General features: G+C 73.9%; 45 protein-coding genes, 1 pseudogene and 1 riboswitch. Of the genes and pseudogenes, 24 read left to right on the forward strand and 22 right to left on the reverse strand.

What is annotated here, in order from left to right:
- The 3 genes and pseudogenes from ACFVSN_RS18955 to ACFVSN_RS18965 all read left to right on the forward strand — a co-directional run.
- Positions 1 to 249 (forward strand): annotated as a pseudogene (locus tag ACFVSN_RS18955) (hypothetical protein); the annotation flags it as partial.
- Between the two features lie 128 nt (positions 250 to 377).
- Positions 378 to 4,061 carry a SpoIIE family protein phosphatase gene (locus ACFVSN_RS18960; protein WP_387956233.1) on the forward strand — a complete coding sequence of 1,228 codons (3,684 nt, stop codon included), beginning with the start codon at positions 378 to 380 and terminating at the stop codon, positions 4,059 to 4,061.
- Positions 4,062 to 4,193: 132 nt separating this feature from the next.
- Complete coding sequence (locus ACFVSN_RS18965) at positions 4,194 to 4,601, forward strand: nuclear transport factor 2 family protein (RefSeq protein WP_380438898.1); 408 nt, start codon at positions 4,194 to 4,196, stop codon at positions 4,599 to 4,601.
- Between the two features lie 7 nt (positions 4,602 to 4,608).
- Here ACFVSN_RS18965 and ACFVSN_RS18970 read toward each other — a convergent pair whose 3' ends face one another.
- The 3 genes from ACFVSN_RS18970 to ACFVSN_RS18980 all read right to left on the reverse strand — a co-directional run bounded on the left by ACFVSN_RS18970 (position 4,609) and on the right by ACFVSN_RS18980 (position 7,573).
- Positions 4,609 to 5,676 (reverse strand): S-adenosylmethionine:tRNA ribosyltransferase-isomerase, encoded by a 1,068-nt coding sequence (locus ACFVSN_RS18970; protein WP_387593601.1) that lies wholly within the window; start codon positions 5,674 to 5,676, stop codon positions 4,609 to 4,611.
- A complete protein-coding gene (locus tag ACFVSN_RS18975; protein WP_387956234.1) occupies positions 5,673 to 6,503 on the reverse strand; it encodes an SDR family NAD(P)-dependent oxidoreductase in 831 nt (276 codons plus the stop codon). The genes ACFVSN_RS18970 and ACFVSN_RS18975 overlap by 4 nt, the downstream gene beginning before the upstream one ends.
- Before the next feature lie 113 nt (positions 6,504 to 6,616).
- On the reverse strand, positions 6,617 to 7,573 hold the full coding sequence (locus ACFVSN_RS18980; protein ID WP_387956363.1) for an RluA family pseudouridine synthase: 957 nt from the start codon (positions 7,571 to 7,573) through the stop codon (positions 6,617 to 6,619).
- A 144-nt stretch (positions 7,574 to 7,717) separates the two neighbouring features.
- On the opposite strand from ACFVSN_RS18980, the gene ACFVSN_RS18985 reads away from it, so the two are divergent.
- From ACFVSN_RS18985 to ACFVSN_RS18995, 3 genes are all read left to right on the forward strand, one after another.
- Positions 7,718 to 8,824: a PP2C family protein-serine/threonine phosphatase gene (locus ACFVSN_RS18985; protein ID WP_387956235.1), complete on the forward strand. Its 1,107-nt coding sequence runs from the start codon at positions 7,718 to 7,720 to the stop codon at positions 8,822 to 8,824.
- Positions 8,825 to 8,931: 107 nt separating this feature from the next.
- The gene (locus tag ACFVSN_RS18990) at positions 8,932 to 9,321 is read left to right on the forward strand and encodes a DUF3224 domain-containing protein (protein WP_387956236.1); all 390 of its coding nucleotides are present in this window, start codon (positions 8,932 to 8,934) and stop codon (positions 9,319 to 9,321) included.
- Positions 9,322 to 9,479: 158 nt separating this feature from the next.
- Complete coding sequence (locus ACFVSN_RS18995; RefSeq protein WP_387956237.1) at positions 9,480 to 10,337, forward strand: DUF5995 family protein; 858 nt, start codon at positions 9,480 to 9,482, stop codon at positions 10,335 to 10,337.
- On the opposite strand, the gene ACFVSN_RS19000 is transcribed toward ACFVSN_RS18995, so the two are convergent.
- Entirely contained in the window at positions 10,298 to 11,737 is a 1,440-nt protein-coding gene (locus ACFVSN_RS19000; protein ID WP_380438886.1) for a GuaB1 family IMP dehydrogenase-related protein, read from the reverse strand. The genes ACFVSN_RS18995 and ACFVSN_RS19000 overlap by 40 nt on opposite strands.
- 338 nt (positions 11,738 to 12,075) lie before the next feature.
- On the opposite strand from ACFVSN_RS19000, the gene ACFVSN_RS19005 reads away from it, so the two are divergent.
- The gene (locus ACFVSN_RS19005; protein WP_387956364.1) at positions 12,076 to 13,539 is read left to right on the forward strand and encodes an SDR family NAD(P)-dependent oxidoreductase; all 1,464 of its coding nucleotides are present in this window, start codon (positions 12,076 to 12,078) and stop codon (positions 13,537 to 13,539) included.
- Between the two features lie 21 nt (positions 13,540 to 13,560).
- Positions 13,561 to 14,064, forward strand: coding sequence for an NUDIX hydrolase (locus tag ACFVSN_RS19010; RefSeq protein WP_387956238.1), 504 nt, complete (start codon positions 13,561 to 13,563; stop codon positions 14,062 to 14,064).
- A 72-nt stretch (positions 14,065 to 14,136) separates the two neighbouring features.
- On the opposite strand, the gene ACFVSN_RS19015 is transcribed toward ACFVSN_RS19010, so the two are convergent.
- From ACFVSN_RS19015 to ACFVSN_RS19025, 3 genes are read right to left on the reverse strand one after another with little or no spacing between them, the layout of a single operon-like run.
- Positions 14,137 to 16,377, reverse strand: a complete 2,241-nt coding sequence (locus ACFVSN_RS19015; protein WP_387956239.1) for an FtsX-like permease family protein — start codon at positions 16,375 to 16,377, stop codon at positions 14,137 to 14,139.
- Entirely contained in the window at positions 16,374 to 17,096 is a 723-nt protein-coding gene (locus ACFVSN_RS19020) for an ABC transporter ATP-binding protein (RefSeq protein ID WP_387593609.1), read from the reverse strand. Before ACFVSN_RS19020 ends, ACFVSN_RS19015 begins: the two co-directional genes overlap by 4 nt.
- Entirely contained in the window at positions 17,093 to 17,617 is a 525-nt protein-coding gene (locus tag ACFVSN_RS19025) for a PadR family transcriptional regulator (RefSeq protein WP_359963749.1), read from the reverse strand. Before ACFVSN_RS19025 ends, ACFVSN_RS19020 begins: the two co-directional genes overlap by 4 nt.
- Positions 17,618 to 18,037: 420 nt before the next feature.
- Between ACFVSN_RS19025 and ACFVSN_RS19030 the strand changes: the two genes are divergently transcribed.
- Complete coding sequence (locus ACFVSN_RS19030; protein ID WP_387956240.1) at positions 18,038 to 18,691, forward strand: hypothetical protein; 654 nt, start codon at positions 18,038 to 18,040, stop codon at positions 18,689 to 18,691.
- Positions 18,692 to 18,752: 61 nt separating this feature from the next.
- On the forward strand, positions 18,753 to 19,298 hold the full coding sequence (locus ACFVSN_RS19035; RefSeq protein WP_387593611.1) for a hypothetical protein: 546 nt from the start codon (positions 18,753 to 18,755) through the stop codon (positions 19,296 to 19,298).
- Between the two features lie 12 nt (positions 19,299 to 19,310).
- On the opposite strand, the gene ACFVSN_RS19040 is transcribed toward ACFVSN_RS19035, so the two are convergent.
- The 3 genes from ACFVSN_RS19040 to ACFVSN_RS19050 all read right to left on the reverse strand — a co-directional run bounded on the left by ACFVSN_RS19040 (position 19,311) and on the right by ACFVSN_RS19050 (position 22,519).
- A complete protein-coding gene (locus ACFVSN_RS19040) occupies positions 19,311 to 19,982 on the reverse strand; it encodes a YoaK family protein (protein ID WP_387956241.1) in 672 nt (223 codons plus the stop codon).
- Between the two features lie 48 nt (positions 19,983 to 20,030).
- Complete coding sequence (locus ACFVSN_RS19045) at positions 20,031 to 20,765, reverse strand: MgtC/SapB family protein (RefSeq protein WP_380438873.1); 735 nt, start codon at positions 20,763 to 20,765, stop codon at positions 20,031 to 20,033.
- A 107-nt stretch (positions 20,766 to 20,872) separates the two neighbouring features.
- Positions 20,873 to 22,519 carry an NRAMP family divalent metal transporter gene (locus ACFVSN_RS19050; protein WP_387956242.1) on the reverse strand — a complete coding sequence of 549 codons (1,647 nt, stop codon included), beginning with the start codon at positions 22,517 to 22,519 and terminating at the stop codon, positions 20,873 to 20,875.
- Between the two features lie 378 nt (positions 22,520 to 22,897).
- Positions 22,898 to 23,072: riboswitch (M-box (ykoK) riboswitch) on the reverse strand.
- Positions 23,073 to 23,300: 228 nt separating this feature from the next.
- Between ACFVSN_RS19050 and ACFVSN_RS19055 the strand changes: the two genes are divergently transcribed.
- From ACFVSN_RS19055 to ACFVSN_RS19065, 3 genes are all read left to right on the forward strand, one after another.
- Positions 23,301 to 23,672 carry a BlaI/MecI/CopY family transcriptional regulator gene (locus ACFVSN_RS19055; RefSeq protein WP_380447999.1) on the forward strand — a complete coding sequence of 124 codons (372 nt, stop codon included), beginning with the start codon at positions 23,301 to 23,303 and terminating at the stop codon, positions 23,670 to 23,672.
- Positions 23,669 to 24,556, forward strand: coding sequence for a M56 family metallopeptidase (locus ACFVSN_RS19060; protein ID WP_387956243.1), 888 nt, complete (start codon positions 23,669 to 23,671; stop codon positions 24,554 to 24,556). The genes ACFVSN_RS19055 and ACFVSN_RS19060 overlap by 4 nt, the downstream gene beginning before the upstream one ends.
- 111 nt (positions 24,557 to 24,667) lie before the next feature.
- The gene (locus ACFVSN_RS19065) at positions 24,668 to 25,792 is read left to right on the forward strand and encodes a hypothetical protein (RefSeq protein WP_387956244.1); all 1,125 of its coding nucleotides are present in this window, start codon (positions 24,668 to 24,670) and stop codon (positions 25,790 to 25,792) included.
- Between the two features lie 99 nt (positions 25,793 to 25,891).
- Here the strand turns inward: ACFVSN_RS19065 and ACFVSN_RS19070 are convergent, their stop codons facing one another.
- Positions 25,892 to 26,983, reverse strand: a complete 1,092-nt coding sequence (locus ACFVSN_RS19070; protein WP_380447982.1) for an NlpC/P60 family protein — start codon at positions 26,981 to 26,983, stop codon at positions 25,892 to 25,894.
- Between the two features lie 344 nt (positions 26,984 to 27,327).
- On the opposite strand from ACFVSN_RS19070, the gene ACFVSN_RS19075 reads away from it, so the two are divergent.
- Genes ACFVSN_RS19075 through meaB form a run of 3 tightly spaced genes read left to right on the forward strand, consistent with a single transcriptional unit; the run spans position 27,328 to position 32,404 of the window.
- Positions 27,328 to 29,196 (forward strand): methylmalonyl-CoA mutase family protein, encoded by a 1,869-nt coding sequence (locus tag ACFVSN_RS19075; RefSeq protein WP_387956245.1) that lies wholly within the window; start codon positions 27,328 to 27,330, stop codon positions 29,194 to 29,196.
- The gene (gene scpA / locus ACFVSN_RS19080; protein WP_380447986.1) at positions 29,193 to 31,397 is read left to right on the forward strand and encodes a methylmalonyl-CoA mutase; all 2,205 of its coding nucleotides are present in this window, start codon (positions 29,193 to 29,195) and stop codon (positions 31,395 to 31,397) included. Before ACFVSN_RS19075 ends, scpA begins: the two co-directional genes overlap by 4 nt.
- 14 nt (positions 31,398 to 31,411) lie before the next feature.
- On the forward strand, positions 31,412 to 32,404 hold the full coding sequence (gene meaB, locus ACFVSN_RS19085; protein WP_380500011.1) for a methylmalonyl Co-A mutase-associated GTPase MeaB: 993 nt from the start codon (positions 31,412 to 31,414) through the stop codon (positions 32,402 to 32,404).
- A gap of 58 nt (positions 32,405 to 32,462) precedes the next feature.
- Here meaB and ACFVSN_RS19090 read toward each other — a convergent pair whose 3' ends face one another.
- A complete protein-coding gene (locus ACFVSN_RS19090) occupies positions 32,463 to 32,939 on the reverse strand; it encodes an ATP-binding protein (protein ID WP_387956246.1) in 477 nt (158 codons plus the stop codon).
- A gap of 190 nt (positions 32,940 to 33,129) precedes the next feature.
- Here ACFVSN_RS19090 and ACFVSN_RS19095 point away from each other — a divergent pair, with 190 nt between their 5' ends.
- Positions 33,130 to 33,456, forward strand: a complete 327-nt coding sequence (locus ACFVSN_RS19095) for a putative quinol monooxygenase (RefSeq protein ID WP_380498143.1) — start codon at positions 33,130 to 33,132, stop codon at positions 33,454 to 33,456.
- Entirely contained in the window at positions 33,453 to 34,691 is a 1,239-nt protein-coding gene (locus ACFVSN_RS19100; protein WP_380447992.1) for a helix-turn-helix domain-containing protein, read from the forward strand. Before ACFVSN_RS19095 ends, ACFVSN_RS19100 begins: the two co-directional genes overlap by 4 nt.
- A 270-nt stretch (positions 34,692 to 34,961) precedes the next feature.
- On the opposite strand, the gene ACFVSN_RS19105 is transcribed toward ACFVSN_RS19100, so the two are convergent.
- Positions 34,962 to 35,564 carry a superoxide dismutase gene (locus ACFVSN_RS19105; RefSeq protein ID WP_380447994.1) on the reverse strand — a complete coding sequence of 201 codons (603 nt, stop codon included), beginning with the start codon at positions 35,562 to 35,564 and terminating at the stop codon, positions 34,962 to 34,964.
- 151 nt (positions 35,565 to 35,715) lie between these two features.
- Here ACFVSN_RS19105 and tsaD point away from each other — a divergent pair, with 151 nt between their 5' ends.
- Complete coding sequence (tsaD, locus tag ACFVSN_RS19110) at positions 35,716 to 36,753, forward strand: tRNA (adenosine(37)-N6)-threonylcarbamoyltransferase complex transferase subunit TsaD (protein WP_387956247.1); 1,038 nt, start codon at positions 35,716 to 35,718, stop codon at positions 36,751 to 36,753.
- On the opposite strand, the gene ACFVSN_RS19115 is transcribed toward tsaD, so the two are convergent.
- A complete protein-coding gene (locus ACFVSN_RS19115; protein ID WP_387956248.1) occupies positions 36,731 to 37,177 on the reverse strand; it encodes a DUF5990 family protein in 447 nt (148 codons plus the stop codon). The genes tsaD and ACFVSN_RS19115 overlap by 23 nt on opposite strands.
- Before the next feature lie 259 nt (positions 37,178 to 37,436).
- Positions 37,437 to 38,147 carry a helix-turn-helix domain-containing protein gene (locus tag ACFVSN_RS19120; RefSeq protein WP_380436465.1) on the reverse strand — a complete coding sequence of 237 codons (711 nt, stop codon included), beginning with the start codon at positions 38,145 to 38,147 and terminating at the stop codon, positions 37,437 to 37,439.
- A gap of 221 nt (positions 38,148 to 38,368) precedes the next feature.
- Here ACFVSN_RS19120 and ACFVSN_RS19125 point away from each other — a divergent pair, with 221 nt between their 5' ends.
- The gene (locus ACFVSN_RS19125; RefSeq protein WP_387956249.1) at positions 38,369 to 39,589 is read left to right on the forward strand and encodes a serine hydrolase domain-containing protein; all 1,221 of its coding nucleotides are present in this window, start codon (positions 38,369 to 38,371) and stop codon (positions 39,587 to 39,589) included.
- A gap of 39 nt (positions 39,590 to 39,628) precedes the next feature.
- On the opposite strand, the gene ACFVSN_RS19130 is transcribed toward ACFVSN_RS19125, so the two are convergent.
- Together ACFVSN_RS19130 and ACFVSN_RS19135 are read right to left on the reverse strand one after the other, a co-directional pair.
- Positions 39,629 to 42,853, reverse strand: coding sequence for a type 2 lanthipeptide synthetase LanM family protein (locus ACFVSN_RS19130; protein ID WP_387956250.1), 3,225 nt, complete (start codon positions 42,851 to 42,853; stop codon positions 39,629 to 39,631).
- Positions 42,854 to 43,239: 386 nt separating this feature from the next.
- The gene (locus tag ACFVSN_RS19135) at positions 43,240 to 43,419 is read right to left on the reverse strand and encodes a hypothetical protein (RefSeq protein WP_387956251.1); all 180 of its coding nucleotides are present in this window, start codon (positions 43,417 to 43,419) and stop codon (positions 43,240 to 43,242) included.
- Between the two features lie 381 nt (positions 43,420 to 43,800).
- On the opposite strand from ACFVSN_RS19135, the gene ACFVSN_RS19140 reads away from it, so the two are divergent.
- Positions 43,801 to 44,301, forward strand: a complete 501-nt coding sequence (locus ACFVSN_RS19140) for a histidine kinase (RefSeq protein WP_380498151.1) — start codon at positions 43,801 to 43,803, stop codon at positions 44,299 to 44,301.
- A gap of 77 nt (positions 44,302 to 44,378) precedes the next feature.
- On the opposite strand, the gene ACFVSN_RS19145 is transcribed toward ACFVSN_RS19140, so the two are convergent.
- Both ACFVSN_RS19145 and ACFVSN_RS19150 read right to left on the reverse strand, forming a co-directional pair.
- Positions 44,379 to 46,760, reverse strand: coding sequence for an FtsX-like permease family protein (locus ACFVSN_RS19145; RefSeq protein WP_387956252.1), 2,382 nt, complete (start codon positions 46,758 to 46,760; stop codon positions 44,379 to 44,381).
- A gap of 231 nt (positions 46,761 to 46,991) precedes the next feature.
- Positions 46,992 to 47,681 carry an ABC transporter ATP-binding protein gene (locus ACFVSN_RS19150; protein ID WP_380436477.1) on the reverse strand — a complete coding sequence of 230 codons (690 nt, stop codon included), beginning with the start codon at positions 47,679 to 47,681 and terminating at the stop codon, positions 46,992 to 46,994.
- 229 nt (positions 47,682 to 47,910) lie between these two features.
- On the opposite strand from ACFVSN_RS19150, the gene ACFVSN_RS19155 reads away from it, so the two are divergent.
- Together ACFVSN_RS19155 and ACFVSN_RS19160 are read left to right on the forward strand one after the other, a co-directional pair.
- Positions 47,911 to 49,131 carry a sensor histidine kinase gene (locus tag ACFVSN_RS19155; RefSeq protein ID WP_387956253.1) on the forward strand — a complete coding sequence of 407 codons (1,221 nt, stop codon included), beginning with the start codon at positions 47,911 to 47,913 and terminating at the stop codon, positions 49,129 to 49,131.
- Positions 49,128 to 49,811 (forward strand): response regulator, encoded by a 684-nt coding sequence (locus ACFVSN_RS19160; protein ID WP_380436481.1) that lies wholly within the window; start codon positions 49,128 to 49,130, stop codon positions 49,809 to 49,811. Before ACFVSN_RS19155 ends, ACFVSN_RS19160 begins: the two co-directional genes overlap by 4 nt.
- A gap of 45 nt (positions 49,812 to 49,856) precedes the next feature.
- On the opposite strand, the gene katG is transcribed toward ACFVSN_RS19160, so the two are convergent.
- On the reverse strand, positions 49,857 to 52,088 hold the full coding sequence (gene katG, locus ACFVSN_RS19165; RefSeq protein WP_387956254.1) for a catalase/peroxidase HPI: 2,232 nt from the start codon (positions 52,086 to 52,088) through the stop codon (positions 49,857 to 49,859).
- Positions 52,089 to 52,292: 204 nt separating this feature from the next.
- Between katG and ACFVSN_RS19170 the strand changes: the two genes are divergently transcribed.
- Positions 52,293 to 52,706: a Fur family transcriptional regulator gene (locus tag ACFVSN_RS19170; RefSeq protein ID WP_380436485.1), complete on the forward strand. Its 414-nt coding sequence runs from the start codon at positions 52,293 to 52,295 to the stop codon at positions 52,704 to 52,706.
- Here the strand turns inward: ACFVSN_RS19170 and ACFVSN_RS19175 are convergent.
- Together ACFVSN_RS19175 and ACFVSN_RS19180 are read right to left on the reverse strand one after the other, a co-directional pair.
- Positions 52,669 to 54,039, reverse strand: a complete 1,371-nt coding sequence (locus ACFVSN_RS19175; protein ID WP_380436487.1) for a cytochrome P450 — start codon at positions 54,037 to 54,039, stop codon at positions 52,669 to 52,671. The genes ACFVSN_RS19170 and ACFVSN_RS19175 overlap by 38 nt on opposite strands.
- Before the next feature lie 85 nt (positions 54,040 to 54,124).
- A partial coding sequence (locus ACFVSN_RS19180; protein WP_387956255.1) for a fibronectin type III domain-containing protein occupies positions 54,125 to 54,983 on the reverse strand: 859 nt, incomplete at its 5' end.

Here is a 54,983-nt window from a genome sequence, read left to right on the forward strand (position 1 = left end):
ACTGAACGCCTTCGAGATCACCTTCGACGGCCGGCTCTCCATCGGCCGCCGGTAATACAAATCAACCTGAGTTACACCGTTGGCTGGACACACCCGATCGGGGTCATGATCGGCGCGCTGCTGGTGTCGCCGGTCTTGCTGGTGGCAGGCAGTCCGCTGCGCCGCCGGTGCGTGCGGCGCCTCTACCGGGATGGTGCGCGTTCGCCGGTCGATCGGGCGCGGGTTCGAGGGATCCGGGCCGTCGGGTGAGCCGCGGTCCGGCGGTCGGGGTTCTGGTGGGTACGCCCCGGGCGGTGATGTCACGGTGAGCGGGCCCCGGGGGCCGCGTGCGAAGATGGCAGAGCTGGTGGAAGCGATCTCCGGACGGTTCTCTGGCCATGGTGAACGAGAACGAGCCGCACACGGGGGAGCCGCGGCAGGACGCCCTGCTGATGGTCCCGATCGCGACGGCGCTGATCGAGGCCGACGGGCGGATCCTGCACTGGAGCAGCGACGCCGAGGCACTGCTCGGTTACACCGCCGCCGAGGCGGTCGGTGCGAAGGCCGCGCAGTTGCTGACCTCGGACGAGGAGCGGCCCGACGTGCTGGAGCTGTTCCAGCAGATCCTGGACGGGCGGCCGTGGTCCGGGGTGTTCCCCGTGCGGCACCGGGACGGGCATCCCGTGAACCTGGAGTTCCGCACCCATCCCATCGCCGGTCCCGGCGGGCGCCCGCTGGTGCTGGCCGTCGCCTCGGACGTCACGACGCTGCGCCGGATCCAGGCGGACCTCGCGGTCCTGGACGGGTTCTTCACGCAGTCCCCGGTCGGCATGGGCGTCTTCGACGCCGATCTGCGGTTCGTCCGCCTCAACGAGGCGCTGGCCAGGGTCAACGGCCTGTCCGTCGGGGCGCACGTCGGCCACCGGCTGACCGAGCTGCTGCCCGGGATCAACGGCGCCGAGGCGGAGGCCGTGATGCGGCGGGTGCTGGAGACGGGCACGCCGGTCGTGGACACGCGCTCGCACGGCCGCACTCCGGGCGATCCGCAGCACGACCACGCCTGGTCCGCCTCGTACTTCCGACTGGAGGAGCCGGGCGGGCGGGTGCTCGGGGTCAGTTCGACGGTCATCGACATCAGCAAGCAGTTCCACGCCGACGCCCGCGCCGCCCGCGCGCAGGAGCGGCTGGCCCTGCTCGTCGACGCGACGGCCTCCATCGGCACCACGCTGGACCTGCGGCAGACCGCCCGCGAGCTGGCCGACGCGATGGTCCCGAGGGTGGCCGACATCAGCGGCGTGTTCGCCCTGGAGGCGCTGGTCGCCGGGCGCAACGTCGAGCCGACCGACCGGCTCGTCCCGCTGCTGGTGCGCCGGCTGGCCCTCGCGTCCACCGATCCGCTGTACCCGGCGGAGGCCCTGCCCGTCGACGCGGTGTACGAGCTCCCCCACGACTCCCCGTACGCGCGGGCGCTCGCCACCGGGCGGACGGTCGTCGTGCCGTCCTGGGAGCTGCCGCTGCTCAGCGAGGGCATCACCGAGAGCCGCCGCCAGGCCGCGCTCGGCGACCGGCCGCGCTCGGTGCGGATCACCCCGCTGGTGGCGCGCGGCACGACGCTCGGCATGATCGTGTACTCGCGGCGCGGCGCCCGGGAGTCCTTCGCCGAGGCGGACATCACGCTCGGTGACGAGCTGGCCTCGCGCGCCGCCGTCGCGATCGACAACGCCCGGCTGTACCTGCGCCAGCACCAGACCGTCCTCGCCCGCCAGCAGGCGCTGCGGGAGGCGAAGGCCGCGCAGGAGCGGCTGGCGCTGGTCAACGTGGCGTCCGCCCGGATCGGCACCACGCTCGAAATCGACCGCACCGCGCAGGAGTTGGCCGAGGTGGCGACGCCCAGGCTGGCCGACACGGTGGTCGTCGAGGTGCTGGACGACCTCGTCCGCGGCGAGCGTGAGGCCCGCCCCTCCGGGGACGGCTCCGCGCTCCTGCGCCGGATGGCCTTCCACTCCGTGCACGGCTCCACCCTGCGCCCGATCGACCGGACCGGTGGCGTGCAGCGCTTCCGGCCCGGCTCGCCGTACGCGTGGGCGCTGGCGAACCGCAAGCCCGTGCTGGTGCCGCGGATGGACGCCGAGGGGCTGGCCTGGTTCGCCGACGACCCGGTGCGCACCGCCGCGGTGCGCGAGCAGAACGTCCGTTCGTTCATGGTGGTCCCGCTGATCGCGCGCGGCACTCCGGTCGGCGTCGCGGGCTTCTACCGCACCCTCGTCGAGCGCCCCTACGAGGACGACGACCTGGCGTTGGCCGGGGAGTTGGCGGTGCGGGCGGCCGTGTCCATCGACAACGCGCTGCTGTTCACCCGCGAGCGCGACGCCGCCGCGGCCCGCCAGCGCGCGCTCGACGAGGCATGGGCCGCGCAGCAGCGGCTGTCGCTGCTCAACGAGGCCAGCACACGGATCGGCACCACCCTCGATCTGCACAACACCGCACGGGAGTTGGTGGAGGTCGTGATCCCGCGCTTCGCCGACTTCGTCACCGTCGACCTGCGCGACGCGGTGCTCGGCGGCGAGGAGCCGGGGCCCGTCCCGCCCGACGGCTCGGTGCTGATGCGGGCGGTCGCGGTCGGCGAGGTCGGCCCCTCGGGCACCATGACCGGCGCGGCGGACTCCGTCGGCGAGACGTCGCAGTCCGCCGCGCTGTACGCCGAGAGCCTGCGCAGCGGGCGGTCGATCCTCGTCTCCGAGGTCACCGAGGACGACCTGCGCCGGATCGTCGCCTCGCCCGACCGGGTGGAGCCCGGGCTGGCGGCGGGGGTGCACTCGTACCTGATGGTGCCGCTGGTGGCGCGCGGACTCGTGCTCGGCGGGGCGGAGTTCATCCGCATGGCCAACCCGGTGCCGTTCGGGCCGGCCGACCAGGCGCTGGCCGAGGAGCTCGCCGCCCGCACCGCCCTCGCGATCGACAACGGACGGCTCTACCGGCGCGAGCGGGACACCGCGCTCACCCTCCAGCGCAGCCTGCTGCCGCAGGAGATCCACCGCACGCTCGGCCTGGACATCGCCTACCGCTACCTGCCGAGCAGTGTCGTCAGCGAGGTCGGCGGCGACTGGTTCGACGTCGTTCCGCTGCCCTCCGGACGGGTCGCGCTGATCGTCGGCGACGTCATGGGACACGGCATCCGGGCCGCCGCCACCATGGGCCAACTGCGCACCGTCGCCCGCACGTTGATCACCCTCGACCTCGACCCGGCGCGCGTCCTGCACCGGCTCGACGAGGCCACCATCGCACTCGGGGACGGGCAGTTCGCGACCTGCGTGTGCGTCGTCTACGACCCCGTCGACCGCCACTGCACCGCCGCCTGCGCCGGACACCTGCCGCCGGTCGTCGCCGAGCCCGGCGGGCGGGCCCGGACGATCGAGCTGCCGCCCGGCGCGCCGCTCGGCGTCGGCGGAGTCCCGTTCGAGAGCGTCGAGTTCACCCTCCCCGAGGAGGCCATCCTCGCGCTCTACACCGACGGGCTCGTCGAACGCCGGGGCCGCGACATCGACGAGGGCATCCAACTGCTCTGCCGCACGATCGCCGACCGGCGCCGCTCCCTGGAGCAGACCTGCGACGCCGTCCTCGCCGAACTCACCGGCCGCACCGCCGAGGACGACATCGCCGTCATCATGGCCCAGGTCCGCCCGGTCGGCGCGGACCGGATCGCGACCCTGCCGCTCAGCGGCGACCGCGCGATGGTCGCGCACTCCCGCCGCTTCACCCGCACGACGCTCGCCGACTGGGGGCTCGACGCCCTCGCCGACTGGGCCGAGCTGCTCACCAGCGAACTCATCACCAACGCCCTCGTCCACGCCGGATCCCCCACCCAGCTGCGGCTGTTCTGCAACCGGATGCTCACCGTCGAGGTCGCCGACCAGGAGGGCGAGGCCCCGCGCATGCGGCCCGCCAGGTCCGAGGACGAGGGCGGGCGCGGCATGCACCTCGTCAACGAGCTCGCCCACCGCTGGGGCAGCCGGCGGACCGGGGACGGCAAGGTGGTCTGGTTCGAGCTGGAGCTGCCGCCCGGCACGACGGGCACCTCCTGAACCGCGTGTGGCCTGCGACGACAACGGTTGATTGTCGGCCCCGCACGGCGGTTGTTGGCCCGGTGCGGTGCCTGCGCGGTTGTCTGGTGGCACGGCGGGACAGCCCCACCGGAGGACACCAGAGGAGCCACCGTGAACCAGCAGCTCGACGCCCGCACCGTCGTCACCGCCTACGTCACCGCGATCGCCGGGGGTGACCTCGACACCGCCGTCGCCTGCTTCGCCGACGACGCCACCTGGGAGTACCCGGGCACCCTCCCCCTGTCGCGGGTGTGGCGCGGCAAGGAAGCCATCTTCAGCGAGTTCCTCGTCGGCGCGCGCGCCCTGTTCGCCCCCGACACCCCGCTGGAGGTGACGCTCACCCAGGTTCTCGCGGACGGCCCGAAGGCCCTCGCCGAGTGGACTTCCAAGGGGACGGCCGCGAACGGCAGCGCGTACGAGAACCACTGCGCGGCCGTGTTCACCGTCGAGAACGGGCTGATCACGGCCGTCCGCGAATACCTCGACACCGACCACGTCGCACGGACGCTCTTTGCCTGACGTCTCGTCAGGCCGGCAGGAGCAGGTTGACGTCGCCGAACTCGTGCCAGAGGTACCGGCTCCGGACGGCCTCGCGGTAGCAGCGGGCGAGGAGCGGAAGGCCGGCGACGGCGGCCAGGAGCTGGAGGTGGGAGGCCCGCGGCTCGTGCCAGCCGGTCAGGAGACCGTCGACCGCCCGGACGCCGCGCTCGGGGGTGATGACCAACTCCGTCCAGCCGTCGGCCTCGTGGACCGTCCCGTCCGGGTCGGCGGCGGACTCCAGCGCCCGCACCGCGGTGGTGCCGACGGCGATCACCCGGCCGCCGCCCGCCCGGACGTGGCCCACCAGTCGGGCGGTCGCCGCCGGGACGTGGAACCGCTCCGCGTACGGCGCCTCGTGCGCCTCCGGGGACGCGACGCCGGTGTGCAGGGTGATCGGCGCGAGCAGCACGCCGCGGCCGGCCAGGCGGGCGACCACCTCCGTCGTGAACGGGCGTGCGGCACTGGGCATTTCACTGCTGCCGGGGATGGTGGCGAACGCCGTCTGGTAGGCCTCCATCGGCCAGTCGCGGTCCACGTAGCCGTACCGGATCGCCCGGCCGTGGAGTGACAGGTACGGCAACAGCGCTGCGGGGAGGTCGAGTTCGGCGTACCAGAGGCGGGCGGTGAACGGGGTGGTCAACTCGGCGGCACCGCCGGCCGGCAGGCCGATCCGCAGGCCCGGGCGGGCCGGGCTGTCCTCGGGCGGGTAGTACTCCGCCGCCCTCCCGGGCACGACGCGGCGCAACTCCACCAGGAACGCTCCGCGTTGGTCCGGCTGGGCCGAGGACAGGTGCAGTGCGACCGGCGTTCCGTCGGGCAGCCGTCCGGGCAGGGCCGCCGGGATCGTCGCGGAGTTGTTGACCACCAGCAGGTCGCCGGGGCGCAGCACGTCGGGCAGGTCGGTGAAGCGGTGGTGCTCCACGGTGTCGCGCTCGCGCCGGCCGACCAGCATCCGGACGCCGTCGCGCGCCCGGCCGCGGGCCTCCGCCGGTGCGGGGGCGGAGAGTTCGGGCGGGACGGTGAAGTCGGGGCCGAGCTCCGTGAGGACGGTCATCGCCCACCTCGGACCGCTGCGAGATCCGCCGCACGGTCCCCCGTGCGGTCCGCTGCGACGTCCGCTGCGAGGTCCTCCGCCCGGTACCGGCCGGACGGCGCGCCGTCCCTGAGCAGGCCGAGCAGGGCGGGGGCGACCTCCTCCGGCAGCGGCTCGCCGGAGATGTCCTCGCCGGGGCTCGCCGCCTGCAGCATCTCGGTCCGCATGCTGCCGGGATCGACCGCCCAGACCCGCAACTCCGGCTCCTCCCGGGCGAGTACGGCGGTGGCGAGGTCGAGCGCCGCCTTGCTCGCACCGTAGCCGCCCCAGCCGACGTACGGCACGACGGCCGCGTCGGAGCTGATGTTCAGCACCGCACCGCCGTGGGCGCGCAGTTGCGGCAGGACGAACTGGGTGAGCGCGATCGGGGCGAGGGCGTTGACCTCGAACGTCTCCAGGAGTTCGGGCAGCGGCGCGTCGGCGATCCTGGGCAGCGGTTCGGCGCGGGCGTCGTCCGTGCCGTTGAGGGTCCCGGCGTTGTTGATCAGGAGGCTCGCGCCGCCGAGCCCGGCGGCGGCCTCGGCGAGGCGGGCGCGGTGGTCGTCGTCCACGATCGAGCCGGGCAGCGCGACGACCCTGGTGACGGCGCCCAGCCGGGCCTCGGCGGCGGCGAGCCCGGCGGCGCCCCGGGCGGTGATCACCAGCTGCCACCCGTCGGCGGCGAGCGCCTCGGCGAGGGCCAGGCCGAGTCCTCGGGAGGCCCCGGTGACGACGGCGACGCGGGTGGGGGTGGTGGGGGTGGTGGGGGCGGTGGGGGCGGTGGGGGCGGTGTGCTGTGCTGCGTTCATGCCCCCACGATCGCTCCGAGCGTCCGGGTGCCGGATCGGCCACCGGGACCGGGACCCGGTCGTCCGTTGGTCCTAGGGCGCCGGGTCCGACGTAGGGCGCCGGGGTCCGACGGTCAGGAGCCCCCGGCCCCGGCCGCCCAGCCCTCCGGGTCGGTCCAGGCGGACAGGGTGCGACGGCTCTCGAAGCGGTGCTCGCGGCCGGTCACGGGATCGGTGAACTCGACGACGGAGGCGAGCAGTTGGAGCGGCCGGCGGAAGTCGTCCGCGGCCGGCTCGGGCAGCACCACCGGGTACACCGGGTCGCCCAGGATCGGCACGCCCAGGCCGGACATGTGCAGCCGCAGCTGGTGCGTGCGCCCGCTGAGCGGCCGGAGCCGGTAGCGGGCGAGGCCGTCGCGCCGCTCCAGCAGGTCGATCCGGCTCTCGCTGTTCGGCGGGGCGTCGACCTCCCGGGCCGCGATCACCCCGCGCTCCTTCACGATGTGGCTGCGGACGGTCCGCGGCAGGCTCAGCCCGGGGTCGAAGGGCGCGACGGCCTCGTACTCCTTGCGGACCAGCCGGTCGCGGAAGAGCGTCTGGTACGCGCCGCGCTCCTCGGGCCGCACGACGAACAGGGCGAGCCCGGCGGTGAGGCGGTCGAGCCGGTGTGCGGGGCTGAGCGCGGGCAGGTCGAGGCCGTGCCGCAGCCGCGACAGCGCCGTCTCGACGACGTGCTTGCCGCGCGGGGTGGTGGCCAGGAAGTGCGGCTTGTCGACGACGACCAGGTGTTCGTCGCGGTGCACGACGGCGAGCTCGAACGGCACCCGCACCTCGTCGGGGAGGTCCCGGTAGAACCACAGGTGCCCGCCGGGCCGGAACGGGTCGTCCGGCGCGACCGGCCCGTCCTCGCCCACGATCTCCCGCCCGTGCAGCGCGGCGTCGACGCGCGCCGTGCCGACGGCGGCCAGCCGCTCGACGAGGTACGCCCGGACGGTCTCCCAGGGCCCCTCGATCGGCAGCCGCAGGTGCACGGGGTCCACACCGTTGCGCTGCGGAAGGGGGGAGGCCGGGCGGCGGCTCTTGCGTCTCATCTCGGTCACCCAGCCTAGTCGGGCGGCCGACGGCCCGGCCGACGGGGGCGCGGCCGGAGTCCCTGACCGCGCGGGTGGCACCCGGCCTGCTCCGAAAGACACGCCCTGGGTGCCGGGTGTCGGGGGCGCGGGGACAGTGGAGGGGTGATCGAGGAGGAGGACGAGCCGGGGGACTTGCCGCCGTTGCACTTGCCCCGGCGGACGCGGGGGTTGCTGTACGGCGCGTTCCTGCTGCTCGCCGGGGCCGTCGTGGCCGACCTGGTGAGCGGGCCCGGCACGACGCTCTCGCCGCTGCTCGCGGTCGCTCCGGTGCTGGCCGGGGCCACCACCAGGAAGGCGCGGGTGCCGCTCCTGGTCGGTGCGGCGGCGCTGCTGGCCGTGGGCACGCTGGAGAGCGCCAACGAGCAGCTGCCGACCGCCGTCCGGGTCAGCGTGCTGGTGACCGTCCTCGCCGCGACCCTCGCCAGCGCCGCCAACGTGCTGCTCGTGGCGGCGCGCGAGCGGGAGCTGTTCCAGGTCCGCACGGTGGCCGAGGCGGCGCAGCGGGCGCTGCTGCGGCCGCCGCCGGAGCGGATCGGCCGACTGCGGCTGGCCGTGCGGTACGTGGCGGCGGCGGCCGAGGCCCGGATCGGCGGGGACCTGTACGCCGTCCTCGACACCCGGTTCGGGGTGCGGATCCTGCTCGGGGACGTCCAGGGCCACGGGCTGCCTTCGGTGGAGACGGCGGCGGACGTGCTGGGGGTGTTCCGGGAGGGCGCGCGGACCGAGCCCGACCTCGGGCGGCTCGCGGAGCGCCTGGACGCGGCGCTCGCCGCGAGACCGGGCGACGGGCGGTTCGCGACCGCGCTGCTGCTGAGCGTGCCGCCGGGCCGGGAGCCGGTGACGGTCGTGAACTGCGGCCATCCGCACCCCCTGCTGCGCCGCGCGGGCCTGGTGGGCGAGCTGGAGCCGGAGGAGGCGGCGCCGCCGCTGGGACTGCTCGGGCTGACCGGCGGCCGCTACCCGGTGGGGCGCTTCGAGGCGCGGCCGGGCGATCTGCTGCTCCTGTACACCGACGGGGTCTCGGAGGCCCGGAACGCCGACGGGGTGTTCTACCCGCTGGCGCAGCGGCTGCCCGGCCTGCACGCGGGGCAGCCGGCGGACCTGCTGGACGGCGTGCTGGCGGACGTCGACGACTGGGTCGGCCCGGCCGGGCTCGCGGACGACGCGGCGCTGCTCGCGATCCGCTGGGAGCAGCGCGCGGAGCGCTGACCAGGGCATTCACCCGCGTGGGGCGCGATTGTCAGAGCTGTGTGCAAGGCTCTGATCGCGGTCGACGGGGTGTCGGTCGCGGAGACGTTCGTCGAGGGGAGAGCGCCATGGGGCACAGGGCGAGCGGGGCGTTCGAGCTGACCGCCTTCGAGCCGGTGGAGACGGAGGAGCGGGCGGGTGCGGCGTTCGGCCGGATCCGGATCGCCAAGACGTTCACGGGCGGGATCACCGGCACGAGCGAGGTGCGGATGACGTCCGTCGGGGACGCCGCGGGCGCGCCGGCCTCGTACGTCGCGGTGGAGCACGTGACGGGTGAACTGGACGGGCGGAAGGGCTCGTTCGTGCTCCAGCACGCCGCCTGGGACACCACCGGTGTGACGATACGCATCGTCCCGGGCACCGGCTCGGGCGAGTTGGCCGGGCTCACCGGGGAGTTCCACCTGACCGTCGGCGAGGACGGCGCGCACACCTACCTCCTGGAGTACGAGCTGGGCTGACGCCGCCGCCCCTCCGTCGACCGTCCCCCGGTCGGCTGCGCGCCGCGCGCTCCGGTCGGCCGGGCACACTGCCACGATGATGCGATCAGTGCACGATCGACATCGGAGGGTGGCGCATGCCCGGTGCGGCGGCGAGCACAGGAGCGAACGGCACGGCAGTGGACGTCACGAACCCGGACGGCACGGTCGACGGGGTGGTCGCCCGGCTGCGGGCGCTCGGGGCGGGGCTGCCGCCGGAGGACGGGGTGGCGGTGTTCAACCGGGCCTACCTCACCGTCACGGAGGCGGTCCGGGAGCGGCTCGGTGGTCCGTACTTCGCCGATCCGGCGGCGGTGGCCGAGTTGGACGTGGTGTTCGCGGGGCGGTACCTGCTCGCGGTGGCGGCCGACGCCGCCGGGCGGGAACCGCCCGCCTGCTGGCGGCCGCTGTTCGAGCTGCGCGCCCACCCCGGGGTGCACCCGCTGCAGTTCGCCCTGGCCGGGATGAACGCCCACATCCAGCACGACCTCCCGCTGGCCGTCCTGGACGCGTGCGGGCGGCTCGGCTGCGAACCGGAGGACGTCGAGGACGACTACCACCGGGTCAACGGGGTGCTGGCCGAGGTGGAGGCCGCCGTCCGGGAGCAGCTGCTGGGCGCGCACGGGCTGCCGGAGCCGGCCGCGCCGCTCGCGCACCTGCTGGGCGCCTGGTCGGTGGACGCCGCCCGCGAGGCGGCCTGGTCGGCGGTGCGGGCGCTGTGGGAGCTGCGCCGGGTGCCGTGCGCCGCGCACGCCTTCGCCGCCGCGCTGGACGGCTCGGTGGGGCTGCTCGGCCGCGCGCTCCTGCTGCCGCTCGGCCTGCACGACGGCGTCCACCACGACCCGGCCGCAGGAACGGCTGCGGGAACGGCCGCCGGCCGGCTCCCCGAAGCGAGGAACCGGCCGGTCGGCGAACCCGAGAACGGTGGCGGGGCGAACGCACGCGCCGCCCGTGCGGATCAGGCCCAGCTGGAGTGCAGCGGCTTGCCCTCGGCGTAGCCGGCCGCGCTCTGAACGCCGACGATCGCCTTCTCGTGGAACTCCTCCAGCGTGTTGGCGCCCGCGTAGGTGCAGGAGCTGCGCACGCCGGCCACGATCGAGTCGATCAGGTCCTCGACGCCCGGGCGGGTCGGGTCGATGAACATCCGGGAGTGCGAGATGCCCTCCTCGAACAGCGCCTTGCGGGCGCGGTCGTAGGTGGAGTCCTGGGCGGTGCGGTTGCTCACGGCGCGGGCCGAGGCCATGCCGAAGCTCTCCTTGTACTGGCGGCCGTCGGCGGCGGTGTGGAGGTCACCCGGGGACTCGTAGGTGCCGGCGAACCAGGAGCCGATCATCACGTTGGAGGCGCCGGCGGCCAGCGCCATGGCGACGTCGCGCGGGTGGCGGACGCCGCCGTCGGCCCACACGTGCTTGCCGAGCCGGCGCGCCTCGGCGGCGCACTCCAGGACGGCGGAGAACTGCGGGCGGCCGACGCCGGTCATCATGCGGGTGGTGCACATGGCGCCCGGGCCGACGCCGACCTTGAGGATGTCGGCGCCCGCCTCGACGAGGTCGCGCACGCCCGCCGCGGAGACGACGTTGCCGGCCACGATCGGGATCTGCGGGTCCAGGCCGCGCACGGCGCGCAGCGCGCTGATCATGCTCTCCTGGTGGCCGTGCGCGGTGTCGACGACCAGCACGTCGGCGCCGGCCTCGATGAGGGCCTTGGCCTTGCCGGCCACGTCGCCGTTGATGCCGACGGTGGCGGCGATCCGCAGCTTGCCGGCGGCGTCGACGGCCGGGGTGTACAGGGTGGCGCGCAGCGCGGCCTTGCGGGTGAGGATGCCGATGAGGCGGCCCTCGGCGTCAACGACCGGGGCGAGCTTGCGGTGGGCCTCGGAGAGCTTCTCGAAGGCGGCGCGCGGGTCGACGTCCTCGTCGAGGAGCAGCAGGTCGCGGGACATGATGTCGGCGAGGCTGGTGAAGCGGTCGACGCCCTGGCAGTCGGAGTCGGTGACGACGCCGACGGGCTTGCCGTCCTCGACGACCACGAGGGCGCCGTGCGCGCGCTTGGGCAGCAGCGACAGGGCCTCGGCGACGGTGGCGCCGGGGGCGAGGGTGATCGGGGTGTCGAACACCAGGTGGCGCTGCTTGACCCAGGCGATGACCTCGGCGATGACCTCGGTGGGGATGTCCTGGGGGATGGCGACCAGGCCGCCGCGACGGGCGACGGTCTCGGCCATCCGGCGGCCCGCGATGGCGGTCATGTTGGCGACGACCAGCGGGATGGTGGTGCCGGTGCCGTCGTTCGAGGAGAGGTCGACTGCCTGCCGGGAGCCCACGGCGGAACGGCTGGGGACCATGAAGACGTCGTCGTACGTCAGGTCGTACGAGGGCTTGAGGTCGTTCAGGAAGCGCATGAAATGGGGCTCTCTGGCTGGGAGAAGGTACACCTCGGGTGCGGTTGCGGCGATGCCGCCGGGGCGCACTCGGGCGCCCGGCACCCAACATTCGATTCTCCGGGAGGGTCGGGACAAAAGCCAGTTCGGGGACGATTGCTGGCGCTGTGCACAAATCAAGATCAAAGCTTCGCGCGTAGACTTGGATGATCGTCCAAACGATCGACCTTTCGCCCCGGCCGGGGCGACTCCCGTAGCATTCACGCGGTAACGGCGAGGCGAAACGGGAAACGGCAGCGGGCGTGGGCATCGATCAGCAAGTAGCGGCACAGCACCTCCAGGAGAGCCCGGTCGAGGGCATCGAGGAGGAGATCGACTACGGTCCCGGCCTCGATCCCGAGCGCCTGCGGCTCTGTCTCGAGGTGATCGCGGAGCTGGACGAGCTGCACGTCGATCACCCGGACGCGATCACCGTCCGCCAGGCCGTCGGCGGCATATTCCGCACGCTCAAGCAGCGCCGCCGCCAGGAGACCCGGGCCCGCAAGACCGCCAACGACCGCGAGGTCACCGCCCGCACGGCCACCGGCGCGCCCACCAGGATCGACGACGAGACGGCCGGCGCGTTCGGCCTGACCACCGTCACCACGACCGAGATCGCGGGCATCCTGGAGCGGCCCCGCTCCTGCTACACCTGCAAGAAGCGGTACGTCGAGGTCGACGCCTTCTACCACAACCTGTGCCAGCCCTGCGCGACGCTCAACCGGGCCCGCCGGGACGCCCGCGCCGACCTCACCGGCAAGCGCGCGCTGCTCACCGGCGGCCGGGCCAAGATCGGCATGTACATCGCGCTGATGCTGCTGCGCGACGGCGCCCACACCACGATCACCACGCGCTTCCCCAACGACGCGATCCGCCGCTTCAAGGCGATGCCGGACAGCGACCAGTGGATCCACCGCCTCAAGATCGTCGGGATCGACCTGCGCGACCCGGCCCAGGTCATGGCGCTCGCGGACGAGGTCGCCGCCGACGGCCCGCTGGACATCCTGATCAACAACGCCGCGCAGACCGTCCGCCGCCCGCCGGAGTCCTACCGCGAGCTGGTCGCCGCCGAGACCGCGCCGCTGCCGGCCGGCGAGCTCCCGCAGGCCACCACCATCGGCCGCTTCGGCAGCGGCAGCGTCGACCTGCCCGCGCTCCCCCACCAGGCGGGCGGGGCCGACCTGCGGATGGCCGCCGAGGACGTCACCTCGCTCGCGCTCGTCACCGGCTCCGCGACGCCCGCCCGGATCGCGGCCGGCACCGCGATCGACGCCGGCGGTCTGGTACCCGACCTCGCGGACACCAACAGCTGGGTGCAGACCGTCTCGGAGGTCGGCCCGATGGAGCTGCTGGAGGTGCAGCTCTGCAACTCCACCGCGCCGTTCATCCTGATCAGCCGGCTGCGCCCGACGATGGCCGCGTCCTCGTCGCGCCGCAAGTACGTGGTGAACGTGTCCGCGATGGAGGGCGTCTTCACCCGCGGCTACAAGGGCGCCGGCCACCCGCACACCAACATGGCGAAGGCCGCGCTCAACATGCTGACCCGCACGAGCGCGCAGGAGATGTTCGAGAGCGACGGCATCCTGATGACCGCCGTCGACACCGGCTGGATCACCGACGAGCGCCCGCACCCGGACAAGATGCGCCTGGCGGACGAGGGCTTCCACGCCCCGCTCGACCTGGTCGACGGCGCGGCCCGGGTCTACGACCCGATCGTGCGCGGCGAGCGGGGCGAGGACCTGTACGGCTGCTTCCTCAAGGACTACGAGCGCGGCAACTGGTAACCACCCGAAGGAGAACGCGAGTTGACCTCCACCTCACCCGGACCGGCAGCCCCCGCACCGGCAGCACCCGCCCGGACGGTCGCGCCGATGCTCGGCGCCGGCGTCATCGTGCCCACCGGGGACGGCCGGGTGCTGGTCGGCCGCCGCACCACCGCCGGCGAGCCGCCCACCTGGAGCCTGCCGGGCGGGAAGGTGGAGGAGCCGGGCGAGTCCTTCGAGCAGGCGGCGGCGCGCGAACTCGCCGAGGAGACCGGCATCGTGCTGCCGGCCGACGAGATGCGGGTGCTGGCCGTGCTGCTCGACCACGAGCTCGGCCGGCCCCGGCTGACCGCCGCCGTGCTCGCGCCGCCGAGCCTCGCCGAGGCGCTGGTCACCGAGCCGCACGCGTGCGCGGGCTGGGAGCGCTTCGCGGTGGACGCCCTGCCGGAGCCGATGTTCTACCCGTCCGCCCTCGTCCTCGGCGCGTGGCTGCCGGGCATGGACGGGGTGCGCCGCCCCGGCACGCACGGCTACCGGATCGGCTGAGCCGGAGCACACCGGTGTCCCGGGGCTCCCCTGCTGCCCCGGGACACCGGCCGCTCGACCGGATCCCGCCCGTCAGCCGTTGCGCGCCGCCTCCGGCCCGGTGATCCGCCTCAGCAGCGGCAGCGTCGAGGCGATGATGCCGAGCGAGGCGAGCAGGCCGAAGCCCGTCAGCCCGTAGTAGAGCGCGCCCGGCGACACCAGGTCGTAGTCCATCTGCGACGTGAGGAACATCGCCGCCGCCGCGAAGCCCGTCCCGATCGAGATCGCCGCGACCACCAGCAGCGGCAGCGCGCTCTCCAGCCCGATCACCCGTTGCAGCAGCCGCAGCGGCGCCCCGGTCAGCCGCAGGATGGCGAACGGCCGCCTGCGGTCGGAGAGTCCGGCGACCACGCTCACCGCGAGGCTGCACCCGGCGATCGGCAGGGTGGTCAGCAGGACGACGTTCGCGAGTTGGCGCCAGCCCTGGAGCTGCTTCTGCGACACGGTGCCCCAGTCGGCGGCCATCCGCGCCTCGTACGTCGGGTAGGCCCTGGTGAAGAGCGTCCGCAGCTGTTCCATGGCCGCCGACGAGCCGTCGGTGGTCGTGTAGACCATGCGCACCGGCAGCGCGGCGGCGTCCTGCACGGAGATCGGAGCGGCGGGCCACTCCTGGGCGCTCGCCTCCCGCAGGTCGACGAACTGCCAGAGCGGGACGAGGGCGACGGCCGCGCCCGGCGCGCAGTGGCCGATCACCGGGACCTGCGCCAGCTCCGGGCAGAGCATCAGCGCGGGCGCGGGCATGGCCTCGGAGCCGTGGTACTCCCGGCCGAGCCCGGCCGGGTTGTCGTGGGCCAGTGCCAGGCCGCGGAAGCCGGGCACGGCGCGGGCGGAGGCGAGCACGGAGTCGGGCACGGTGCCCATCGCGTCCGAGCGGAAGAGGTCGAACGACGGGGCGTGGACGACGGCCTTGCGGATCTCCGGATCACCGCTCAGCGCACCGCGGTTGGCGTTGATCGTACCGATGACGCTCACCGTCGAGGTGACCACGAACAGCGCCAGCACCAGCCCGGCCACCGAGCGGAACCCGGCCTTCGGGTCGTCCGCGAGGCGGCGCACCGCGATGAGCGAGGCCGGCCGGCCGGTCCGCCGGGCCACCGCCCGGGCGACGACCATCGTCAGCCACGGGCCGGCCACCACGAGGCCGAGCATCACGAGCAGGAAGCCGGTCAGGTAGGCCGCCGACTGACCGTTGGTGGTCGGCGGGCGGTTGTCGACGAAGTAGCCGAGCTCGCCCAGCCCCGCCAGCAGCGGGACCACCCGCCAGGCGCTCGGCGGCTTCGGCGTCACCCGGCGGGAGACGCCCAGCGGCGAGATCGTGACCCGCCGCAGCGCGAACCGGGCGGCGAGCGCCGCCGCCACCGGCACGCCCACCACGGCGCCGAGCACCTGCGGGACGGTCAAGGTCAGGTCGGAGGTGAAGAACCGGCTCCCGGTGAACGGGACCTCGGCCACCAGCGGGCGCAGCGCCGCGTGGAGCGCGAAGCCGAGCACCGTCCCGGCCGCCGACGCCACCGTGGACTCGACCGCCGAGATCACCGAGACCTGCCGGGGTGTCGCGCCCACCAGCCGCATCGCGGCGAAGCGCTGTTCGCGGGTGGCGGCGGACAGCCGGGTCGCGGTGCCGATGAAGATCAGCACCGGGAAGATCAGCGCGCCGGCCACCACGGTGAGGATGAGCGTCATCGCGTCGCCGCGCACGCCGTGGCCGAAGCAGTCGTTGTCGCAGTCGGCGGGCAGGGTGGTGGCGATCGTCGTGATCTGCCGGGCGCGCGGCCCCGCCCTGACCTCGTCCGCCGTGCGGCCGATGACGACCGACAGGCTGTCCGGGGAGGGCAGCGCGGCGTCGCCCAGGGTGCCGGCGAGCCGGCCGGGGAAGCGGTCGCCCAGTTGGACGGCCGGGACGTCGCGCAGCAGCTTCTCCAGCGCGGGCGAGGCGTAGTACTCGCCGGGGGCCGGCAGCCCGGTCAGGCCCGGCGGGACGGGCGAGGTGGGGCCGGTCGGGGCGACCTCGACCTCGAAGACCTCCTTGCCGTCGTAGAAGTCGCCGTGCGCGTACCACCAGAGCGGGTCGACGGCGGCCGGCGCCTCGGCCCGGCTCTTGGTGCCCGAATTCATCCACAGCTGGCGCTCGTTGGCCCGGCCGATCGCGTTGACGCTCGCGAACGTGGAGAGCAGCAGGCCGACGCCGATCGCGACGGCCGCCGCGATCATCGCCAGCCGGGCCAGCGCCTCCCGGCCGCCGCTGACGGCCAGGCGGAGCGAGAAGGCGATCACGGCGCCACCGGTCCCGCCACCGGTCCGGCCGCCTGCCCCGCCACCGGTCCCGCCGAGAGCACCCGGGCCGAGCCGTCGCGCACGATCGCCTCGCGGTCGGCGTAGGCGGCGACGCGGGGCTCGTGGGTCACCAGGACGACGGTCGTGCCCTGTTCGCGGGCCGAGGCGACCATCAGGTCCATCACCTGCTCGCCGGTCAGCGAGTCCAGGGCGCCGGTCGGCTCGTCGGCGAAGAGCACCTGTGGGCGGGCCACCAGGCCGCGGGCCAGGGCGACGCGCTGCGCCTGACCGCCCGACAGCTCGCCGGAGCGGCGCTTCTCCATGCCGTCCAGGCCGAGCCTGGCGAACCACGGCCGGGCGTCGGCCAGCGCGGCGGCGCGGCGCACGCCGTTCAGCAGCAGCGGCAGGGCGACGTTCTCCTCGGCCGTCAACTCCGGCACCAGCTGGCCGAACTGGAACACGAAGCCGAAGCGGTCCCGGCGCAGGGCGCTGCGCCGGGCCTCGGCCATGGTGTCGATCCGCTGTCCGTCGAAGTGCACCTCGCCGGCGTCGGGCACCAGGATGCCGGCCAGGCAGTGCAATAACGTCGACTTGCCCGACCCGCTCGGGCCCATGACGGCCAGCACCTCGCCGGCCTCGACCGAGAGACTGGCCCCGCGCAGCGCGGGCGTCTCCCCGAAGGACAGGGCTATGTCGCGGGCCTCGATCACGGCGGTCATCGCCGCACCTCCGCGGCGAGGGCGCCCAGGCGGGCGGCGGTGAGGTCGATCCAGCGCAGGTCCGCCTCCAGGTGGAACAGGCCGTGGTCGGCCAGCAGGGCATCCACCAGGGGGCCGGTGCGGCGCAGGTCGGTGAGCTCGCGCATCCGGCGCAGGTGGGCGGCGCGCTGGGTGTCCAGGTAGTCCTGGGCGTCGCGGCCGAGCATCAGGGCGAGCACGACCTTGGTGAACAGCGTGCTCTGCAGGTTGGGTTCGGGCGCGACGGGCTCGGTCAGCCAGGTCTCGAACTCCGTCGCGCCGGTCTCGGTGATCACGTAGCGCTTGCGCTCGGGACCGTCGCCGGGCTCCGCCTCGCCGGCGACCACCTTGCCGTCGCGGGCGAGGCGGCCGAGCGTCGCGTAGACCTGGCCGTACGGGAGGGGTTTGCCGCGGCCGAACAGGGCGTCGTAGTCGCGCTTGAGGTCGTAGCCGTGGCTCGGCTCCCGTTCCAGGAGCCCGAGCAGGGTCAAGGGAACACTCATGGGGAGGACCATACCCCACGCGTATACTCCGAGTGTATATCCGGCGAGAACAAGCCGCTGACCTGGCACGACGTCAGAACCCCGGGTACGGCGGGCAGGAGGCGGGCCCCACACCCGCCCCCTGCCGCACACCGCGGCCCGACGCCCCCACGGCGAACCGGGCCGGGCCGCACCCGGGCACGGGAGGCACGGCCCGGTTCCAAGCCTGCCCCGCCCGCGCCGCCCTGCCGAGGGCCGAACGTCCCGTTCCGGTCACCCCGTTCCGGCCGCCGCGGCCGCCGCCACCGGCGCCCGGCCGTCACACGCCGCGTTCGTGCGAACCCGCACGGCTCTTGTGCGCGGGTTCGCGCGGGGTGGACATTGGGTAACGGAACACCGTTCACCACTGCACAGTCCCAACACACCTGAGGAGCCGTCATCGTGTCCAGCAGCCCCCGGCCGGCCCGGCCGGCGTCGCTCCCGCGGCGGACCGGCCGCCAGCTGCGACGGGCCCTCGGCGGACGGCGCGAACCGCTCGCCCGGTCCGTGGACCGCTCCCGCGCCCGCGCCTGGGCCGTCGCCGCGCTGGGACTGCTGCTCGCCCTCGCCCTCGCCACCGCCGGCGCCCTCGTCAGCTACCGCTCCGCCGCGCCCCGGGCCGCCGCCGACCACGGCCGGCTCCACCAGGTCGACGCCGTCGTGCTCGGCCCGCCCCAACACGGCACCTCCGCCGGCCGGCTCGCCGGCGGGTACGAGAGCCGGGTCGAGGCCGAGGCGAGCTGGACGCACCCCGACGGGCAGCCGCACACCGGCACCGTCCAGGCGCCCCGGACGGCCGCCGTCGGCAGCACCGTCCGCATCTGGGTCGACCCCGACGGCACCGTCACCGCTCCCCCGCTCGACCGCGGCGCCGTCGTCGTCTCCGCCGCCTGCATCGGCGCCGGCACGCTGCTCGCCCTCGTCGCGCTCGTCGTCGTCGGGCTCCGCCTGCGGCTCCGGGCCCTCGAACGGCGGTCCGACGAGTCCTGGACGCGCTCCTGGGCCCGACTCGAACCCCTCTGGAGCGGCCGCGCGGGCCACCGGCAGGACGACTGAAACCGACCGGGGCCGATCCGCGTCTCCTCCGTCAGCCAACCGCACCCGGGGGACCACAGACATGAAGCACCGCCGCACCGCCCTGGCCGCCGCGCTCGCGCTGGGCCTGGCCGCACTCGTCACCGGCTGCGGGCCGGACGACCCGGACCCCGCGCCCGCGGCCGCCTCGCCGGCGCCCACCACGGCCGCCTCCGGCGCGCCCGCGCCCGCCCCGACGGCGAGCGCGGCACCCACCACGCCCGCGCCGACCGCCTCTGCGGCGCTCAAGCCCTGCCACCCGGACCCGGCCCGGCCGGACTTCGTCAAGTTCGACTCCGCGACCACCGCGGGCGGCGTGACCAAGGTGACCCTGACGCCGGTGAGCTGCGGCTACAAGGCGGAGAACGAGGAGCTCGTCGAGTACACCCCCACCGGCGACGCCACGGGCTACCAGCTGACGAAGAACGCGGTGGTGCAGGTGATCGAGTTCACCGGCAAGGGCACCAAGGAGCGCACGATCGCGCCGGCCGAGCTGGCCACGTACAAGCCGGCCAGCACGCCGTACTTCGCGGTCCACCGGAACGAGCAGGGGAAGATCACGGCGATGAAGGAGATCTACCACCCCTGAGACACGCCCTGGTCACGGCCGCGCCGCCCAGGGCGGGGTGGTGCGGGAGGGGCGGTGGAGGACGGCCGCGACGGCGACCAACAGGGCCGAGGCCAGGGCCAGCGCCGTCGGGACGTTCGCGTGGAGGACGAGCAGGGCGCCCAGCAGGGCCCCGGCGAGCATCCAGACCGCGGAGGCCAGCCGGCGGGGGCCGGAGCGGTCCGCGGCGAGGGCGGTGATCGTCATGGTCAGCACCGTCGTCGTCAGGTCGGGCACCTTCAGCGAGCGCACCACCGCGTTCTGGCCGCCCATCGCCAGGGCGAGCAGCCCGATCAGCGCGTAGCGGACCGGGTCGGCGGTGTGCCCGGCCGCCGCCGCCAGGACGGTGCTCACGACGACGAGCGCCGCCTGGGCCGCCACCGCCGCCCGCAGCAGCCGTCCCCGGTGCTCGGGCAGGCGGTCGGCGAGGCGCCCGCCGGCCAGGGCGCCGACGAGGAAGGCGGCGAGGGCGGCGAGCGACGCGGTCGCGGAGAGGTTGGCCGCGCCGGCCAGGGCGAAGCCGAGGAACACCACGTTGCCGGTCATGTTGGCGACGAAGACGTGCCCGAGCGCGAGGTAGCTGACCGCGTCGACCACGCCGGTGACGACGGTGAGCACCAGGAGCAGCGGCACGAGCGGCCCGTGCCTGGGGTCGGGAGTGAGCATCGGGCCTCCTGGCGGTGGACGGTCTGACGGTCCTTCCGTTCTACTCCCTCACGCGAGCGCCGGGGCGCCGGGATCGTCCGATTCGTCCTCGACGTGCCAGTGGAGGTCGCGCACGCCCGGTTCGAGGGAGAGCCGGGTGACGACCTGCTCCAGCGCGGGGGCGACCTGGCCGGTGATGGCGACGGTCGCGCGCAGGCTGGTGGCCTCGCCGTTGTCGGCACGGCGGGCGCGCAGGCCGGTGGGGGTGAGCCCGGAGGCCGACAGGGACTGGAGCAGCAGGGCCCGGATGTGCGCCTCGGACTTGCGGTCGCACTCCACGTGGACGGTCGCGCGGTTGGTGGAGTCCGGGTCGCTGCCGGACTGCGGGGCGCGGTCGAGCAGCCGCCCGGCCGGGCGCAGCACGAGGTGGACGGCGAGCACGGCGAGGGTGCCGAGGACGGCGAGTTCGAGCTTGCCGGAGGCGGCGAGCACCCCGACGGCGGCCGAACACCACAGTGTGGCGGCGGTGTTGAGGCCGCGCACGCCGGCGCCGTCGCGCAGGATGACGCCACCGCCGAGGAAGCCGATGCCGGAGACGACGTACGAGGCGACCCGGGTGGGGCTGCCGGTGTCGCCGACGGCCTCGCTGTAGAGGACGAACAGGGTGGCGCCGGCGGCGACCAGGGCGTTGGTGCGCAGGCCGGCCATCCGGGCGCGCCACTGGCGTTCGACGCCGATCAGGGCGCCGCAGGCGACGCCGGTGGCCAGCCGGACCAGGAACTCGACGGTGGTCAGGGTGTGCACGGCGGCACCTCCTACGGGGAGACGGCGGGCGGACGGGAGGGGAAAGCGGAACGGACGGGCGGCAGGCCCTCGGCCCGCCCCCGTCCGTTCGGTGGGTTCACGGTGGCTCAGTGCCCGAGGGCGGTCTGGACGACCTTGATGATGACCATGATCATCGCGATCAGCAGGTAGGCGCGCAGGGCGCCCATGCCGACCTTGCGGGCGGTGGACATGACCGGCTTCTCCAGGGTCTCCAGCGGGGGCATCCGCCAGTTCTCGCGCCCGGTGCGGTCGACCGGGTCCTCCTTGGTGCCGCTGCGGCCGAAGGTGAAGAAGTACCCGGCGACCAGCACGCCCGCCACGCCGCAGCCGGCCATGATCCACAGGATCGCCTCCGAGCTGATGTCCGGCCAGACGACGGCGGCGGTCAGGATCAGCGACAGCATGACCAGCACGCCGACCACGGCCGAGGTGAAGGCGTTGGTCTTCGGGCCGTTGACCCACGGGCCCAGGACGGCCTTGTCGTTGCAGAGCAGCAGCAGGAAGACCGTCGCGGAGGGCAGCAGCACGCCGGCGAGCACCTGGACGAACTGCGTCATCAGGCCCTGGGTGTACTCGGTGGACAGCAGCGTGATCGCCGCGGCGACCACGACCAGGCCGGCATAGATCCCGTAGAAGCCCTTCGCGCCCTTCACGCCGCGGTGCAGCGAGTGCTTGATGCCGAACACGTCGCCGATGGCGTAGGCGGTGGACAGCGAGACCGCGAAGGCACCGATGATCGAGGCGTCCAGCAGCGCGATCGCGAACAGCACACCGGCCAGGCGGCCGGCCTTGTCCTCGATGCCCCTGGCAACGGCCGCCGCGTCGGAGAACTGGCCGAAACCGTCGGTGCCCGCGAACGCGGCGGCGGTCAGGCCCATCATCGCGGCGGCGCCGATGATGACCACCGCGATGCCGATCCACAGGTCGATCTTCTCGTACTTCATGAAACGCGGGGTGATGCGCTTGTCGATGACGTACGACTGCTGGAAGAACAGCTGCCAGGGGGCGACGGTGGTGCCCACGATGGAGACGATCACCAGCATCACGGCCGCGAGCTGGCCCGAGCCGCCCGGCATGCTCGGCACCACGAAGTCGTGGGCCATCTGCGAGGTCTTCGGGTGGACCATGAAGTAGATCGGCACCAGCAGCAGCGAACCGACGCACAGCGTGACGGCGACCCGCTCGAAGCGCCGGAAGGAGCCGGTGAACGCCGAGGCGATGATGATCGCGGCGGCCAGGACCACCGAGGCGACCTTCGGCAGGCCGAGGTAGCCGGCCGCGAGGGTGACGCCGATGAACTCGGTCACCAGGGTCAGGGCGTTGAGCAGGAACAGGTCGATGACGCTGAACGCGCCCCAGAACCTGCCGAAGCGCTCCAGGATCAGCCGCGCGTGGCCGACACCGGTGACGGCGCCCAGGCGCAGCACCATCTCCTGGTTCACGTACAGCACGGGGACCAGCATCAGCAGGGTCCACAGCAGCTGGGTGCCGTAGTTCTGGCCGGCCTGGCCGTAGGTGGAGAAGGCGCCGGCGTCGTTGTCGCCGACCATGACGATCAGGCCCGGGCCGATGATCGCCAGCAGGGTCTTCAGCCGCACCGAGAGCCCCTGGCGGGGCGCGTCGTCGTCCAGCCTGATGGTGCCGAGGGCACCCTTGATGTCACCGATGTGCGCGTCGTCCAGCACCGCGCTGCGAGCGGCGGGAACCTTCGGGTCGAGCATGACGTCTGCCATGGTGGGTCCTCCCCGCCCCCTGCCTTGAGGGGGCCATAAGGGGGCACGCAGCAGTAATCCTCCCTGCGGACGCACGGCACCGGGCCGCACGGCGGCGCGAGCCGGGACAGGACCGGGCTCGGGCGTCGCGCGGGCATGACGGTGCGTCAGGTCGCCTGGGTCATGGCATGGTCGAGCGCATGACGCAGCGTCTGATGGGGCGTTCGCAGGAAAGGTTGTTACCGCGTGCCGGAGGTGTACGAGAGCATGCGGGGGTAGGGGCAACTGTGGCCCGGACTACTGCAGTCCATGTTTCTCGCCTCCTCCCGGCCGGGGGGCGCACCGACTGTGCGCCGCATCGCGACACGGCAAGGAGCGTCCCGGCGCACGAAGGCGACCGGTACACCCCAACTCGTCAGAGCTTTGGCACTTCACGGCGTGATCCCCCTTGCGGGGGAAGCCACTTGGGATCAACCCTTAGGTCGGGAAGATCTGTCCTGAACCTGGGCGTCTCTCGACGTCGTCGGGTCAGTGGCCTGTGTCCGTGAAGACGCCTCACCGAACGAGGTGCCTCTTCAAACCTCGAAAAGCATACCCCCGTCAGGATCGCCGTGGGCCACTTTTCCGGTGTCCTTCGACACCTTTGTAGAACTTTGACGCCAGAGGACGCCGGAGGACGCCGGAAACGCAGCAAGAGGACGCAGCAGGGGACGCAGGAGGACGCCCGACTTCGGCGACGTCGAACGCCGTACCATGGGCGCCGTTCCAGACGGCGGCGGCGAGGAAGGGAAACGGGGCGGTGCTGCGCGGGTTCGGCGATCTTGAGGCCGAGATCATGGACCGGCTCTGGTCCTGGGGCCGGCCGGCCACGGTGCGCGAGGTGGTCGACGACCTCCAGCAGCAGCGGCCGGTCGCCTACACCACCGTGACCACGGTGGCCGACATCCTCCACACCAAGGGCTGGCTGCGCCGGGACAAGGTCGGCCGCGCCTGGGTGTACGAGCCGACCTGCACGCGCGAGGCGTACACCGCCCGGCTCATGCACCAGGCACTGGAGACCACCCAGGACCGCACCGGTGCGCTGCTGCACTTCGTCGACGCCATGAGCGGCGACGAGGCCTCCGCGCTGCTCGCCGCCCTGGAGCAGGTGAAAGCCCGGGACGACGAGCGGTGACCCTCGCGCTGCTCTGCCTCTACCTGGCCGCGACCGGTCTCGCGCTGCCGCGCCGGCTGGCCGGCTCCGCCCGGCTCCAGACCCGCCCGGTGGCGGGCACCGCCCTGTGGCTGGCGCTGATGGCCTCCTTCGCCGTCGCGCTGCTGCTCGCCGCCCACCACACCGTCGAACCCTTCGCCCACGAGCCCGCCGGACTGCTCGGGCTCATCCCGCACGCCGAACCGGCCCCGCCGCTGGCCCCGCACACCCACGACTGGTGGCTGCTCGCCGCCGGGGCCGCCGGGGTCGCCGCGGTGGTGGCCGGCGTCGGCGCGCGGGCCGGGCGGGCGCGCCGGCGGCACCGGAAGGTGCTGGACGTCGTCGCGGTGCGCGACCGGCGCTGGAACGCCCTGGTGCTGGAGCACGCCCACCCGACCGTCTACTGCCTGCCCGGCCGCCGCAGCCGGGTCGTGGTCTCACGCGGCGCCCTGGAACTCCTCGACGAGTGCCAGCTCGCCGCCGCCGTCGCGCACGAGCGCGAGCACATCCGCGGGCGGCACCACCTGCTCCGGCTGCCGGCCGACGCCTTCGCGCTCCTCCTCGGCCGCCTGCCGCTGGCCCGCCTGGGACGGGCGGAGGTGGCGCTGCTGCTGGAGATGGCGGCCGACGACGCGGCGCTCGCCCGGGTGTCGCGCAGCGAACTCGCCTCCGCGCTCTGCGCCCTGGCCACCTCCCCGGCACCCCCGGGCGGCTCCCTCGGGGTCGCGGCCACCGGGGTGCTCACCCGGGTGCGGCGGCTGGCGCACCCCGCGGGCGGCCGGCGCCGGCGCCGAGCGGCGTGGTGGGCCGGGGTGGTGGCGATCCCGCTGCTCCCCTACCTGTTGGCCTGCGCGCCACATCCGTGAGCGGGGCGGACTCGTTCCGGTCATTGACCGTCCATCAGACTCTCAGGAAGATCGGTTAGCCTGCCCCGGCACCGCACCGTGCGGTGCGCCAAAGGGGGATCGACAACCGCGATGACCGCGAAGACTTCCAAGCGTTCGATCAGCACGTACACCCGCGCGACCGCCGTGGCCGCCGCTGCCGCCGCCGTCCTGGCGCTCACCGGCACCGCCGCCCAGGCCGCGGACCAGAGCGCCGCCGCCCCGGTCTCCGGCACCGAGGGCATCATCACCGTCGGCCACAACCAGGCCCAGCCGCTCGTCAGCCCCGACGGCACCACGGCGTACGTCGTGGTGAGCGGGACGGGCAACACCGTCCAGGTGAAGGCGGTCGACACCCAGAGCGACGCCGTCACCCGGCAGGCCACCCTCGACACCGCCCAGCTCGGCCTGGTCGCCGCGCTGTCCGCGGACGGCACCCGCGTGTACGTCGCGAACGGGCAGCAGCTCGTGGTGCTCGACACCGCCACGCTGACCGTGCTCACCACCACCGCGCTGCCCGACCAGCCGCGCCAGGCCGGCTGGAACCCGGGCCTGCTCACCGGCCTCACCGTGAGCCCCGACGGCGCCACCGCCTACGTCGTCCAGAACGGGCCCACCGCCTACCGCCAGTACGGCCAGGGCCGGGTGGTCGCGTTCTCCACCGCCCAGCACGCCTTCACCGGCTCCGTGCAGGTGCCCACCAGCTTCACCGGCACCGCCGCGTTCCGGCCGGGCGGGCACGACCTGTACGTCGGCGGCGACGCCGGCGTCTTCCACGTCGGCACGGCGGGCACCGCGCCCACCCTGGTCGGGACCGTCGGCGGCACCGCCGGGGCGCTCGACTACCACCCGGTCTTCACCCCGGACGGCACCCGCCTGTTCGCGGTGGCCTCCGGCTACAAGGGCGGCCAGGCCGACGTGATCGACCCGGCCGGCGACACCGTCACCCGCCACCTCACCCTGGTCAACGGCTTCGCCGACCTGGGCGACCCGCAGATCAGCCCGGACGGCACCCGCCTCTACCTGACGAAGGCCGACTACAGCAACGGCCCGTCGGTGCTCTCCGTCGACACCGCCTCCGGCAGCCTGGTCGCGGCCGAGACCGTCTCCCCCGACGAGGACCAGCTCGACGGCCTCGCCGTCGGCCCCGACGGCCACACCCTGTACCTGACCGGCAGCATCGGGAGCAACGGGACGCTCCAGATCATCGCCAACTGACCCACGGGAGCGGGCCCGGTCGTTCCGTGCGGAACGACCGGGCCCTCCTCCTTCGTCGACGTGAGCCGTGCTTCGTCGCCGTGCCGCGGGCGGTGCCCGTCAGGCGGGGCGGACGGCGCCCATGTACGGCATGACGGAGATCGGGAGGACCTCCACGTTCTTGCCCGTGCGCGGGGAGTGGATCATCTTGCCGTCGCCTATGTAGATGCCGACGTGGTGGATGTCCTCGTAGAAGAAGACGAGGTCGCCGGGCTGGAGGTCACCGCGGGCGATGCGCGTGCCGGCGTTCCACTGGTCCTGCGACATCCGGGGGAGCTTGACGCCGGCCGCGCGGTAGGCGGCGCCGGTCAGGCCGGAGCAGTCCCAGGTGTTCGGCCCGGTCGAGCCCCATTCGTAGGGCTTGCCGAGCTGGGCGGTGGCGAACTTGATGATGTCGGCGGCGCGGCCGCTCGCACTCGGGCTCGGCAGGGTGGCGTCCGCGCCGGGCCCCGCGGCGGGCCGGCCGGCCGAGCGGGAGGCCCGGTCCGCCGCGGCGGCCTGCTGGGCGGCGGCCTTCGCCTTCTCGGCGGACTCCTGGGCGTTGATCCTGGCCCGGTCTTCGGCGCTCAGCTTGTTGAGCAGCGCCTGGGCCTGCGCGAGCCGGCTCTGGACCTGCTTCTTCTCCTCGCCCAGCGACGCGCCCACGCTGTCGAGCTGGGTGAGCATGGCGGCGGCCTCGGCGCGGTCCTGGTCGAGCCGGCGCTGCTCGTCGCGGGCCTGCTTGAGCAGTGCGGTCTGGCCCTCGACGACCTGGTTCTGCGCGGCGGCGCGCTCCAGGTAGCCGGCCGGGTCGGAGTCGAGCATCAGCTGGATGCCCGGGTCGATGCCGTTGGTGCGGTACTGCTCGCCCGCCACCGCGCCGAGCCGGGTGCGCAGCTCGTTCATCGCCTCCTGGCCGCGGGCGACCTTGTCCTGGATCCGGTTCGCGTCCGCCTGGAGCGACTGCTGCTTGGCCTGGAAGCCGTTGTAGCGCTCGATGGACTGCTCGGCCTCCTCGTTGAGCTTGTCCACCTGTTCCTTGACGGAGGCGAGCGTGGGCGTCGGCTCGGCGTGGGCGGTCCCGGCGGCGAGCACCGCGCCGCCGGCCACGGCCGTGGTGAGGACGGCGAGGCGCGCCCGGCTCGGGGGGCTGGGCTTGCGGCGCTTTCCCATGGCGGTGGGCTCCTTCGGGGGACGGAGGCAGGGCGGAGCGGGGCGGAACAGGGCACGGCGGAGCGAAGGCGGGTGGGATCGCACGGGGGATGTCAGCCCCACCCGCCTTCTTCGAAGTAACTTAATAGATGGGCGCCGAGGTTCCACAATCCCGTTGTCACTTCTCCTTCTTGGAACGACCGCGGCCGCCGCTTTCGTTCAACCGTCCGCCCGACCGCCCGGCCCCCTCGACGCCCCGGCTGGCACTCGGCGTCACCCGGAGTGCTGAAGTGTGGCTAAATCGAGGGAAAGGTCACATCCACCGGCCCTCCTGTGCCCGCGCGAACGGGCGCTAACCTGCGGTCATGAAGGTCCCGCCCGAAGGGCTCCCCCTCGCCGCCGAGTTCCCGGCAGCGCACCGTGAGCAGTGGCAGCGGCTCGTCGAGGGCGTGCTGCGCAAGTCCGGTGCGCAGCCCGAGGACGCCCCCGCCGCCGAACAGGCGCTCGCCACCCGCCTCCAGGACGGCCTGAGCGCCCGCCCCCTGTACACCGCCGAGGACACCGGCGCCGAGGCCGGCTACCCCGGCTTCGCGCCGTTCGTGCGCGGCGGTCGCCCGCAGGGTTCGGCCGTCGCCGGGTGGGACGTCCGCCAGCGGCACGCCGACCCGGACCGGCGCCGGACCAACGAGGCGGTCCTCGCGGACCTGGAGAACGGCGTCGGCTCGCTCTGGCTGGAGCTCGGCGGGGACGGCCTGCCGATCGCCGCGCTGCCCGAGGCGCTGGCCGGCGTCTACCTGGACCTGGCCGCCGTCGCCCTCGACGCCGGAGCCGAATTCGCCGACGCCGCCGAGCAGTTGTTCAAGCTGTACGAGGAGCGCGAGGTCTCCCCCGGTGCCGCCGCCGGCAACCTCGGGGCCGACCCGCTCGGCCTCCAGGCCAGAACCGGCGACACCGCCCGCACCGACGCCCTGCTCGCCGACGCCGCCGCGCTCGCCGCCCGCTGCGCCGCCGACTACCCCGGCGTCCGCGCCCTCACCGTCGACGCCCTGCCGTACCACGAGGCCGGCGCCTCGCCCGCCCAGGAGCTGGGCTGCTCGCTCGCCACCGGCGTCGCCTACCTGCGTGCCCTGACCGCCGCCGGGCTCCCGGTGGACGCCGCGCTCGGCCAGCTGGAGTTCCGCTACGCGGCCGACGGCGACCAGTTCCTGACGATCGCCAAGTTCCGTGCCGCGCGCCGCCTGTGGGCCCGCGTCGCCGAGGTGTCCGGCGCGTCCGCCGAGGCCTCCGCGCAGCGCCAGCACGCCGTCACGTCCCGGGTCATGATGACCGCGCGCGACCCGTGGGTGAACATGCTGCGCACCACCGTCGCCTGCCTCGCCGCCGGGGTCGGCGGCGCCGACGCTGTGACCGTGCTGCCCTTCGACACCGCGCTCGGCCTGCCCGACGCGTTCGCGCGCCGGATCGCCCGCAACACCCAGTCGATCCTGCTGGAGGAGTCCCACCTGGCCCGGGTGATCGACCCGGCCGGCGGCTCCTGGTACGTCGAGCAGCTGAGCGAGGAGCTCGCGCACGCCGCCTGGGCCTGGTTCCAGGAGATCGAGCGGGCCGGCGGCCAGCGGGCCGCGCTGGAGTCCGGCCTGGCCGGCGAGCGGATCGCCGCGACCTGGGCGGAGCGCTCCGCGAAGCTCGCCAAGCGGCGCGAACCCGTGACCGGTGTCAGCGAGTTCCCGCACCTGGACGAGCACCCGCTGGTCCGCGAGCCGGCCCCGGCCGCGCCCGGCGGCGGGCTGCCGCAGGTGCGGCGCGCCGAGGCGTACGAGGCCCTGCGGGACCGCTCGGACGCCTTCCTCGCGGCCGACGGCGAGCGGCCGAAGCTGTTCCTGGCGTCGATCGGCACCGCCGCCGCGCACACCGCGCGCACCACCTTCGCGGCCAACCTGTTCCAGGCGGGCGGGATCGCGACCGTCTCCCTGGAGTCCGCCGACCCGGCCGCGTTCGCCGAGGCCTTCCGGGCCTCCGGCGCCACCGTCGCCTGCCTCTGCTCCAGCGACGCCCTGTACGGCGAGCACGCCGCGGCCGTTGCCGTCGCCCTCAAGGAGGCCGGCGCCCGGCGCGTGCTGCTCGCCGGACGGCTCGCCGAAGTACCCGCCGGAGTGGACGAGTTCATCCACGCGGGCGGGGACGCGGTCGCCGCCCTGACCTCCCTGCTGGACCTGATCGGAGTGGCCCGATGATCCCCGACTTCACCGGAATCGGGTTGGACGGCGGCGCCGCCCGCGATGTCACCCCCGAGCAGTGGCGCTCCGCCTGGCGGCGGACCACCGGCAAGGACGTCGACGAGCTCGTCTGGGACACCCCCGAGGGCATCGGCGTCAAGCCGCTGTACACCGCCGACGACCTCGCCGGCCTGGACTTCCTCGACACCTACCCGGGCATCGCCCCGTACCTGCGCGGGCCCTACCCGACCATGTACGTCAACCAGCCGTGGACCGTCCGCCAGTACGCGGGCTTCTCCACCGCCGAGGAGTCCAACGCCTTCTACCGCCGCAACCTCGCGGCCGGCCAGAAGGGCCTCTCGGTCGCCTTCGACCTGCCGACCCACCGCGGCTACGACAGCGACCACCCGCGCGTCACCGGCGACGTCGGCATGGCGGGCGTCGCCATCGACTCCATCTACGACATGCGCCAGCTGTTCGACGGCATCCCGCTGGACAAGATGTCAGTGTCGATGACGATGAACGGCGCCGTGCTGCCGGTGCTCGCCCTGTACATCGTCGCGGCCGAGGAGCAGGGGGTGCCGCCGGAGAAGCTGGCGGGGACCATCCAGAACGACATCCTCAAGGAGTTCATGGTCCGCAACACCTACATCTACCCGCCGCAGCCGTCGATGCGGATCATCTCGGACATCTTCGCGTACACCTCGCAGAAGATGCCCCGGTACAACTCGATCTCCATCTCCGGCTACCACATCCAGGAGGCCGGGGCCACCGCCGACCTGGAGCTCGCCTACACCCTCGCCGACGGCGTCGAGTACCTGCGCGCGGGCCTCGACGTGGGCCTGGACGTCGACGCCTTCGCGCCGCGGCTGTCCTTCTTCTGGGCGATCGGCATGAACTTCTTCATGGAGGTCGCCAAGCTGCGCGCGGCCCGCCTCCTGTGGGCCAAGCTGGTCAAGCAGTTCGACCCGAAGAACGCCAAGTCGCTGTCGCTGCGCACCCATTCGCAGACCTCCGGCTGGTCCCTCACCGCGCAGGACGTGTTCAACAACGTCACCCGTACCTGCGTCGAGGCGATGGCCGCCACCCAGGGCCACACCCAGTCGCTGCACACCAACGCCCTCGACGAGGCGCTCGCGCTGCCCACCGACTTCTCGGCCCGCATCGCCCGCAACACCCAGCTGCTGCTCCAGCAGGAGTCCGGCACCTGCCGCGTCATCGACCCGTGGGGCGGCTCCGCCTACGTCGAGAAGCTCACCCACGACCTCGCCGTCCGCGCCTGGCAGCACATCCAGGAGGTCGAGGCCGCCGGCGGCATGGCCAAGGCCATCGACGCCGGCATCCCCAAGCTGCGCGTCGAGGAGGCCGCCGCCCGCACCCAGGCGCGCATCGACTCCGGCCGCCAGCCGGTCATCGGCGTCAACAAGTACCGGGTGGAGAGCGACGAGCAGATCGACGTGCTCAAGGTCGACAACTCCTCGGTCCGCGCCCGCCAGATCGAGAAGCTGCGCCGCCTGCGCGCGGAGCGCGACGAGGCCCTGACGCAGGACGCGCTGCACGCGCTGACCCGCGCCGCCGAGGCCGGCCCCCAGCGCGGCGGCTCCCTCGACGGCAACCTGCTGCACCTCGCCGTCAACGCGGCCCGCGCCAAGGCCACCGTCGGCGAGATCTCGGACGCCCTGGAGAAGGTGTACGGCCGCCACTCCGGCCAGATCCGTACCATCTCCGGTGTGTACCGAGACGAAGCGGGCCAGTCGGCCCCCCTCCAGCGCACCCGGGACCTCGTCGAGCGCTTCGAGGAGGCCGAGGGCCGCCGCCCGCGCATCCTCGTCGCCAAGATGGGCCAGGACGGCCACGACCGCGGCCAGAAGGTCATCGCCACCGCCTTCGCCGACCTCGGCTTCACCGTCGACGTCGGCCCGCTGTTCCAGACCCCGGACGAGGTGGCCCGCCAGGCCGTCGAGGCCGACGTCCACATCGTCGGCGTCTCGTCGCTCGCCGCCGGACACCTCACCCTGGTGCCCGCGCTGCGCACCGCGCTCGCCGAGGCCGGGCGGGAGGACATCACCATCGTCGTCGGCGGCGTCATCCCGCCGCAGGACTTCGACGCCCTGTACGAGGCCGGCGCGGCGGCGGTCTTCCCGCCCGGCACCGTCATCCCGGACGCGGCGTACGACCTGCTGAAGTCCCTGGCGGCCGACCTCGGCCACGAGCTGTGAGCCGCTGAACCTCCATGCCTCCGCGGACGATCGACCTCGACAGCTACGTCACGGGCGTCCTCGACGGCTCGCGCGCGTGGATCGCGCGGGCCGTCACGCTCGTCGAATCGACCCGGCCCGACCACCGGGTGCTGGCCCAGCAGCTGCTCCAGCGGCTGCTCCCGCACGCGGGCGGCGCGGTCCGGGTCGGCATCACCGGTGTGCCCGGTGTCGGCAAGTCGACCTTCATCGACTCGTTCGGCACGATGCTGACGGCGGCGGGCCACCGGGTCGCGGTGCTCGCCGTCGACCCGACGTCCAGCCGGACCGGCGGCTCCATCCTGGGCGACAAGACCAGGATGGAGCGCCTGGCGGTGGATCCCGCCGCCTTCGTCCGCCCCTCCCCCACCTCGGGCACGCTCGGCGGCGTCGCCAAGGCCACCCGGGAGTCGATGGTGGTCATGGAGGCGGCCGGGTACGACGTCGTGCTCGTGGAGACGGTGGGCGTCGGCCAGTCCGAGACGGCGGTGGCCGGGATGGTCGACACCTTCCTGCTGCTCAGCCTGGCCCGGACCGGCGACCAGCTCCAGGGCATCAAGAAGGGCGTCCTGGAGCTGGCGGACGTCATCGCCGTCAACAAGGCGGACGGCCCCCACGAGACGGACGCCAAGGGCGCGGCCCGCGAACTCGCGGGCGCCCTACGGCTGTTGCAGGCACCGGACGCGGCATGGTCGCCACCGGTACTGACCTGCAGCGGCCGCGAGGGCCTGGGCCTCGACGTGCTGTGGGAGCGCCTGCAGCAGCACCGCAAGGTGCTGGACGCGACGGGCGCGCTGGCCGCGAAGCGCCGCGACCAGCAGGTGGAATGGACGTGGACGATGGTCCACGACCAGCTCTACGCCCGGCTGCACGAGCACCCCGAGGTTCGACGCCTGGCCCCCGACCTGGAGTCCCAGGTACGAGCCGGAACGCTGCCGGCGGGCCTGGCGGCGCAGCGGATCCTGGACGCCTTCTTCGGCGCGAACTAGCTTCGTTGAGCGCCCTGCCTCCGGACCGGAGGCAGGGCGCTTCGTCCGTCTGCGGTTATCACGCCGCCCTGGGCAGGGAGCAGAGGTCCTTGGCCGTGCCCCACGCATGCGTGGGGCACGGCACTTCGGAGGTCTCCAGGTATTCGAACCACACCACTTTGCCCGTCCCCGCCGGGTGCCAGCCCCAGGCGGTGGCCAGCGTCTCCACCAACAACAGCCCACGGCCACTTGTCGATTCGGTGCAGCGCTCCGGCCGCGGGAGATCCGGGCGCCGGTCGATGACCTCGACCCGCAACCGGCCGGCGCGCCATCGGATGGCCACGGTACAGCGCGACCTCGTGCGCAGGAGGGCGTTGGCGATCAGCTCGCTCGCGCACAGCTCCACCTCCTGGAGATCATCGGGCGAGAGCGGCACTCCCCACTCCCGCACGATCGCCATCACCAGCCGCCGGGCCGGCGGAACGGAGTCGACCCCTGGCGGTAGCACCGGAAAGCTGGCGGTGTTGAGCGGGCTGACGATCACGTTCCACCCCATTGCTCCTCCATCACTGCAGATGGGCAGTGGCCGTCACCAGACGGCAGCGAAAAGGGAAGCCGGCCATAGCTCTCAGCCACGGCGACTGCACTGAACGTAGTCGCAGAAAAACTGTGAGTCAAGAGAATCTGCTACTCGCAGACCTTCACCTAGTCGTGCGAGACTCAACCAATCCAGGAAGGGGAGAACCATGGGATTCGGCCTCGTTGTGCGTTTCGTGGCCCGCGATGTGACAGCTGCTCAGGCCTTCGACGCCCTGGCTGAGGAAGCGCTCGAAGGAATCCGCGCCAAGGAACCCGGCACTCTCGTCTACGTCAACCACGCTGTACCGGACGAGCCTCACGTCCGGGTCTTCTACGAGCTGTATGCGGACCGTGAGGCGTTCGAGGAGCACGAGCGCCAGCCCCACGTCCGCCGATTCCTTGCCGAACGTGGCCAGTACCTGGAGTCGTTCGAGGTCACGTTCCTGGCCGAGATCTCCGGCAAGGGCGCGTCCGCCGACCAACTCACCCGGTGAGTCCTGAGGAACAGCGGGCGTTCGGCGCCCGGGTCGCCCAGCTACGCAAGGGGCGTGGCATGCGGCAGGACCAACTCGCCGCCGCCGTCAACCGAACCGCCAGTTGGGTGTCCCAGGTCGAGCGGGGCATCCAGCCGGTGGTCCGTCTCGACGTCCTCCACTTGCTGGCGAACGGCCTTGGCGTCTCCGTTCAGACGCTCAGGCCCGATGCGCCATCATCCGCCGCACCCGTACCCTCGGCTACCGAACAGACCAACGACCTTGATCTTGTGCGGCTGTCGCTGTCGGGTCATCCCGCTCTTGATGCGCTGCTCGGCGAACGCCCCCGGACGGAAACCGTCGACCTGCCCGAGCTGGCAACCGCCACCGAGGAGTTCTGGCATCTGACGCACGGCGCACGTTTTGCCGAGCTCAGCACTGCCATCGCCGACGTCCTGCCACGTCTGGAGCGGGCGTCGCGAACCGCCGCGGCGGAGGAGCGCCCCAAGATCCTGCTACTGCTCAGCCAGGCATATCAGGCGGTCGCAGCGGCATTCGTCCGCCAAGACGAGGCCGACGCCGCATGGGTGGCCGCCGACCGGGCCATCCAAGCCGCCGAGCAGGCCGGACAGCCACTGCACGTCTTCGCCGGCATCTACCGACTGGCCCACGCATTCGTCCGACTACGGCGGTTGGACCAGGCAGAACACGCCGCCGGGACTGCGGTGGCGGCGCTCCGGACCTACACGTCGGCAGGACATCCGCCACCGGAAGCGTTGTCCGTCCTCGGCGCGCTCCACCTGGTTCTCGCGTTGGCCGCCGCTCGCGCCGGCCAACGCGAGCAGGCGCTGAGAGAACTCGCCCGCGCCCGTGAGGTCGCGGCACGACTCGGCGAGGACCGCAACGACTTCAACCTGGAGTTCGGGCCTACGAACGTCGAGATTCAGGCCGTCTCGACGGCAGTCGAACTCGGCGATGCGGGCGAGGCTCTGGAAATCGGCTGCCGGATCGATGCCGGACAGCTCTCGCCCGAGCGCAGGTCAAGGCTACTGATCGACCTCGGGCGAGCTCACGCGCAACGACGTCACCTGGGTGAGGCGATCGACTGCCTCCTTCGAGCCGAGGAAGCGGCGCCGGAGAGCGTCCGGAGTCACGTGGCGGCGCGGGCGACGATCCGTGAACTCATCCTCATCGCCGGCCGAGGCGCTCCTACGGAGCTGACGAAGCTGGCCAAGCGTGCGAACGCAATGGGGTGATGACGTGCGCATCGAACCCACAGGGCACCGGGGACTGTCGGCCAAGGCGGAGGAGCAGGTCCGACAGCTGCTCGGAGCGGCTCTTGCAGCAGAGGATCCGAGCGGGCTGGCCCGACCAGCCGCCAACCGGCCTCCTACCCCCAGGTTGTCGTAGACGACGCATTCGGGAGCTTCCGACCTGAATGTGCTCATCGGCGGGTTGGCGGGGATGCGAGGGGAATGCCCCGGACCGCCTGAGCGGGCCGGGGCATTCCCGATGCCTGAATCGGTTCAGGCGGACTTGACGGCGGCGAAGCGGGCCGAGACGTCCTGCCAGTTGACGACGTCCCACAGGCGGGTCACGTAGTCGGGGCGCACGTTGCGGTACTGCAGGTAGTAGGCGTGCTCCCACGCGTCGAAGGCCAGCAGCGGGGTGGTGCCCTGGCCGACGTTGCCGTGGTGGTCGTAGACCTGCTCGACGATCAGGCGCTTGCTCAGCGGCTCCCACGACAGGATGCCCCAACCCGAGCCCTGCACGCCCGTGGTGGCGTTCGTCAGCTGCTTCTTGAAGGCCTCGAAGCTGCCGAAGTGCTCGGTGATCGCGTCGGCCAGCTCGCCCTCGGGGCGGTCGCCGCCCTCCGGGGACAGGTTCTGCCAGAACAGCGAGTGCAGGACGTGGCCGGACAGGTGGAAGGCGAACGTCTTCTGCAGGCCGACCAGGCCGCCGAACTGCTCCTTGTCGCGCGCCTCGGCCAGCTGCTCCAGGGTGTCGTTCGCGCCCTTCACGTACGCGGCGTGGTGCTTGGAGTGGTGCAGCTCCAGGATCTCGGCCGACATCGCCCGCTCCAGCGCGGAGTAGTCGTACGGCAGGTCGGGAAGCGAGTAGGTGCCCAACGGGTCCTTCTTTCACGAAGTTGGCGATCGTGCCGGGACAACACTATTGCGTATCAGTTGCAGGAGCGATCAATGGGCTCCTGCTTATTCCCGACGACACGTCGGGCACAATGGGACCGCTACGTGTAATGGGTGAGGCAGGAGAGAGACTGTGACGGTCGTGCTCGGGATCGAGTCCTCGTGCGACGAGACGGGCGCCGGGCTGGTCCGTGACGGCGTGTTGCTCGGGCAGGCAGTGGCGTCGTCGATGGACGAGCACGCCCGCTACGGCGGCGTCGTGCCGGAGATCGCCGCCCGCGCCCACGTCCACTCGATGGCCCCCGTGGTCCAGGAGGCCCTGCACCGGGCCGGACTGACACTCCGGGACATCGGCGCCGTCGCGGTCACCACCGGCCCCGGCCTCTCCGGCGCCCTCCACGTCGGCGTGGCCGCCGCCAAGGCGTACGCGTTCTCGCTCGGCGTCCCGCTCCACGGGGTGCACCACCTCGCCGGGCACGTCGCCGCCGCGACGCTCGACGGCGGGCCGCTGCCGGACCCGTCCGTCGTGCTCATCGTCTCCGGCGGGCACACCTCGCTGCTGCTCGTGCGCGACCTCGCCCGCGACCCGATCGTCCACCTCGGCGACACCCTCGACGACGCGGCCGGGGAGTGCTTCGACAAGGTCGCGAGGATCCTCGGACTCCCCTACCCGGGCGGTCCCGCGATCGATCGCGCGGCGCGCGACGGCGACCCGACCGCCGTCCGGCTGCCCCGCCCGCTGACCGGGCCCCAGGACCACCCGTACGCGTTCTCGTTCTCCGGCCTCAAGACCGCCGCCGCCCGCTGGGTGGAGGCGCAGCGCGCGCCGCACGTCCCCGACGCGGCGGCGGCGCTCCAGGAGGCGATCGCCGACGTGCTGACCCGCAAGGCGGTGCGGGCCTGCACGGACCACGGCATCGGCACGCTCGTGGTGGTCGGCGGGGTGGCCGCCAACTCCCGCGTCAGGGCGATGGCGGAGGAGCGCTGCGCAGCGGCGGGCATCACCCTGCGCGTACCGCCGCTGCGGCTCTGCACGGACAACGGCGCGATGGTCGCCGCCATCGGCGACCTGCTGGTCCGCGCGGGCGCCGAGCCGGCTCCCGCCGACGTGTCGATCGACCCCTCGGCGCCCCTGGAGTACGCGGCGCTCAGCCCCCTGCCGTCCAGGTGACCAGCGGCGGGCGGACGGCGGCGCACAGCGGGTGGCCCTTGGCGTCCGTGAGGCCCAGGCAGGCCACCAACAGGCCGGAGCGGACGGCGGCTTCGACGACCTCCGGGGGAATCGCGTCCAGGAAGATCTTCGCGCGGCGGAACATCGTGGGCCCCGGGCCGCTCAGCCAGTTGAGGTAGACGAAGCGCCCGCCCGGGCCGCCCTGGACGTACCGGCCGGTGATGTCGGTGCCGGCGGGCGTCGGCTTCGCCACGCACTCCAGCGTCCACTCCGCGCGCGGCGCGTCGCCGGGCTGCGGGTCCAGCAACTCGCCCGGCTTGGCGCGGCGCTGAACGGCGACGTGGATGTCGCGGTAGCCCGGGAAGCCGGGGGCGGCGCCGCACTCGCGGCCGGGCAGGTCGGTGGCCTCGATCCTCAGCTGCATGCGCCCATCCTCCCCCGGGTCCAGGGCCTGTCGTCAAACTCCCGTCGTCCGCCCGGAGGGCGGGCCGGGCGGCGTTGGGGTGCGTGCATCGCAAGGCGGAGGAGGGAGGCGATGCGGTGGGGGCACGCCCCCAGCCTTCGGCCGGGGGGACCCCCACCCGGCCGCCAGGCTGGGGGACATCGGGCGACCGACGACAACGCAGCGAGGTGCGTGCCCCAACGCCGCCCGGCAGGCGGGGGGTTTGACGACAGGCCTTAGGTCACGGCGCTTCCCGCCACTGCAGGACGGCGCGCACGATGTCCTGGCCGATCCGGTCGAGGAGTGCGGCGGCGCCGTCCATCCGGGCGCCGGCCGGGGTGGCGGGGCCGAGCAGTTCGGCGCCCTCGCGGGCGACCCCGGCGAGCATCGCGTTGCGTTCGGCGCTGGCCAGCAGGGCGCGGTACCAGATGTCACCGTCGATGACGTAGCGCGTGCGGCGCCGGTGCTCGTCGCGCTCCCGGCGGACCAGCGCCTGGCCCTCCAGGTAGGCGGTCGCCTTGGAGACGGAGGCCGGGCTGACCCGGAGCCGGTCGGCGAGGTCGCCCGCGGTGAGGCTGCCGTCGTCGGTGACGTAGAGGCAGGTGAGCACCCGGGCCACCATCCGGGGCATGCCGACGTGGACCAGCAACTCGGCCATCCGTTCGGCGAACTCGCGCACGGCGACCGGGTCGCGCCCGGCCGCCTGCCGGACGACGACGGCCGAGCGGGCGCCCGAGGGCGGGGCCGGGCGGGTGCGGCGGGAGCGCTGGACGGTGGCCCGGTGGGCGCGCTCGGCGCGGTAGCCGGAGGGGCCGCCGTTGCGGGCGATCTCGCGGGTCACGGTGGACGTCGGGCGGCCGAGGTCGCGGGCGATCTCGCCGTAGCCGAGCCCCTCGGCCAGGCCGGTGGCGATCCGGCGGCGGTCCTGCTGGGTCAGTCTGGCTCCGGGCATCCGTCCTCGTCTCCTCGCGTGGCGCGACCAGTATGCGCAGGGCTCCGGGCTTGTTGCAATGAACCCGCACGGCCTTGCAATCACTGGCAGGGCCATTGCAAGGATATCGCCGCTGTGAGCTGCAAGGATTCATCGGGCAATAGGAGTTGACGTTGATTCACATGGAAAGCACGCCGTAGTTTCTTCCTCGCAACCACAACCACCGCCAGGGGGAACACACCATGAAGACCACGATCCGCACCACCGTCGGCGCCGTGCTCGCCGGAGCCGTGCTCTCGGCCACCGCCGCCACGCCGGCCCTCGCCACACCGGCCCTCGCCGCGTCGGCCGCGAAGAGCGGGCACGACGGCGTGCAGAAGGTGCTGGACCGGGCCGTGGCCGAGGGCGGTCTGCCCGGCGCGGTCGCCGAGGTCAGGGACGGCCACCGCCACTGGTACGGCGGCGCGGGCGTCGCCGACACCGCCACCGGGCGGGCGCGCCACACGCAGGACCGGTTCCGGATCGGCAGCACCACCAAGACCTTCGTCGCCACCGTCGTCCTCCAGCTCGCCGCCGAGGGCCGGCTGAGCCTCGACGACAGCGTCGACCGCTGGCTCCCCGGCGTCGTCGACGGGCCCGGCTACCAGCCCGACCGGATCACCGTGCGACAGCTGCTCAACCACACCAGCGGCGTCTTCAACTACGTGATGGACGAGGACGTCCAGCGCAAGGCGGGCGGCCCCGCCTTCCTCCGGCACCGCTTCGACGACTACACCCCCGCGCAGCTCGTCGGGATCGCGATGCACCACCGGCCCGACTTCGCCCCCGGCACCGGCTGGACGTACTCCGACACCAACTACGTCCTCGCCGGGCTGATCGTCGAGCGCGCCACCGGCACCACGCTCGCCGAGCAGATCGAGCAGCGGATCAGCGTCCCGCTCGGCCTCGGGGGCACCTACACGTCGGCCCCGTCCGACATCACCGTCCACGGGCCGCACGGGCGCGAGTACACGCGCCTGGGCGACCCCCACCCGGACGCCCCCGTCTACGACGTCACCGAGCTGAGCCCGTCCTGGGGCTGGGCCTCCGGCGACATGATCTCCACCGTCGGCGACCTCGACACCTTCTTCGCCGCGCTGCTGGGCGGCCGCCTGCTGCCGCCCGCCCAGCAGCGGGAGATGTTCACGATGATCCCGACGCCGCCGAAGACGTGGATCGAGAACACGGCGTACGGCCTGGGCGTGAGCTCGATCAAGCTGTCCTGCACCACGGTGTGGGGCATGGGCGGCGCCATCAACGGCTCGTGGACCTACACCTACGGCAGCCGGGACGGCCGCCACCTGCTCTCCACCAACGTCAACGGCGACTGGACGAACGGGACCTGGAAGAGCGGCGCCTGGCCGATCGGCGTGTTCACCGACGAGCTGGAGGCGGAGTTCTGCCCGAGTGCCACCGGCGCGTGAGCCGGGCACCACGCGCGGGCGGTTGCGGGGGCCGTAGGGTCAACGCACCGTCGGCGGGTGGAGGGCCAGGAGGGACGGGACTCGGGTGGGTGCGGCCAGGCGGAGGAGGCCGTGGCCGATGCCGGCGAGGCCGACCATGAGGGACGGGCTGTGGACGCCGTGCGGCAGGCCGCAGGTCCAGCCCCGGTTGTCGAGGGCGTCCAGGGCGGCGCGGGCCGCGCCGTGCCAGGGGCGTCCCGCGAGGTGGAGGGGTTCCACGTTGCCGAGGTCGCCGTGGCACAGGGACGCGTTGAGGCCGAAGCCCTCGCGCAGCACGGTGTCGAGGGCGGCGTCACGCTCCTTCGCGAGCAACTCGCCGCCTTCCGGCAGGAGTTCGGCGAGCTCCACCCGGGCGAGGGCGATGCCGGAGGCGCCGTGGCACCAGAGGACCGGGAAGGACGGGCCGTCGGGACCGCCGTCCTCGCGGACGTCGCGCCAGTTGGCGGCGGCCGGGTCGAACAGGGTGCGCTCGTAGTCCAGTGCGGCGAGGGCGAGTTGGGGAAGGCGGGAGTCGCCCAGGTGGTGGCCCGCCTTCGCCAGTGCCCACGCGATGCCGGACGCGCCGTGGGCGAACCCCGCGAGCGGACGGGCGGCCGCGCCCGCGAGGGAGGCGGGGAGCCAGCCGACGCCGCCGTCGGCCCTCCCCAATTCCGGGTGCGCGGCCGCGGTTTCCGTGAGGCGTGCGGCACAGGCCGCGAGGGCGGCGGTCACGGCCGGGCCGGGGCGGACGGAGGCCCAGGCCAGGAGGCCGCCGATGGTGCCGGCGTTGCCCGCCAGGAGGTCGTGCTGGACGTCCTCGGCGGCGGTGGCCGCGATCCGGCCGATCATCTGCCCCGCCAGGGCGTCGAGTTCGTCGTCCGGGTGGTCGGCGGCGAGGTGCGCGAGGGCGTACAGCACGCCGCCGGTGCCGGCGAGGCCGCCGCCGAGGCGGTCGGTGCGACGGCGGACCTGACGGCGGAGCGTGCGTTCGGCGGCCCGGGCCGCCTCGCGCTGGGAGCGGTCCCCGGTGACGGTGGCGAGCTGGTGGAGGAAGAGGACGATGCCGGCCGTGCCGCTGTAGAGGTCGGGGCCGAGCTCGGCGGGCGCCCAGCGGCCGGGCGGGGTCCAGTTGGGGCCCGCCCAGGCGAGGTCGGCGCTGCCCCGGTGGGCCTCGCGGAGGAGCTGCTCGCCGGCTTCGACGGCCTTGGCGAGGGCGCGGACCGCGAGGCCGTCCTCCGTCCCGGCCGGTGCGGCGAGGGGTGCGGTCGTCGTCGTTCGGCGCGGCTCGCGGGCGCCGTCGGCCGTCGTCACGGACAGCCGGAGGAGCTGGAGTTGGCACTCCAGGTCCTCCTCGCCCAGCCCGTCCGCCTTCGCGAGGGCGAGGTCGAGCGCGGGCCGGTCCGCGACGCCCGGGATCACCGCGCCGGTCGAGGAGCGGGCGTCGACGCCGTCCGGGCGGATGGTGAACACGGGCACGTCGCCGCGCCACAGGTCCGCGCGCTCGTGCTCGACGAAGGCGAGCGCGTGCTCCTCCCAGGCGGCGAGGGCCCAGAGCCGGTCGAGGTGGCGGTCCTGGTCGAGGGCGTCGCGCAGGAGGTCGGGGTGGCAGGCGGTGTTGAGGAGGCTGCGGTACTCGAAGGTGTCGCGGCGCAGCATGCGGGTCTCGTCGCCGGCGAACGCGCGGATCAGATCGCCGAGTTGGTCCTTTTCCGCGGCGAGGATCCGGTAGGCCTCGGTGAAGCCGGCCTCCAACTCGTCCAGGTGGTCGGCGAGGCGCAGTGGCCGGTCGGCCGGGACGGGCCGGCTGCCCGGGGCCTCGATCGGCAACCGCCGGTATTCGAGCCGCAGTTCGTCCGTGCCTTCGCCGACGAGGACGGGTGCCGCGCGGGGCGGGAGGGTCGAAGGGTCCCAGCCGAGGGCGGAGAGGTCGGTGCCGCCGTTGCCCTCGTCCCACATGCGTTCGGGCAGCAGGCCCGAGCGCAGCACCGAGTGGCGGGCGTGGTGGCGGGCGAGGCGCTCGGACTCGGAGAGGTCCTTGGCGGGCTCGTGCAGGTCGGGGTGAAGCAGGGCCTCCAGGTCGATGAGCACGGGCTGGTCCCGGACGGCGAGCAGGTTCTGCGCGTGGCAGTCGACGGCGTCGAGGACGTACATGAGGGCGGCGAGCGTGCCGGCGCGGTGGTAGAAGGCGCTCAACTCGGCGTCGTCGTGGGCTGGTTCGGCCGTGACGTGGGCGACCCAGCCGTAGCCGTCGCGGGCCAGGTGGGCGAGGTCGTACAGGGGCAGCCGGAGCCGGGGGTTGAGCCACCGCAGGACCTGCTGGAAGTGGCTCTCGGCGCCGAGCGGGCGGGGCTTGTAGACGATCCGGGTGCCGCGCTCGAAGCGCAGGGAGCTCACGGTGGCGCCGCCGCGGTGCGGATCGCCGAGGCCGGTGGCGAGTTCGGTGAGGCGGCCGAGGGGGCGGCCGTCGGCGAAGGTGGCGCGGATCGCGGGCAGGTCGGCGGCGAGGCGGCGGAACAGCGTGCGGCCGGTGGCGGTCCACTGCTCGGCGGCGGTCGTCAACCGGTGGGCCAGGACGGGGTGTTCGGCGAGCAGGCGCAAGGCGCGCCCGGGCCGGGTGAGCCGGTCGAGGAAGTCGCGGTAGCGCTCCTCGGGGGTGTCACCGGTCAACTCGCCGGTGAGGCGGGCGACGTGGAGCTCGGTGATGACGGTGCGGACGGCCATGCCGTGGACGGCGGCGGTGAGCGCCGGGAGGAGGAGGGCGGTCAGCTCCTCGGGCGTGCCGAGGGCGGGGACGTCCAGGTCGGCGATCGCGGCGCGCAGGCGGTCGCGGGCGTCGGCCAGCAGGGGCGCGACGAGCCGGGCGAAGGCGTGGTCCTCGGGCACGTCGAGGGTGGCGGGTGTCGCGAAGGCGGCGGCGAGGCGCTCGGCCCACGGGAGGCGCCCGAGGCGGTCGGCGAGGGCGTCCGGGTGCTCGGCGAGCAGGGCGTGCAGGGCGTCCGGGTCGAGGCCGTCGGCGGCGAGGCGGCGCTCGAACCAGCCGTCCCGGTCGAACGGCGCCTGGGCGCGCCAGCGGTCCAGCTTCCGCGTGGCGCGTTCGGACCGTTCGGCGCGTTCAACCCGTTCGGACCGTTCAACCCGTTCGGCGCGTTCGGCGAGCCCCGCCGTCTCGGTGCCGGGCACCGGACCGCGGGCGTTCAGCGGGACGGCGCGGGCGGCGGCCCGCAGGAGTTCGGTCGCGTCAACCACGGGTCGGGGTCGCCTCTCTCGCTGTGTCTCTCACTGTCGCGCCATACCGACCGCTCAGGATGGGTGGTGCCCCGGCGTGGGGTCGGGGCACCACCCCGCGGACCGGTCACCGGCTGCGCCTGCTTGGGCAACTCGACGCGCTCTCAGGGGTGTTGAGTTGCAGTGCAGCCGTACCGTCCGCCTCGCGGCCGGAGAGCACCAGGGCCGTGGGGTGCCCGGTGCCGTGGGCCGGCCACGGTCGAACCGCCGGCCGGCGGCGCGGACGCGGCGCGGATCCCGGCGGTGCGGCCGGGACCCGCGCCGGCCGCGACCCCGGACCGTGGGCTCGGGAGAGCCGCGGGATCCGGGATCGGCCGGCTCCGGAGGCCTCACGGCCCCCGGAGGACTCAGAAGCTGCAGACGCGGCCGCAGCTCGACCAGCCGCCGCAGGTGCCGGACTGCACCGAGGCGGTCACGTACAGCTCGTCCGCGAGCTCGCCGGCCGGGTGGACCTGGTGGCCCTGGCCGAGGGTGAGCCGGAAGTCCTCGTCCTTGAGCGCGCGAACCCGCTCAGCCGTGGGCAGCATGTTGCCTCCTCGAAGCGATGGGATCTGGCACGGGCGTGCCGGGTCCGGATCCTGGCAGCGCCTCACGCGTCACACCAGGGGCGTGCGCCCCACCCGACGCAATTCCGGCCACGATCGAAATAAGGTCCGGCCCGGCACCCCGCCCCCGTTCCCCCAGGCCATGCCCGGTCCCGCCACCGGCCGCCGCGCCCGCCGCTCCCCCGCCCGGCCCGACGGCCGCCCCACACCTGGCCAAAACCGGGACGGTGCAGGCCGCACAAACCGGACCCCACGTTTCGGGGCCGCCGCCCCCGGGGAGCCCGGCGGCCGGTCGCTGCTGTGGCAGCGCCCGGCACCCAGGGTGACGATGGAGCCCGGGACCCGTGGACCGATCGGAGCACCATGAGCGAGCAGCACAACGTCGTCCTGCTGACCTTCCCGGACGCCGCCGGCTGGCGCGCCGCCTACGACGAGGCGCAGCACCTGCCCGGCCTGCGGCAGGTGGCCGCGCTGGAGCGCAGCGCCGACGGCCTGCTGGAGGTGCGGGACGGCTTCGTGCGCGGTGCGGGCGTGGCGACCGTGGGCTCCGGCGTGCTGGGCGGGCTGGTGGGCCTGCTCGGCGGGCCGATCGGGGTGCTGCTGGGCTTCGCGGCGGGCGCGGTGCTCGGCAACGCGGCCGAGGAGCACCAGGCGACGGAGGGCGGCGCCGGACTGATCGTGCTGTCGCCGCGGGTACCGGACGGCGGTGCGATGCTCGTGGTGGACGTGCGCGAGGCGTCCCCCGGCCCGGCGGACGAGCTGGCCGCGAAGCACGGCGCCACGGTCGAGCGGATCGACGCCCGCGCGTTCGAGGAGCAGGTCAAGGCGGCCGAGCGGAAGGCCGAGGAGCCCGGCCGGGACTGACCGGGCTCCGCGGGGCGCGGGCGCGTGCCCCGCCGTCGCGGCACCCGGCCTGAACCGGCGACACGCGCCCCTGGCACTCACTCCGCCCGCAGCGCGGCCACCGTCCGCGTCCGCGCCGCCCGGACGGCGGGCAGCAGGGCCCCGAGAACGGCGATCAGCACCCCGCCGCCGGCGAGCAGAACCAGCGCCGGCGCGCCGAGGACGTCCAGCGCCGAGGCCGGGAAGTCGAGCCCGGCGCTGTGACCCATGGCGGGCACGGTGAGCCCGTGCAGCAGCAGCCCGACGGGCAGGCCGATCGCCGCGCCGACCACCCCGACGAGGACGACCGAGGCGAGCACCACGCCCACGGTCTGCGTCGGGGTCATGCCGAGCGCCTTGGTGACGCCCATGTCCCGGGTGCGTTCCCGGATCTCCAGGACGACGGTGTTGAACACCCCGAGCCCGGCGACGACGACCAGGAGCAGGGTCAGCGTGGCGGTCAGCGAGTCCAGTGCGGCGATCGAGCCGCTGGAGCCGTGCGGCGCGCCGACCTCGGCGCTCATGTGCACCGGGGCGAGCGCGGTGCCGAGGGCGGCCGCGTAGGCGGCCCGGTCGGTGCCCTTGGTCAGCGTGACGAACCAGGCGTCCGGTCGGGGGGCCGTCCCGGACGGGAAGCTCCGGGCGTCGGTGAGCAGTTCGTTCGTCTGGACGTGCGGGTCGAAGACCTCTCCGACGACGGTCACGGTGACCGGCCGGCCGTGGTCCGTGAACGTCACCCGGTCGCCGAGCCGGACGTTCGCCTCGGTGAGGAAGGTGGCCGGGGCGACGGCCTCGCCCGGGCCCCGGTACCAGCGGCCGGAGACCATCCGGTAGCCGGCCCGGGACGCGTCGCCCTGGAACGCCGTCACCGTGGTGCTGCCGGCCACGCCGGGGACGGCGACGTCGACCGTGCCGGTGCCGTAGGAGGACGCCGTGCCCGGACGGCCGGCCAGCGCGGCGGTCACGTCCGCCGGATCGGCGGCGACCGGCCGGCCGGCCGTCGCACCGGAGCCGGGCCCGTCCGCCCGCCGCGGGTGCACGAACACGTCCGCGCCGTCGTGGTTCTTCGCCTCCTGCACCCACGTCATCGTGCCGCCCATGCCCACCGCGAAGACCGCCGCTGCGGTGCCGAACAACACGGCCGCGAGCATCCCGGCGGCCCGGGCCGGGCGGGCGAAGGGCTGGGCGAGCCCGAGGCTCAGCGGCCGGGGCAGCGGCAGCCGGGCCGCCAGGGCGGCGGCGCGGGCCGCGACCGCGGCGCGCCGGGTGCCGCCCGCCGTGCGGCCGACGGCGAGCGCGTCCACCGTGCGCAGCCGGCCGGCCCGGGCGGCGGCGGCCCAGGCGACGAGCGCGACGGTGACGAGGGTGCCGCCCGCCACGGCGGCGTCGACCCAGGGGGCGATGCCGGAGGCGTCCGTCCCGTAGACCTGCCCGGTGGTGGCGAGCACCGGGACGGTCAGCAGGTTGCCCACGACCACCCCGAGGAGGGTGCCGACGGCGGCCGGCACCAGCGCCTGGCCGACGTATGCGCGGACCACCTGGGCCGGGGTGCAGCCGAGCGCCTTGAGGACGCCGATCCGCCGGGTGGCGGTGCCGACCGCGCCGGCCACGACGTTGCCCGCCACCAGGACGGACATCGCCATGCCGAGCAGTCCGAAGGCGACCAGGAAGGGCAGGAACAGCGCGGTGTTGCGGTCCGAGCCCTGCTTGGCGGTGAGCCAGGACTGCGCGCCGGTCAGCGCCCCGGCGGGCGCGGCGGCGGCGACGGCGGAGCGGCCGGCGTCCATCGCGCCGGTGGTGCCCGCGTCGGCGAAGCGGTAGAGCATCTCGTAGCCGGGGGTGGTGCCGGGCGCGGTGAGGGCGGTGACGCCCTCGGGGGTGACCCAGGCGTCGGCGGTGCGGCTGACGGAGCGGGCGAGGCCGACCACCTTCAGCGCGGGCGCGCCCGGCAGGCCGGGCAGCCGGATCGAGCCGCCGAGCTCGGCGGGCGTGCTGCCGTACCCGGTGTCGAGCACCACCTCGTCCGCCGCGTGCGGCCAGGTCCCCTTGAGGAGCGTGACGTCGTCGACGCCGCCGGTGGCCGAGCCGCGGCCGACGACGGTCATCGGCGGGAGCGTCACCCCGGCCGGGACGGTCGAGCCCGGGCCCGGCGCGGGGTCGACGGTGACGGTGCGGAACGGGCCGGCGGCGGCCGTCACGCCGGACGCGCGGGCGGAGGCGGCGAGCCCGGCCGCGGTGGTGCGGGCGCCGTCGAAGCGGGCGGTGAGGTGGGCGCCGTGCTGGCCCTCGAAGGCGTGGTCGAAGGGCGCCTGGGAGGCGACCAGCAGCGAACCGCCCAGCACGGAGCAGGTGGTGGCCACCGTGGCGGCCAGGCCGATGGCGACCGACTGGGTCCGGCGGCGGCGCACACCGGCCCGGACGACCCTCCCGAGGGCGCTCATGCGCCCCCCTCGCTTCGCTCGGCGAGCGCTTCGCGCAACGCGCACCTACCCACGATGAGCTCCCTCCGCTCGCTCATGCCGCCCCCCTCCGCTTCGCACGGCGAGCGCCTCGCGCAACGCGCACCTACCCACAATGAGCTCCCTCCGCTCGCTCATGCCGCCCCCCTCCGCTTCGCACGGCGAGCGCCTCGCGCAACGCGCACCTACCCACGATGAGCTCCCTCCGCTCGCTCATGCCGCCACCGCCGAATCCGCCTCGACGCGGCCGTCGCGCATCCGGACCGTGCGGGTCGCGCAGTCCTCGGCCAGCCTCAGGTCGTGCGTCACCAGCAGGATCGTCTGCCCGTCCTCGTGCAGTTCCCGGAACAGCTCCTTGACGTCCTCGCCCGAGGCCGAGTCCAGCGCGCCGGTCGGCTCGTCGGCCAGCAGCAGCGTCGGCCGGTTCATCAGCGCCCGGGCCACCGCGACGCGCTGGCGCTCGCCGCCGGACAGCCGGCCGGGGTGGGCGCGGGCGTGCCGGTCGACGCCGAGCGCCTCCAGCAGCTCGGCGGCCCTCCGCCGGGCCTCGGCTCGCGGCACGCCCGCCAGTTCGCCGGCGAGGGCCACGTTGTCGGCCACGGTCAGGTCGTCCAGCAGGTTGAAGAACTGGAACACCATCCCGATGGTGCTGCGCCGGTAGCGGGCGGAGGCCGCCTCGCTCAGCCCGTCGACCCGCGCCCCGGCCACCGTGACCGTCCCCGCGGTCGGCCGGTCCAGCCCGGCCACCAGGTTGAGCAGCGTGGACTTCCCGCTCCCCGACGGGCCGAGCACGGCCACCGACTCGCCCGGCCGCACGCTCAGCGTGACGTCGTCCAGGGCGGCCCGCGCGCCCTCGTAGCCGCGGCTCACGCCGCGCAGTTCGATCACCGGTGTGGTGCTCATCGTCGTCCCTCGTGTCGTCCCTGGTGGGTCGGGACGCGTGTCGTCCCTGGTGGGTCGGGACGACCGTACGGACGGAGGCCGGGCACCCGCGTCCGCCGAGCGCGGCAACTTCCGTACCGCGCGGGAGGTACGGCGCGCGGCGTCATCCTTGCGACGTAGTCGACGGGGGTAGGAGGCTCCGCCGGACGCGGGGCTGTCCAGCCGGGCGCCCGGCCGCCACAATGTGCCGGTGATCGAAGCCCTGACCCCGGACCGGCTGCGCGCGGCCGTCCGCCCGAGCGCCGGACCGCCACCGCCCCTGCCGACCCGGCGCGGGTGGGCGTTCGACGTCGCGCTGGCCCTGTTCCTGGCCTTCCTCGGCACGCACTACGTCCTCATCGTCCAGGAGCCGCACTCCGCGCTCCTCCTGATGGTGCCGGTCGTGCCGCTGCCGCTCGCGCTTCGCCGCCGGTACCCGCTGGCGGTGCTGTGGGCCGTCCTGCCGCTCGCGCTGCTGGTGCGTCACCAGTCCGAGGACATCGCCTACTCGGCGGGCGTCGCCGTCGTCATCGCCGCCTACAGCGTCGCCGCGTACGGGCGCCGCCCGGCCGCCGTCCTGGCGAGCCTGCCCGCCGCCGCCACCACGCTCGTGGTCCTCTTCGCCGAGGCCAAACTGCCGCACTTCCCCAACGGCGTGGTCGCCGTGCTGCTCCTCGTGCCGGTGTTCGCGGTCGCCTACGAACTGCGCATGTGGCGCCGCCGGGCGGCCGAGGGCCACGAGCGGCTCTCCGCCCTCGAACGCGAGCAGCTGGCCGCGCTCCAGCGCGCGGTCGAGCACGAACGGGCCCGCATCGCCCGGGAGTTGCATGACGTCGTGACGCACAACGTGAGCATGATGACGATCCAGGCCGGGGCCGCGCGCAAGATCCTCGACACCGCGCCGGACAAGGCCCGCGAGGCGATGGCCGCCGTCGAGACCGGCGGACGCGCGGCGATGACCGAACTGCGGCACGTCATGGGCCTGCTGACGATCGACGCGGGCACCGGCGACGACCCGGCCGCCACCGCCGACCTCAGCCCGCAGCCCGGCCTCGGCCGGCTGGACGCGCTGGTCGAGGGCGTCCGGCAGGCCGGGCTGACGGTCGGGCTGACCGTCTCCGGCGAGCGCCGCGCCGTGCCGCCCGGGGTCGAACTCGCCGCCTACCGGGTCGTCCAGGAGGCGCTCACCAACACCGTCAAGCACGCGGGCGGCGCCGCCGCCGAGGTCACCGTCGAGTACGCCCCCGCCCACCTGGCCGTCGAGGTCACCGACACCGGCGGCCGCCCCACCGGCGCTGCCGCCACCGGCAACGGCCGCGGCCTGATCGGCCTGCGCGAGCGCCTCGCCGTCTACGGCGGCACCCTGCACACCGACACCCGGCCACGCGGCGGCTACCGCGTCAAGGCCCTGATCCCCTTGGAGAGTTCATGAGCACCGACCCGCTGCGCGTGGTGGTCGCCGACGACCAGGCGCTGGTGCGCACCGGCTTCCGGCTGATCCTGGAGTCCGAGGGGATCGAGGTGGTCGCCGAGGCCGACGACGGCGAGCAGGCGGTGGCCGCCGTGCGCCGGACCAGACCGGACGTCGTGCTGATGGACATCCGGATGCCCGTCCTGGACGGCCTGGAGGCCACCCGGCGGATCGTCGCCGACACGGCGCAGGAGCCGCCGCGGGTGATCATGCTGACCACCTTCGACCTCGACCAGTACGTCTACGCCGCGATGGCCGCCGGCGCGAGCGGCTTCCTGCTCAAGGACGTCACCCCCGAGCACCTGGCCGCCGCCGTCCGGCTGGTGCGCTCCGGCGACGCCCTGCTCGCCCCGGCGATCACCCGCCGCCTCGTCGAGCGCTTCGCCCGCCCGGACGCCCCCGCCGCACCGCACCGCGAGCTGGCCGCGCTCACCCCGCGCGAACTGGAGGTCATGACCCTGCTCGCGCGCGGGCTCAGCAACGCCGAACTCGCCGCGCGGTTCGGCCTGTCCGAGGCGACGGTCAAGACGCACGTGGCCCGGATCCTCGGCAAGCTGGGCCTGCGGGACCGGGCCCAGGTGGTGGTGGCCGCCTACGAGACGGGGCTGGTGAGCGTCGGCTCGGGGCCGGGCCCGGTGTAGGCCTGTCCGTGCGGACAGGCCCCGAGCCCGGCCCCGAGCCGGGCGTCACGCCTTGGCGAGGTCGAACCGGTCGAGGTTCATGACCTTGACCCAGGCCGCGACGAAGTCCCGGACGAACTTCTCCTTGGCGTCGTCGCTCGCGTAGACCTCCGCGACGGCACGCAGCTCGGAGTTCGAGCCGAACACGAGGTCGGCGCGGGTGCCGGTCCACTTGACGGCGCCGGAGGAGTCGTGGCCCTCGAACGTGGTCGCGTCCTCGGAGGCGGCCTTCCACGTGGTGTCGAGGTCGAGCAGGTTGACGAAGAAGTCGTTCGTCAGCACGCCCGGCGTGTCGGTGAACACGCCGTGCGTGGACGCGCCGTGGTTCGCGCCGAGGACGCGCAGGCCGCCGACGAGGACGGTCAGCTCGGGGGCGCTCAGCGTCAGCAGGTTGGCCCGGTCGAGCAGCAGGTACTCGGCGGCCAGCCGCTGGCCCTTGCCGGCGTAGTTGCGGAAGCCGTCGGCCGAGGGCTCCAGCGCCGCGAACGACTCGACGTCGGTCTGCTCCTGCGAGGCGTCCACGCGCCCGGCCGCGAACGGCACCTCGACCGCGACCCCCGCGTCCTTCGCCGCTTTCTCGACGGCCGCGCCGCCGGCCAGCACGACGAGGTCGGCCAGCGAGACGTGCTTGGCACCGGCCCGGGCGTTGAAGTCCCGCTGGACGCCTTCGAGGGCGCGCAGCACGATCGCGAGCTCGTCCGGGTCGTTGACCTCCCAGCCGGCCTGCGGCTGGAGGCGGATCCGGCCCCCGTTGGCGCCGCCGCGCTTGTCGCTGCCGCGGAAGGACGAGGCGGCGGCCCACGCGGCGGAGACCAGCTGGGCGACGGACAGGCCGGTGGCGAGGACGCGCTCCTTGAGCGCGGCGGCGTCGGCGGCGTCGATCCGCTCGCCGGTGGCCGCCGGCAGCGGGTCCTGCCAGATCAGCTCCTCGCTCGGGACCTCCGGGCCGAGGTAGCGGACGACCGGGCCCATGTCACGGTGGGTGAGCTTGAACCAGGCGCGGGCGAACGCGTCGGCGAACTGCGCCGGATCGTCCTTGAAGCGCCGGGAGATGGGCTCGTAGACCGGGTCCAGGCGCAGCGACAGGTCGGTGGTGAGCATGACCGGGGCGTGCCGCTTCGACGGGTCGTGCGCGTCGGGCACGGTGTCGGCGCCAGCGCCGTCCTTCGGGATCCACTGGTGGGCGCCGGCGGGGCTCTCGGTGAGCTCCCACTCGTAGCCGAAGAGGGTCTCGAAGAAGGAGTTGTCCCAGGTGGTGGGGGTGTGCGTCCAGGCGCCCTCCAGGCCGCTGGTGATCGCGTCGCCACCCACGCCGGTGCGGAAGGCGCTCCTCCAGCCGAGGCCCTGCTGCTCCATCGGCGCGGCCTCGGGGTCGGGGCCGACGTTGTCCGCCGGGCCGGCGCCGTGGGTCTTGCCGAAGGTGTGGCCGCCGGCGATGAGGGCGACGGTCTCCTCGTCGTTCATCGCCATCCGGTAGAAGGTCTCGCGGATGTCGCGCGCGGCCGCGATCGGGTCCGGATTGCCGTTGGGGCCCTCGGGGTTGACGTAGATCAGGCCCATCTGGACCGCGGCGAGCGGGTTCTCCAGCTCGCGGTCGCCGGTGTAGCGCTCGTCGCCGAGCCAGGTGGTCTCCGGGCCCCAGTAGACGTCCTCGTCCGGCTCCCACTCGTCGACCCGGCCGCCGCCGAAGCCGAAGGTCTCGAAGCCCATCGTCTCCAGGGCGACGTTGCCGGCGAGGACCATCAGGTCGGCCCAGGACAGGCTGCGGCCGTACTTCTTCTTGACCGGCCACAGCAGGCGGCGGGCCTTGTCCAGGCTCGCGTTGTCCGGCCAGCTGTTGAGCGGGGCGAAGCGCTGCTGGCCGCCGCCGGCGCCGCCGCGTCCGTCGCGGATGCGGTAGGTGCCCGCGCTGTGCCAGGCCATGCGGATCATGAACGGGCCGTAGTTGCCGTAGTCGGCGGGCCACCAGTCGTGCGACGTGGTGAGGACCGTGGCGATGTCGCGCTTGACGGCCGGGAGGTCGAGGGATTCGAAGGCCGCCGCGTAGTCGAACTCCGCGCCGAACGGGTTCGCCACCGCGGGGTTCTTGGCGAGGATCTTGAGGTTCAGCTGGTCGGGCCACCACTGGCGGTTGCCGCCGCCCTGGGTGGGGTGCGCCGCGCGCCCGTGGACGACCGGGCAGCCGCCCGTGCCCTCCGCCTGTGCTCCGACTCCGGTTGCATCGTGGTTCTCAGACATGGGAATCCTTCCCTGACAAGGCGGATCACGGTGTCTTGCGCTACCTGGTGTGCTGCTGCCTAGGCTAATGCCGGAGCCGATCCTACGATGGACGCAATCCAAGTCAAGAAGGACACCAGGGAAGTATCGGGTCCAATACCGGATAACCCTGATATCCGCTGATAAACTCCGGGTTTCTCCATTGACCTGAATAGGTGAACCGACATGAGCGACCTCCTGGAACGACTGCGCGAGCGCGGCTGGCGCCTCACCTCCCAGCGGCGCGTCGTGGCGGAGGTCCTCGACGGCGACCACGTGCACCTCACCGCCGACGAGGTGCACGCCCGCGCCGCGGAGCGGCTCCCCGAGATCTCCCGGGCCACCGTCTACAACACCCTCGGCGAGCTCGTCACGCTCGGCGAGGTGGTCGAGGTCGCCACCGACGGCCGCGCCAAGCGCTACGACCCCAACGCCCACCACCCCCACCAGCACCTCGTCTGCACCGACTGCGGCACCATCCGCGACGTCCACCCGGCCGGCGACCCGCTCGCCGACCTCCCGTCCGAACAGCGCTTCGGCTTCACCGTGTCGGGCGCCGAGGTCACCTACCGGGGGCTCTGCCCGGACTGCGTACGCTGACGCGCGCGCCGCTCACCCGGCGCGAGCCGCCGCCCGCGCGCCATCTGATCGGGAGGGACTTGAGTCCGTTCTGGAAGTTGGAGACCAGGCGCTGCGGGGCTCGGCCCGGGTCCGCGAGCTCCAGGCCGGGAAGGGTCGTGACGATGTGACGGATCATCACGGTCATCTGCAGGCGCGCGAGTTGGGCACCGAGACAGAAGTGGGGGCCGTAGCCGAAGCTCACGTGGTCGTTCGGGGTGCGGGTGATGTCGAAGCGGTCGGGGTCGGGGAAGACGTGCTCGTCGCGGTTGGCGGAGGCGTGGTAGACGACGACCTTGTCGCCCCGCCGGACGGGCCGGCCCGCCAAGGTGAGGTCGCGGGTGGCGGTGCGGCGGAACTCCACGACGGGAGGCCAGTAGCGCAGCATCTCCTCGACTGCGGATGCGGTCAACTCCGGCTTCTCGCACAGCAGTCGGTACTGGTCGGGGTGGCTGAGCAGGGCGTGGAGCCCGCCGGGCAGGGCGTTGCGGACGGTCTCGTTGCCGGCCACGGCGAAGAGGAAGAACATCGTCTCGAACTCGTCGACCGTCAGCCCCGCCTCCCGGGTGCGGGCCAACAGGCCGTCCGCGTCCGGCTGTCGGGCGAGGGAGTGGGCGTAGGCGTAGAGGTCGGCGAGGCCGGCGCGGGAGCGCGGGTTGAGCGGACGGCCGCCGGGGGTGGCGGTCGGGCGGTGGGCGAGGGCGGCGCGGCCGAGGAGGGTCAGGCCGGCCGGGTCGGCGGTGGCGGACGCGGCGTGGTCGGCGTCCTGGTAGCCGATCACCCGGTTCGCCCAGTCCAGCAGGAGACGGCGGTCCCGGTCGGGGACGCCCATCACCCGGGCGAGCGTCCACAGGGGCAGGTCGGCGGCCAGGCCGACGAAGTCGGTGGCGCCCAACGGCCGGACGGTGTCGACGAGTTCGTGCACGCGGCTCTCGATGGCGGCGGCCAGGTCGGCCAGGGCACGCGGGGTGAAGGCGGCGGCGACGATGCGGCGCAGGCGCGAGTGGTCCGGTGGGTCCTGGTTGAGCATCATCGTGCGGGCGAAGGCCAGGTCGGCGGGTGTCTCGGGGTCGCGGATCTGGGTGCCGCCGAGGTGGGAGGAGAAGTCCCCCGGGCTGCGCAGCACGTGCTTGACGTCCGCGTGCCGCAGCACCGCCCAGTAGCCCGGCCCCGCGGGCCAGTCGCCGACGGGCGGCTCCTCGATCCGGTGGACCGGCCCGGCCGCCCGCAGTTCGCGGTAGAGGTCGTACGGCACGCCGTCCGCGTAGGTGGCGGGCGGGAAGATCCGGTTCGCGCGGTCCTGGTCGAGGGTCACGGCGACCGACGGTACGGCAGCCGTGCGCCGCGCACCAGGAGGCCGGCCCTCCCGGTGTGCGGGAGGGCCGGCCGGGCGGGGTCCGTCAGGAGACGTTGACCGCGGTGTCGTCGATGACGAACGAGGTCTGCTTCTCGTAGTCCTCGCTGCCGGTGAACTTCAGCGTGATGCTCTGGCCCGCGTACGGCGACAGGTCGAGACTCCGCTGCGCGTAGCCGGTGTTGTGGTCGAGGTTGGAGTAGGTGTGCAGGGTGGCGAGCACCGTGCCGGAGCTGTTGAGGACCTGCACCTTGAGCGTGTCGTAGGCCGTCGTGGTGGTGGTCTCGGCGGTGTCGACGTGCAGCCAGAAGGAGAGGTTGTAGGTGCCGCACCCGGTCGGCAGGGTGACGGACTGGGCGAGGGTGTCGGTGTGGGTGCTGCCGTAGCCGTCCAGCCAGGCGTCCCAACTGCCGCTGTGCGGCGGCTCGGTGGCGCTGTTGCTGACGACACCCGAGCTGGCGGTCCACGGCGCGGCGCTGCCGGTCTCGAACCCGGGGTTGCCGAGCAGCTGTCGGGGCGGGCAGCCGGTGGGGGTGGCACTGGCCTCGTTGCTCTGGGCACCCTCGCCGATCGAGTTCACGGCGCTGACCTTGTAGTAGTACGTCTGGCCCGGGGTGAGCCCGGTGTCCGTGCAGGAGAGGACGGCGCCGAGGCCGCTGCAGCCGCCGGTGGTGAGGAGGCTCTCCTGGCCGCTCGCGGTGCCCCGGTAGACGCGGTAGGAGGTGATGGAGACGCCGCCGTTGCTCGCGGGGGCCGTCCACCCGAGCGCCGCCTGGCCGTTGCCGGCCGTCGCGGTCAGTGCGGTGGGGGCGCCCGGGGCGGTGCCCGCGATGGGCGAGGCCGTGACGGTGACGGTCGAGGTGGCGGTGTGGGCCGGGTTGGCGGCGTCCGTGACAGTGAGGGTC

The organism is Kitasatospora sp. NPDC057904 (assembly GCF_042887925.1).
Lineage (GTDB): Bacteria > Actinomycetota > Actinomycetes > Streptomycetales > Streptomycetaceae > Kitasatospora.

Excerpts from the sequence above, each read along its gene's own strand:
- ACFVSN_RS18960 (WP_387956233.1), top strand. The coding sequence starts at position 378 with ATGGTGAACGAGAACGAGCCGCACACGGGGGAGCCGCGGCAGGACGCC.
- ACFVSN_RS18970 (WP_387593601.1), bottom strand. The coding sequence starts at position 5,676 with ATGACCGTCCTCACGGAGCTCGGCCCCGACTTCACCGTCCCGCCCGAA.
- ACFVSN_RS18975 (WP_387956234.1), bottom strand. The coding sequence starts at position 6,503 with ATGAACGCAGCACAGCACACCGCCCCCACCGCCCCCACCGCCCCCACC.
- ACFVSN_RS18980 (WP_387956363.1), bottom strand. The coding sequence starts at position 7,573 with ATGAGACGCAAGAGCCGCCGCCCGGCCTCCCCCCTTCCGCAGCGCAAC.
- ACFVSN_RS18990 (WP_387956236.1), top strand. The coding sequence starts at position 8,932 with ATGGGGCACAGGGCGAGCGGGGCGTTCGAGCTGACCGCCTTCGAGCCG.
- ACFVSN_RS19000 (WP_380438886.1), bottom strand. The coding sequence starts at position 11,737 with ATGCGCTTCCTGAACGACCTCAAGCCCTCGTACGACCTGACGTACGAC.
- ACFVSN_RS19020 (WP_387593609.1), bottom strand. The coding sequence starts at position 17,096 with ATGACCGCCGTGATCGAGGCCCGCGACATAGCCCTGTCCTTCGGGGAG.
- ACFVSN_RS19025 (WP_359963749.1), bottom strand. The coding sequence starts at position 17,617 with ATGAGTGTTCCCTTGACCCTGCTCGGGCTCCTGGAACGGGAGCCGAGC.
- ACFVSN_RS19035 (WP_387593611.1), top strand. The coding sequence starts at position 18,753 with ATGAAGCACCGCCGCACCGCCCTGGCCGCCGCGCTCGCGCTGGGCCTG.
- ACFVSN_RS19040 (WP_387956241.1), bottom strand. The coding sequence starts at position 19,982 with ATGCTCACTCCCGACCCCAGGCACGGGCCGCTCGTGCCGCTGCTCCTG.
- ACFVSN_RS19050 (WP_387956242.1), bottom strand. The coding sequence starts at position 22,519 with ATGGCAGACGTCATGCTCGACCCGAAGGTTCCCGCCGCTCGCAGCGCG.
- ACFVSN_RS19065 (WP_387956244.1), top strand. The coding sequence starts at position 24,668 with ATGACCGCGAAGACTTCCAAGCGTTCGATCAGCACGTACACCCGCGCG.
- ACFVSN_RS19070 (WP_380447982.1), bottom strand. The coding sequence starts at position 26,983 with ATGGGAAAGCGCCGCAAGCCCAGCCCCCCGAGCCGGGCGCGCCTCGCC.
- ACFVSN_RS19075 (WP_387956245.1), top strand. The coding sequence starts at position 27,328 with ATGAAGGTCCCGCCCGAAGGGCTCCCCCTCGCCGCCGAGTTCCCGGCA.
- scpA (WP_380447986.1), top strand. The coding sequence starts at position 29,193 with ATGATCCCCGACTTCACCGGAATCGGGTTGGACGGCGGCGCCGCCCGC.
- meaB (WP_380500011.1), top strand. The coding sequence starts at position 31,412 with ATGCCTCCGCGGACGATCGACCTCGACAGCTACGTCACGGGCGTCCTC.
- ACFVSN_RS19090 (WP_387956246.1), bottom strand. The coding sequence starts at position 32,939 with ATGGGGTGGAACGTGATCGTCAGCCCGCTCAACACCGCCAGCTTTCCG.
- ACFVSN_RS19095 (WP_380498143.1), top strand. The coding sequence starts at position 33,130 with ATGGGATTCGGCCTCGTTGTGCGTTTCGTGGCCCGCGATGTGACAGCT.
- ACFVSN_RS19115 (WP_387956248.1), bottom strand. The coding sequence starts at position 37,177 with ATGCAGCTGAGGATCGAGGCCACCGACCTGCCCGGCCGCGAGTGCGGC.
- ACFVSN_RS19120 (WP_380436465.1), bottom strand. The coding sequence starts at position 38,147 with ATGCCCGGAGCCAGACTGACCCAGCAGGACCGCCGCCGGATCGCCACC.
- ACFVSN_RS19125 (WP_387956249.1), top strand. The coding sequence starts at position 38,369 with ATGAAGACCACGATCCGCACCACCGTCGGCGCCGTGCTCGCCGGAGCC.
- ACFVSN_RS19135 (WP_387956251.1), bottom strand. The coding sequence starts at position 43,419 with ATGCTGCCCACGGCTGAGCGGGTTCGCGCGCTCAAGGACGAGGACTTC.
- ACFVSN_RS19140 (WP_380498151.1), top strand. The coding sequence starts at position 43,801 with ATGAGCGAGCAGCACAACGTCGTCCTGCTGACCTTCCCGGACGCCGCC.
- ACFVSN_RS19145 (WP_387956252.1), bottom strand. The coding sequence starts at position 46,760 with ATGAGCGCCCTCGGGAGGGTCGTCCGGGCCGGTGTGCGCCGCCGCCGG.
- ACFVSN_RS19150 (WP_380436477.1), bottom strand. The coding sequence starts at position 47,681 with ATGAGCACCACACCGGTGATCGAACTGCGCGGCGTGAGCCGCGGCTAC.
- ACFVSN_RS19160 (WP_380436481.1), top strand. The coding sequence starts at position 49,128 with ATGAGCACCGACCCGCTGCGCGTGGTGGTCGCCGACGACCAGGCGCTG.
- katG (WP_387956254.1), bottom strand. The coding sequence starts at position 52,088 with ATGTCTGAGAACCACGATGCAACCGGAGTCGGAGCACAGGCGGAGGGC.
- ACFVSN_RS19170 (WP_380436485.1), top strand. The coding sequence starts at position 52,293 with ATGAGCGACCTCCTGGAACGACTGCGCGAGCGCGGCTGGCGCCTCACC.